Here is a 55,490-nt window from a genome sequence, read left to right on the forward strand (position 1 = left end):
CAGCACAGCGACAAGAGCGGGCTGTGGGGCCTGGTGGGCCTCCTCGGCCTGGGCGGACTCGCCGGACTCAAGCGCCGGAACAATGTCGCGGACACCGGCGTCGGGCCGGCCACCCGCGACCGCACCGTCTAACTCCCCTCCAGATCCCCGTCAGGCGCCCGCCGCCTGACGGGGATCTGGTTATCGTCGGCACCCTTGACCGAAACACCTTGCGCTGCAAGCACTCACCACCCGCGCGCCCAGGCGTCGTTTAGGCGGTTGTGCAGCGGGTATGTGTGGCGAAGGCGCACACAGCCCATCGTGCGCATCCCGAATCCGCGAAAACACTGGAGGTACCGGCGATGGCCGACATGATTGTCGAATCGCCCGAGGAGGTCGTCGCCTTCCTGAAGGCGCAGCACAACCTCATCGAGGATCTGTTCGACGAGGTGCTGCATGCATCCGATCCCCAGGCACGGGAAAAGCCGTTCGCGACGCTGCGTCAATTGCTGGCCGTGCACGAGACGGCCGAGGAAATGGTGGTGCACCCGCGCGTGCGCCGGGAGGCCGACGCGGGCGACGCGATCGTCGACGCGCGACTCAAAGAGGAGCACGAGGCCAAGGAATTGCTGTCGAGCATCGAGGACCTCGACGTCACCTCGCAGCAGTTCATCGATGAGGTCAAGAAGCTCCGCGAGGCCGTGCTGGCGCATGCGCAACAGGAGGAAAGCGAGGAGTTCCCCGTGCTGCAGCGGGAAGTCGACGACGCCGACCTCAAGCGGATGGGCGCGGCGGTGCGTGCGGCTCAGGCCATCGCGCCGACGCACCCGCATCCCGGTGTGGAGTCGGCGAAGATGAATTTTGCTCTCGGACCGTTCGCGTCGATGCTCGACCGCGCCCGCGACCTCATCGGGCAGGCACTCGGTTCGTAATTCGCCGTAGGCTCGGTGAGGTGAACGTCGCCCCGGACATGACCGTTGCCCTGCAGGACCGGTTCTTTCGCGCACTGCCGGAGATGGCCGTCCGCTGGCAGGCGGAGCCGCCGGCAGCGCCGCGGTTGCTCGCCCTCAACGAGCCGCTCGCGGCGGAACTCGGCCTCGACGCCGCGTGGCTGCGAAGCCCAGATGGGTTGCGCTTCTTGGTGGGCGACCTGCTCCCCAGCGACGCCGTTCCGGTTGCCCAGGCCTACGCCGGCCATCAGTTCGGCGGCTTTGTCCCCCGCCTGGGCGACGGCCGCGCCCTGCTGCTCGGCGAGCTCGCCGACGGCGAGGGGCGCCTGCGCGACGTCCACCTGAAGGGCTCCGGGCCGACACCGTTCGCGCGAGGCGGCGACGGCCTGGCGGCCGTGGGTCCGATGCTGCGCGAGTACATCGTCAGCGAGGCGATGCACGCGCTCGGGGTGCCGACAACGCGATCGTTGGCCGTCGTCGGCACCGGCCGCCCGGTCCTGCGCGAGGCCGAGCTCCCCGGGGCAGTCCTGACGCGGGTGGCCAGCAGCCACCTGCGCGTCGGCAGCTTCCAGTTCGCCGCCTCCACCGGGGACATCGACCTGCTGCGGCGCCTCGCCGACCACGCGATCGCCCGCCACCATCCCGGCGCCGCGCACGCCGAACGGCCCTACCTCGCGTTGTTCGAGGGGGTGGTCGCCGTCCAGGCGTCGCTCGTCGCGCGATGGATGCTGATCGGGTTCGTCCACGGCGTGATGAACACCGACAACATGACGATCTCCGGCGAGACGATCGACTACGGGCCGTGCGCCTTCATGGAGGCCTACGATCCCGACACGGTCTTCAGCTCCATCGATTTTTGGGGGCGTTATGCGTACGCCAACCAGCCCGTCGTCGCCGGCTGGAACCTTGCCCGGTTCGCCGAGACGCTGCTTCCGCTGCTATCCGACGATGTCGAGCAGGCGGTAGCCCTCGCGGAGACGTCGTTCGGGGTCTTCCAGCGGGAGTACGACGCGGTGTGGTCGTCCGGGATGCGCGCGAAACTCGGCCTGCCCGACGTCGAGGCCACCGTCTCGGCGGCCCTGGTCGACGAGTTGCTCGCCCTGCTCAAGAACAGCCACGTCGACTACACCTCGTTTTTTCGCCAGCTCGGCCGGGCGGCGCGAGGCGACGCCGAGCCCGCGCGCGGCTTGTTCGTCGACCTCGCCGGCTTCGACGCGTGGCTGTCGCGCTGGCAAGCGCTGCGACCGGATGCCGACGTCATGGACCGGGTCAACCCGATCTACATTCCGCGCAACCACCTGGTGGAGGAAGCGCTGACGGCCGCGACTGCGGGTGATCTGGGCCCCCTCGAGGCGCTCCTCGCCGCGGTGACCTCCCCCTATGACGAACGGCCGGGCCTGCAACGCTACGCCAGTGCGGCCCCGGAGGATTTCGGCAAGTACCAAACCTTCTGCGGCACTTAGCCTTACGCCAACTTGGCGGACTCGTCCCGCAGCTCGTCGAGGCGGCGAAGAGTCTCGTCGCGCGGCTCGGTGGGCAGTTCCACCAGCAGGTGCTGCAAACCGAGAGCGCGGTAACCCTCGAGTTCTTCGGCCGTCGGCGCGCCGCCATGGAAACTGATGACCGGCACGTCCGGACCGGCCAGGTCACGCAGTTGCTCCAAGTGCGGGGCCAAGACGTCCGCCGACGGGGTCATCGACAGCCAGCCCGCTTGCAGCCGGGCGATGCGTTTGAATCCGGCGGGTCCGCCGCCCAAGTACAGCGGCGGATAAGGCTTCTGCACCGGCTTGGGCCAACTGTAGATGGGCCCGAAGTTGACGAATTCGCCGTGGAATTCCGCCTTTTCGTGCGTCCAGATCTCGATCATCGCGTCCAGTCGCTCGTCGACCACCCGTCCGCGAACGGACGGGTCGACCCCGTGGTTGGCGAGTTCCTCGCGCAACCAGCCCACGCCCACACCGAACCGGAACCGGCCCCGCGACACCAGATCCAGCGACGCCACCTCTTTGGCCGTGTGAATCGGATCGCGCTGGGGAACCAGCGCGATGCCGGTGCCCAGCAGCAGCCGCTCGGTGGCGGCAGCCGCCGCGGTCAGCGCCACAAACGGATCCAGGGTGCGGTAGTACTTCGGCGGGATGGGACCGCCCGCCGGATACGGGGTGACGTCGCCCGCCGGGATGTGGGAGTGCTCGGCGAGGAACAGCGACTCGAATCCACGCTGTTCCAGCGCCTGCCCCAGCTCGCCCGGGCCGATGCCCTCATCCGTTACGAATGTCAATACGCCTAAGCCCATGGCGACCAGTCAACCGCATCTAACTCGTTCCGGCGACCGCCTGGCCACGGTTGGTGACGGGCACCAAACGCGCCATGCCGCGCAGGACCCAGGGGGTGCGCTTCGCCATCACGGCGACGGCTCGGTCCGACCGGCGCATCGCCGTCCGGGGTCCGGGCGTGGGCGCCGCGGCCAGCTGCACGGCGCGCGACGGCGCGCCCGCGCCGTGCCGATCGACCGCGAGGATCTGCCAAGTGCCCGGCACCCCCCGCAGTTGTACCCCGCCGCGGTCGTCGAATTGGGTGCCCGAGCCGACGACCAGGTCGCGGACCGTGCTGGAGACGAGGATTTCGCCGGCCCCGGCCATCGCCAGGATGCGCGCCGCGATGTGCACCGCAATGCCCCCGATGTCCGTTCCGAGCAGTTCGCACTCCCCCGTGTGGATGCCCGCCCGGATCTCGATGCCCAGCTTCTCGGCCTCGTCGTGCAAGGCCTCGGCGCAGCGGATCGCCTGGGTCGGGCCGTCGAAGGTGGTGAGGTGCCCGTCGCCGGTGCTCTTGACCACCTTGCCGCCGAAGCGTTCGGTCGTTTGGGCGGTGATTTCGCCGAACCGTTGCAGCACCGCGCGCCATCGCTCGTCGCCATCCGCGGCCGCCCGTTCGGTCGAGGCGACGATGTCGGTGAACAGCACGGTGCGCAGGGCGCGCTGTGATTGCGACGGTGCGCCGTGGCCGCCGGTCAGGAACTCCTCGATCATCGGCGTGATGCGGTCGGGATCGGTGAGCCAGGGCACGTGGTCGTTGCCGTCCACTTCGATGATGCGCGCGTTGGGGATGTGCTCGGCGATGTACCGGCCGAACTGCACCGGGACCAGATCTCCCTTGGCGTGGATGACCAGGGTCGGCGCGCTGATCGTCGGCAGGATCGGCCTGATGTCGATCAGGAACGCGGATTCCATTGTGGCGCGGGCCATTCCGGGGCTCGCACTCATGCGTTCCAGCATCGCGAGCTGTCGTGTCGACCGGATCGAGGGCAACAGCGCCCGGAGCGCTTCACCGCTGCCCCACGACGAGCGAATCGCCCGGCCGAACGCCTGGAACCTGGCGACCTGATCCACCGACGGCGTGTAGGCGTCGCCCAGAAGAGGGGCCATCGTTTCGCGCAGCGCGGCCGGGTCGCCCTCCATGTCGTCCCACGTTCCCCACCCGGAGAACGAGGAAGCGCCGGTGACGATCAGCGCCCGCGTCCGCTCCGGACGGGTGGCCGCGAACAGCATCGCGGCAGGGCCGCCCTCGCTCGCCCCGAACAGCACCGCTTCGTTGAATCCGGCGGCGTCCATGACCGCCTCGATCTCGGCCGCACGATCCTCCAACGTGCGCACTTTCGGAACCGGATCGGAGAGGCCCACCCCGGCCTTGTCGAACAGCAGCACCCGACAGAAGCCGGAGAACCGGTTCATGAACGTTTCGAATTGCGGCACCGTCCAGAACATCTCGACGTGGCTGACGAAAGAACCGGCGAACACCAGCTCAACCGGGCCGTCGCCGAAGACTTGGTACGCGAGGCTCAGGTCGCCGCAGTTGGCATACGCTGTTTCCGGCACCAGTTGAGCGTACGGTCGCACCGCGCGCTAAGCCAGCAAATGCGCGCCGGCCCGCTCGGGCGTCATGGCGCGGGTTCGTCGCTCGCCCGCGGGGTCCGGCGCGCGGCGCCCCAAAGGCCCACGCCGATGCCGGCGACGGCGCCACCCAGGCCGATGATGCGTTGCGACGGCCTCAGCTCCTGGTGGACGCTCAAGCCGCCGAGCAGGTCCGCCGCGTCGGCACCGCCCGACGCCAGGAACCAGCCGCGGGTGTTCTTGCCGCGCAGCGCCGCCGCGGCGAGCAGCGCACCGATCAACGCGTCGCGATACCCCATGGACCGCAACAACAGTCGCGCCGTCGGCGTCGGTTCCTCCGGATCTCCCCAGAATCGGTTCGCGCTCAAGGGGTCGACGAGGAACCATACGCCGGAGGTGAGTCGGATACTGCCCGCCAGAAGTGCCGCTCGGTCGATTGACATGCCCGGCAGCCTAAGAGCAAACCGCGCCTTTGCGCACGGGTTCACCGCAACCGGCGGTCATGGGGCGGGGCATGCGGGGGCGACTGGGCTCCCGCGGGGAACACCGCCTCTACCGGGGCCTGAATCTGTCGAGCCTCGTCGGGGTGAAAAGCGGCCCATGCGAATCCGATACACGGGTATGGCATCGCCCCCGGTATCGCATGGTGCGCCGAAGTAGATCCATGGTCACTCCAGCGCGGGATCGGGCAGGCCGCACAGCCAGCACAGGGTGGCGAGGCCGTCGGGTGTGCCGGGCCAGTGCCTGGCCAGCGCATCGGGTCCCGCGACGCGGCTGATCCAGCGCAGCACCAGGCCGACAATGACCACGTCGTCGGCGAATCCGATCACCGGGATGGCGTCCGGTATTAAATCGATGGGCGACACGACGAAGGCGATCAGCGCGACCAGGACGACCCGGATCCGCCGCGGCAGTTCGCGGTCGGCGGCCAGGCGCTTGAGCAGCCGAAGCACGTCGGGCAACAAGCGCACCAGGTCCTGCAACTTGGCCTTGGGCCGCAGCAGCCAGAAGGTGGCGGCGAGGACCAGCCAGATCACCACGAACGCGCTCAGCAGGCCCAGCGCGATCATCCACCAGTCAGGCCACATCTAGTCAATCTTGGCGGGCCGGGCCGCCTCGTGCCAGCCGAGTTGCGAACGCCGGGCCTTGCCTTATGCCGCACCGGGGGCGGGAACGCCAATCCAGGGGAACATCCCGGCGTCGGTCGGGCGTGGCGGCGACTCGGTGTTCGGAACCCGATGTGCTGGGGACAGTAGCGGTCACCGCGCTGGTCGTGAAGGTGGTGGCTGGCGGTCAGGTAGCGGCCTGGTCCACCCCACTAAGCAAACATTTCCCACAGCCTCCGGTGTGGTACACAAGGCTTATGCCCGCGCCGAGCCGTCAACCTCGTTGAGGGCGTCGACGTGAGCGACGATCGATTGTTGATCCCCGGACGAACGTGCTGGCGTCTGGAGCCCGCCGACCGGTTCGGCTACATCATCGACGCGGCCGATTACTTCAAGCATGTCAAGACGGCGATGTTGCGGGCCCGGCACCGGATCGTGCTGATCGGTTGGGATTTCGACGCCAGGACGACGTTCGAGCGGGGCGTCAAGACCCTCCCCGGTCCGAATCAGCTGGGCGCCTTTCTCTATTGGATGCTCTGGAAGCGACCCGCGCTCGAGATCTACCTGTTGAAGTCCAATTTGCGGCTGCTGCCGGCCTTCGACGGCATCTGGTTCGGACTGACTCCGGTGGCGCTGGTGAACCAGATCAGCAGCAGGAGAATCCACTTCGCGATCGACGGGGCCCACCCAACCGGCTCCGTCCATCACCAGAAGATCGTGGCCGTCGACGATTCCGTGGCCTTCTGCGGCGGGATCGATCTCACGATTGACCGATGGGACACGCGCGCGCACGACCATGACGGTTCCGTCCGCCGGACATTGGGACGCGGCTATGGGCCGCGGCACGACGTCGCCGCGGCGGTCGACGGTGCGGCCGCGCGGGCACTCGGCGAGCAGGCGCTTCAGCGGTGGCAGACGGCGACCAAGCAGTCCTTGCAACCGGTCACCGCCAAGCACACCGCCTGGCCCAGCAAACTCAAGCCGGCGCTGCGCGGCGTCGACGTGGGAATCGCTCTGACTTTGCCGGAACTTGGCCGTCGCCCCGAGACCCGGCAGGTCGAGGCGCTCAACTTGGCGGCCATCGCGGCGGCACGGAACTCGATCTATCTGGAGAACCAGTATCTGGCGTCCCGGCGCATCGTCGACGCGCTGGCCACGCGGCTGAAGGAAGACGGCGGGCCGGAGGTCGTCATCGTCATCGCCCGCCGGGGCAACAACCCCCTCGAGCGGGGGACGATGGATTCCGCACGTCACCGGCTCATCCAGGTGCTGTGGGCCGCCGACAAGCATCGGAGGCTGGGCATCTACTGGCCGGTGACGGACGGCGGGACGCCGATCTACGTTCACTCGAAGGTGGTCGTCGTGGACGACCGGTTCCTGCGCATCGGCTCATCGAATCTCAACAATCGATCGATGGGATTCGACAGCGAGTGCGACCTGGCCATCGAGGCGGAACCGGCGAGTCCCGAAGAGGACCGTGTGCGCGCCCAAATCGCAACTCTGCGAAGCCAATTAATGGCCGAACACCTGGGCGTGTCGGTCGGCGAGTTCGACGACGTGAGGCGCCAACGCCGGTCGGTACTCGAGGCCATCGAAGCCCTGCGCGGAGCGGGCAAGACGTTGCAGCCGTTCACCGAGGACACGGTGGCCGATGAGGCGGGCCCGCTGGCGGAGAACGAGCTGATGGACCCCGACCACGTCCCGCGATCGCTGACCCGAAGCGTGCAGCGGTTCATCACCGGGTTGAGGGGTTGAGTTGAGGCGTACCGGGCTTAATCTGGACCGGGACGAAGGGCGAGTGCCAATGGATACCGACGACTCCGTCACGACGCTGGAAGACCTCAGGGGCGACCTCGCGCAGCGGTACAAGCGGACACCGACCCGCGGAAGTTCGGTCGACAGCGCGGTTGTCGACGCCGACATGGCGGCTATCGACCGCGACGGCTACGTCATCTGGCACGACCTCCTCACCCCCGAGCAATGCCAGGAGATCCGCGAGGTCACGCGGCCCTGGCTCGGGCACACCGGGCGCAATTCCTTCGAAGGCCGGCGCACCCAGCGCATCTACAGCCTGCTCAGCAGAACCCGCGTGTGCGATGGCATCGTCGACAATCCGCGCGTGCTGGCGGTGCTCGATCGGCTGCTGATGCCCAACTACTTGCTTTCGGCCTTGCAGGCCATCAACATTCAGCCGGGAGAGGCCGCGCAGCTGGCTCATCACGACGATGGCTTCTACCCGATTCCGCGTCCCCGCGAACCCCTGGCGGCGGCGACGATCTGGGCGATCGACGATTTCACCGCCGACAACGGCGCCACCGTCCTTCACCCCGGCAGCCACCGCTGGGGCAAGCGCCGGCCCGGCCCGGACGATCAGGCCGTGCCCGTCGTGATGCCCGCCGGCTCGTGCGTCTTCTTCGTGGGCACGCTCTGGCACGGCGGGGGCGCCAACAGCACCGACCGCGACCGTCTCGCCGTCACCGCCCAGTACTGCCAACCCTGGCTGCGGCCGATGGAAGCCTTCACCTTGTCGATATCGCGCGAGACCGCCCGGGCGGTTTCCGACGATATTCGCCGCATGTTGGGCTACAGCGTTCACCCGCCGTTCGTGGGCGCCGTCGACGGGCTGCACCCGCTGCGGTTGTTGGACACCGACTCATAGCTCCCAGTTCCGTTTGCCGCTGGCGCCCGCCAGCGACGGCTGCTCGGCCGGATAGCTCTCGACCTCGATCGCCTGGCTCCGGCTCAGCGCGACGGCGGAGGCCGCCATCGCCGAGACCGCGACCAACAGCGCCACCGCCGTCGAGCCGCCCACCGCGAGGTGTTCACCCAGCACGGCGACGCCGAGCAGCACCGCGACCACGGGCTCGCCCACCAACATGATCGGCACCGACGCCTGCAACGCGCCGGCGTGGAACGCCGAGTTCTGCACCACCGTCACCGCCACGGCCAGGCCGACCAGGATGTACGGGGCTGGGACCGTCAGCAGCCCGTGCCAACCACCGACGGCGAAACGGTGGGTGCAGATCTTCGTCAACACGGCGATCATGCCGAGCAGCACCGCCACGGCCACCGCGAGCAGCATCGCCCGCGCGCGGCCGATGGCGCGGCCCGCCGCCATCACGCAGACGACCAGCAGCGGCACCGTCACCAGCAACGTCAACGTCCACGCCGGTATCGGCGGACGGCCATCGCCCTCCCGGGGCTGACCGACGAGCACGAAGGCCGCCAGCGCGCCGGTCAACAGCGTCGCCCAACCCCATTGGACCGCGCTGATGCGCTGGTCGCACAGGCGCGCGCCCAACGGCAGCGCGAACAGCAGCGAAGAAACCAGCAGCGGCTGGACCAGCAGCAGGGACCCGTGGGCCAGCGCGACGGCCTGGAACACGTAGCCGGCAACGGCGGCGACCAGGCCCGCCCACCACAGCGGTCGCCGGACCATGGTCGTCACCATCGTCCCCGACATGCCCTGATCTGCGGGAACATCCTGTGCGGCGCGCTGGCGGACGACGATGCCCACGGCGGCCCAGAAGGCAGAAAGTAACGCCGACAAGATTGCCACAGCATGCGATTGCCCCCACCCCATGGACGAACGGGTACCCGGGTCGTCGGCGCGGCTAACTGCGCTGAGAGCGAACTACCTCATACGTCGTAGTAGAGGGCGAATTCGTACGGGGTCGGTCGGAGGTTGAGCGGCGCGATCTCGTAGGTGCGCTTGTAGTTGATCCACGTCGCGATGACGTCGGGCGTGAAGACCCCGCCCTCAGTCAGGTATTCGCTGTCTTCCTCGAGACGGTCGATCACCGCGGACAGCTGCGTGGGCGCCTGCGGGATCTCCGCGGCCTCCTCCGGCGGCAGTTCGTAGAGGTCCTTGTCGACCGGCGGAGGCGGCTCGATCTTGTTCTTTATGCCGTCCAACCCCGCCATCAGCTGGGCCGCGAAGGAGAGATACGGGTTGCCCGACGAGTCGGGGCAACGGAATTCCAGCCGCTTGGCCTTCGGATTGTCGCCGGTGATCGGGATGCGCACGCACGCCGACCGATTGCGTTGGCTGTAGACCAGATTGATCGGCGCCTCGAAGCCGGGAACCAGACGCTTGTAGGAGTTCACGGTCGGGTTCGTGAAGGCCAGCAACGACGGGGCGTGGTACAGCAGGCCCCCGATGTAGTGGCGGGCGGTATCGGACAGGCCGGCGTATCCCCCCGCGTCATACATCAGCGGCACGCCGTCCTTCCACAGCGACTGGTGGCAGTGCATACCCGAACCGTTGTCGCCGAACAACGGCTTTGGCATGAAAGTTACGGTCTTGCCGGCCTGCCACGCGGTCTGCTTGACGATGTACTTGTACATCTGGTGATCGTCGGCCGCGTGCAGCAACGTATTGAACTTGTAGTTGATCTCGGCTTGGCCGCCGCTGCCGACTTCATGGTGGCCCTTCTCCAGGGCGTAACCGGCGTTGGTCAGGTGGGTGAGGATCTCGTCGCGCAGATCGACGTAGTGATCGGTGGGGGCCACCGGGAAATACCCGCCCTTGGGCCGGACCTTGTAGCCGAGGTTGGGGCTTCCGTCCGCGCCGGCATCCTGTCCGGTGTTCCACCACCCGGACGCCGCGTCGACCTTGTAGAACGATTCGTTGATGCTCGACTCGAAGCTGACCGAGTCGAAGATGTAGAACTCGGCCTCCGGGCCGAAGTAGGCGGCGTCCGCGATGCCGGAACTGATCAGATAGTTCTCGGCCTTGCGGGCGATGTTGCGCGGGTCGCGCGAGTACACCTCCAGCGTGTACGGGTCGTGCACGAAGAAGTTCACGTTCAGCGTCTTGCGGGCACGGAACGGGTCGATGGTCGCGGTCTCCGGATCGGGCAGCAACACCATGTCGGACTCGTGGATCGATTGAAACCCGCGGATCGAGGAGCCGTCGAAGGCCAGTCCTTCCTCGAATACGCCTTGATCGAAGGCGTAGATCGGAATTGTGAAGTGCTGCATGGTGCCTGGCAAGTCACAGAAGCGGACGTCGACGTACTCAATGTTCTCGTCCTTGACGAGCTTGAAAATATCGTCGGGCGTCGTCTCGGACACGCAACGCTCCTTAGCTTTGTCGTCGGCAGTGGCGTGCGACCGCTTTCTACGCCCCAACTATTTCGCCCGCGTCACCACCGCGAGTCGAATCTGTTGCGTCACAGAAAGACAGGGCTTTGATTGCACCGCGCGGCCGGGTTCCGGTGGCACATCTGTGCGCGTTGTCCGATAGTCATAGGGACCACGCAGCTGCAGGAGAAGTAGGAGTAGTCATGCCACGCAACACAAGCGGCGGTCGTCCGGCGACCCGCCGTGGCGATCGACCCGCTTAAGAAGCGAACGAAGCCCCGCGCGATGGGCGAACTCTTTCAGTTTCACCGCGAAATCATCGTCAGCGGTGACGACGCGCTGTCGAAAACCATCGCCGAGGAGTTGCGGGGCGCGGGCGCGCGAATCGTCAAGATCAACACCGCAGCCGACCTCCTCGGCGCCGGGGTGCATCGCGCGCGTGCAGTCGTGTGTGCGGGCCCCAACGACGCAGTCAATCTCGAAATCGCTTTGCTGGCAAGGGAATTCAGTCCGAACGTCCGGGTGGTGGCCCGGCTGGCCAACGATGTCCTGCGTGAAGCGGTGGTCACCGTCAACGGTCCCGGCGCGATCTTGGACGTCGCCGACCTCGCGGCGCCCTCGATCGTCGAGGCCGTCCTATCGCGCAACGCCCACCAGTTCGACGCGGCCGGTATCGAATTCGTCGTTTGGGGATCCGAGGCGCCCTACAACGCGACGCTTCGGGAGATCTACGCCGACCTCGCACCGGTGGCGGTGGTCCACGGCAAGAATTCACCCACTCCCGGCGAGGTGATGCCATGCCCCGGGCGAGACTTGCGGGTATACGCCGGCGACTGGACCTCGATGATCGGCGTGAAGGACGAATTGGAAGCACGCGGCATCACCTTGCCCCCCTCGACCGCGAAGCGCGCTCGCCACAATCCGGTGCGGCGGGTCGTCGATGCGGCGCGCGCCATCCGCCACGAGGTGAACCCGATGCTCTTCCCCTCGCTGGCGTTCGCGCTGTTCCTCACTCTCGGGTCGACGGCCGTGGTGCACTTCGCCTATCACAACCCGCGGATGTCGTGGATCGACGCGCTCTACTTCGCTTCGGAAACGATCACGACCGTCGGTTACGGCGACTTCAGCTTCGCCCAGCAATCCAACTCGCTGCGGCTGTTCGGCGTCTTGTTGATGTTCGGGGGCGCGAGCGTCACCGCCATCCTCGTCGCGTTCCTTGCCGACCTCCTGCTGTCGCGCCGCTTCGTCCAAAGCGCCGGACTGCGGCGCGCACGCCACATGCACGACCACGTCGTCGTCGTCGGGCTGGGTTCCATCGGCGTCCGGGTCGTCGGTGACCTGGCGGCGGCCGGATACGACGTCCTGGTCATCGAGCCGGACGAGAACAACCGCTACCTGCCGACCGTGGCCGAACTCGATGTGCCGGTGATTTTCGGGGATCCGACCATGCGCCAAACGTTGGAGTCGGCGCGCGTCGAGCGCGCCCGCGGGGTGGCGCTGGTGACGCAGGACGACATGGAAAACATCGAGACCGGGATCGTGCTGCTCGAGATGCTGGGATCCGACACGAAGGTGCCCATCGTCATGCGCGTACAAGGCCGTGCGCTCGGCACCGCGGTGCACCGGCGGTTCGGTTTCGAGAACGTGCGGTCAATAGTCGACCTGGCGGCGCCGTGGTTCATCGGGGCGGCGATGGGGTTGCAGGTGCTCGGCACATTCTGGGTTGGTCAGCGCTCCTTCATGGTCGGCGGAATGCTGGTAGCGGCCGGCAGCGAGCTCGACGGGCTGCGGATGGTCGATCTGTCGACTCAGACCCGCGTCATCGCGATCATCCGGCCGGAAGGGCCGGTCAGGTTGCGCCCGCGTCGCGACGCCCGCCTGAAAGCCGGTGACACCGCCTACCTCATCGGCCCTTACCGAGAATTGATCGCGACGCTGCGCAAGGGCCAGCCCCCGCCGCTGACCGCGGTCAACGGCGAGCGCACCGCGGCGCTGGCGGCCGCACGGTCGACCCGCCGGCCGGATGCGCCCCGACCGCGGTGGGCGCCTGACCCGGAGGGGTAACGAAGGGCGAAAAAGCCGAGCCACTTCATCGCGTCCGGTTGTGATGCATAGCACATTTGTGCTTTCTTAGTATCCGAGGTCACAAACGCGATGGATGGGAGCTTCTTTCTATGGCCGCACCCCACGGCTCGGGCAAGTACGTAGTCGTTGCACCCCGCGCTAGCGGAGCGGTGCATTCACATCGGATATTGCTGGCCCTGGTGGTGGTCACGGCCCTGATCGCCGCGATCACCGGCGTCGTCGTCGCGGCGTCGACGGGGCACGCCACCGCCGCCCTCGTGATCGCGCTGGTCGCCGGCGGATGGTTTTCCGCGGCCCTTTGTTAGCCGCACGATCCGCCGGGGACTACGGGGCGCTGGCGCCAGGGCAGTACTTGATCCTGCCTAGATCGACCCACATGTTGGCGCGCTTGGCGGCCTGATCCGGGTTGAGCCCGGTCACGCCCTGGTTGTTCGCCTGTTGCATCGCGCCGACGATCTGGGCGCGTGACCAACCGTCCGCCATGGCGCGGCACATCGTCTGTTCGGTCTGCATCTCGTAGTAAGGCCAGTCCGGCGGGAATCCGATCGCGTCGGCCCGGGCGGTCGCAAGCGCCCCCGGCATCAGAACCGAAGCAACGACAACTGAGAAGGCAAAAAGCAGCCCTCGTGTGGCCGACAGGGATGAAAGCGACTGATGCACGGATACTTCTCCTCGGTTCGGCGCCTTGATGACCCGCAGGGTCGACAGCGATGACCCTCGCCCATCAATGTTAGGACCTGCGAGGCTGCCGGCGGCGGGAAGAGGCCGGAAAGCTGGGCGTGCAACTTCGGTCCGATGCACCTATAAATGCCTAGGCGGGCGGAGACGGTTCTGGCGGCCGTGGTCCAGCGAGCTCCGCCGGTCATGCAAAGCTACGTGATGTTCGATTGCCGAAGACCTATGCCCCTGAGCCCCTGTGCGGGCCGACGGTCTGGAGCACTACGGCACCGGCCTAATCGAGGAGATCGAAAGTGAGAGCCCTTGTTGCCGGCGCCGCGGGGTTCTTGGGGTCCCACCTTTGCGACCGGCTTCGCCGCGACGGCACCGAGGTTGTCGGGCTGGACAACTTCTGTACCGGCAGGCGCGAGAACCTGGCCCAGCTCGAGGAAGACCCCGGCTTCAGTTTCGTTGAGCGTGATATCAACCGGCCGATAGGCACGGCCCTGGCGGGCCCGCTAGACGTCATCTTCAACCTGGCCTGCCCCGGATCGCCGCGCGCCTACCAGCGGGATCCCCTGTTTACCCTGGAGACCAATTACGTCGGAACCAGGAACCTCCTGGAGCTGGCGCGCGAAACCGGCGCGACCATCCTTCAAGCTTCCACCAGTGAGGTCTACGGCGATCCGACAGTTCATCCGCAGGCCGAAAGCTACTGGGGCAACGTCAATTGCTTCGGCGCGCGAGGCTGCTACGAAGAGGGCAAGCGCGTCGCGGAGACGCTGATGCTCGAATACGCGCGTCGCTACGGTGTCCGAATCAAGGTCGTCCGCATCTTCAATACCTACGGCCCAAGGATGGACCCGGAGGACGGGCGGATCATCTCAACGTTCATCGTCCAGGCACTACGGGGACAGCCGCTCACCGTCTTCGGCGACGGCACTCAGACGCGTTCCTTCTGTTATGTCGACGATCTCATCGACGGGATCGTTGAGATGGCGGCGAGCCAGCCCTCTTTCACCGGACCCGTCAACCTCGGTAGCCCGGTCGAACTCACCGTCCTCGAAACCGCGCGCATCATCACGGAAATGACCGGATCCGCCTCGGCGACCGTCTTCGAGCCATTGCCGCCGGACGACCCACGGAAGCGCAAGCCCGACATCGCCTTCGCCGAGTCAGAGCTCGGCTGGCACCCGAAAGTCCCGTTCGACGAGGGGGTCGCGCGGACCATCGACTACTTCAAAAGCATCATCGGCGAGAGCGCACACAGTGCGGCCCGCCCGACGTCCACCGATCGCCCCGAGTGAAGTTCCAGCGATGAAGTTCGTGTTGGCGACCTTGGGAACTCGGGGTGATATCGAGCCTTGCGCCGCCATCGGCCGGGAGCTCGCGCGCAGAGGCCATCACGTGGTTATGGCGGTTCCGCCCAACTACATTGGTTTCATCGAGTCGGCAGGGCTAACCGCGGTCGCCCACGGCCGCGACCAAGTGCAGCAGAATGCGGAGATCGTCCGCAAATACGGGACCACGCCGCCCCCCGTCCTCATGGCCTGGGAAATTCTCAACGATATAAAACAACTCTGGCCGCAGTTGGGTACGGCACTCGTCTCCCTGGCTGAGGGCGCGGACCTTCTGTTGACGGACGCGGGCGAACAGGGACTCGCCGCGAATGTTGCGGAATATTTCGACATTCCACACGCCGCGGTGCACATCTACCCGATCCCGCCGGACCATTCGGGTTCGTCGATCACCAAAGAGGCTGAGGAGGCCCAACGCAGGGCGCTCGGCCTTCCCGGAACGAGGCCCTCGGCGCGGCGACCGCTCGAGATCCAAGCCTATGACGAATTCTTCTTTCCGGAGTTAGGAGCCGAATGGGCCGACTGCGCCGCCCAACGGCCTTTCGTCGGCGGGCTGACCCTCGAGTTGCCGACGGAGGTCGACGACGACGTCTCGTCGTGGATTGACGCGGGAACCCCACCGATCTACTTCGGCTTCGGCAGCAGCGCACGGGTCGCGTCTCCCACCGACGTCACCGCGATGATCACCGCGGCGTGCGCGCAGCTCGGCGAGCGGGCGTTGATTTGCAGCGGCGTGAGTGATTTGACGGCGCAACCGGATTCCGTCGACGTCAAGGTGGTGAGCGCGGTGAACCACGCGGCTGTGTTTCCGGCTTGTCGCGCGGTCGTTCACCACGGGGGGCCCGGCACAACGTTCGCCGGGATACGGGCCGGAGTTCCCACACTGGCTCTGGCCGTATCGGTCGATCAGCCGATGTGGGCAAGTGCGGTCAACCAACTCGGAGTCGGAATTGGGCGGCGCTTCCTCGACACCACCCTGGAGTCTCTCGTCGCGGATCTGCGGTCCATCCTCAACACGGACTACGTCACTCGGACCCGAGAGGTCGCCGCGCAGATGACCCCGCCCGCCCAAAGCGCCGCCGTCGCCGCCCAGGTGTTGGAAGATGCGGCCGCTCGCGGCGCGGTGGCCGACCAACGTGCGCCGCGAGACGGGGACTGATCTCAGCACCTGTCAGGGCTTGGCGACCGAGGGTTCAATCTGGCTCTCGGAGACGCTGCGATACGACGGCAACTCGAAATCGGGCAGGGCGCAGATGTCCGCACAATCTTGGACCCGCTCCGACCAGAAACTTTGATCAGCGGGCGACGTGCAGGCGTAGATCTTCATGTAGGTCGCCGCGAACGGGAACAAACGGCCGTTGCCCACCGCCTGCCATACCGCCGCAGCGACGCCGGGAGTTTCGACACCTCGATAGTCGTCTATCGCGATCACGCCCCGTTTGGCCGTGTGAGTCACGGCGAGGGCAATGTCGTTCGCGACGCACCGGTAGCTGTGGCAGCCGTCGATGTGGACGAAGCGCAGTGCCCGTTCTCCGAGGTCGAGCCGTGATGACTCGCAGACTTCGAGCGTGGGCCGGCGAGCGTGGAATCGATCCCAATTGGCGAGGAACTGCTGCTGGTCCAGGCCCGAATACTGCTGGCGTGGGATCAGCGACATGTCCGCGTGCTCCATGACGGCGTCGAACAGGTCGCAGATCACCAGCTCTTCATCGTCGCGCAGACCGTAGCCGAGCAGGATGGCGGACTTGCCCTGATATGCGCCGATCTCGAGCATGTCTCCCGTGATGCCCTCGGCCGTCTGGGACGCGAGCAGCTTGCTGAAAAGCTTGACGTCGGCCTCAAAGAACCAGCCGTCGACGTTGTCGACCTCTTCTGCATACAGGCTCCAGGCGGCATCGGTCATGCGTCCATCTTTCCTCAGATGACCTCGAGCGGGCGTGGGCGGATGGACCCCAGCGATTCTGCCGACCCGACGCGGCAGAGTCGCGGCGATCCCCGTCGCCCTCGCGCGTCAGCCGGGCTCGTTACCCACGCGGTTCGTAGGCGAGAAAACACTGCACCTGCCGCACGGCATCGGGCCGGTTGACTCCCATGTCCACTAGTCGCTCGACGATTTGGGCGGGCGGCACGGCGCCATCCACGTCCGTCTCGATCACGTGGACGCTGGGAAACCAGTTCTCTGGGCGCACCCCGGGCGGTGGTGGCTGCGCACCGCCGCCGATGCAACGCGCGTAGCCTTCGATGCCATTGTCAGCGTGAGCAGACCCCGCCACCAATACGACCGGTGTGACGAGCAATACGGCGATGGCCATCGCGACCGCCGCAGCCACATGGATGAAGCGCATGGTCGAATATAACCTCGGCCTAACGCCTCGGCGGGCTTTCAGGGTTGGAAGAAGCAAACGGTGAACACTGCATCCCACTTGACGCGCTTCCAGCGGCGGGGTGCCGCCGTGGCCGGAATCCTCGCGGCGTGTCTGGTACTGGTGCAGTGCACGGCTGGTGCGCCACCGCACGCCGCCACGCCGTCGCCGTCCGCGGCCATGCCGTCAGCGACCGCGCCACCGTCATCGTCGGGGGTCGCGCCGCCGGCCAGCACGCCGCCAGGACCCGCCGGTGCCACCGTGGAACCGGTAACTGCCGCCGACCTCGGCGCGACCTGGCGGCCGGGTTGCCCCGTCGAACCGGAGCAGCTGCGACGGGTCGACGTCAGCTACGTCGGTTTCGACGGCCAGACGCATCGCGGCCCGCTGATCGTGCATCAGGACTTGGTGCCGGAGGTCATCGCAATCTTCGAGCAGCTTTTTAGCCTGCGCTATCCGATCGAGAAGATCCGCACCGTCGACCATTACCCGGACGCCAACGACGAGTTGTCGATGGAGGACAACAACACTTCGGCGTTCAACTGCCGCCTCATCCCGGGAACCGACGAATGGTCCCCACACGCCTACGGCCGGGCGATCGATATCAACACGCTGGTCAACCCGTGCCTGTACGCCAGCGGATATTTCGAACCGCAGAACGCGGCCGCGTACCTGGACCGCAACCGCACCGATCCGGGACTCTTACACCCCGGCGATCCGGCGGTGCACGCCTTCACCGATCGTGGTTGGCGGTGGGGTGGCGAATGGGCCGCTCCCCTTGACTACCAACACTTCGAGCGGCCCTAAAGACCCAGCGCCTGGGCCGCGGCGGTTGCCACCTCACCCCGTAGGTCAGAAATCGGTGGGCTGCCGCGGGTATGAATCGAGTTGGTGAGCAGCACGACGTAGCTGTCCGAGGCTGGGTCCAGCCACACCGATGTTCCGGTGAAGCCCGTGTGCCCGAAACTTCCGACGGGAAAGACCAATCCACGCGGCATGGACAGGGGCGTATCGATATCCCAGCCGAGACCGAGCAGATTCTGCCCGGGGATCGCCGGAAAGCGAGCGGCGAACAGCGGATGCGCGGATTTGGACCTCTTCGCGGCGGATGCTCGCGCGGCGTCGTTCGCCGACTTGACCTGTTGATCGGTGTGTCCCGGCTGCTGCGGGGTCGTCATCAACTCCAAAGTCGATTGTTGCAGCGGGAATTCGCTCGGGCGGCCCGCGAGCCGGTCGAGCAACGCCTGCGCGTAGACGCCGACGTCGTGCGCCGTGGAAAAGACGCCGGCGTGCCCGGCGACTCCGCCCATGCGCCGCGCCGTCGTGTCCTGGACGGTGCCGCGCAGCAGGCGGTCGAGGTCGGGGTTTTTGGCGGGATCGGCCCTGCTGTCTTCGTCCCGCGCCGTCGGTGCGATGCGCGGCAAGATGTCCGTGCCCCACGCGCCTGCGGGACACGGCTCCCCCGCGCTTCCCGCCGGTGCGGCGGCCCATCCCACGGCGGCTCCCCTCACCGTGTGCGGGCCACATGCCTTGGCCACCGGGAGATAGCGGGTGTCCCGCAGGCCAAGCGGCGCGAATACATGTTCTTGGACGTAGACGTCTTCGGCCTCGCCGGTGACGTTCTCGACGAGCGCGCCGAGCACGATGAAGTTGATGTCGGAGTAGCGGAAGGACCCGCCGGGATTGGACTCCAGCGGGGTCGTGAGCGCACGGTGGATGCCTTCGGTTTTGTCGGGGGTGTCCAGTCCCCAGGGATCCTTGAGTTCGACGTCACCCGTCTCGCCCGAGGTGTGCGTCAACAACACTCGAACCGTCACGTTTGCCCGCCGTGGATCGTTGGCCGGGTTGAACTCCGGCAGGTACCGCTGCACGGGATCGTCGAGGTGAACCTTGCCCTGTTCGTAGAGCTGCATGACGGCGGTCGCCGTCGCGAGGCTCTTGGTCAACGACGCGAGGTCGAAGATCGTGTCCTCGGTCATCGGCTCCGCCGGTGCGGGCGATCCGTCCAAACCGGGTTCGCCCGGCAGCTTGCGCGAGCCGAAAGCCTGGTCGAGCGCGACGGTGCCGCCGTGGCCGACCAGGACCACCGCGCCGGGCAGCCGATTGGCCGCGATCGCGTCGTTGATCAGTTTGGCGACCGGTGCGAACTCCGGTCCGGGCGGCTTGGCGGCCGGGGAGCCGGGCGGCTTTGCGGCCGGGGAGCCGGGCGGCTTTGCGGCCGGCGCCTGCGTGAGCTGCCAGGTGTCGCTAGCCGCTGGGGGCGAGACCTGGCCACGCCCGCACGCCGCCACGAACACCAGGGCCACCGCCCCGACGGCGATGGCCTTGCGCCGACCGGAGGGCGAGTCGCCGAGCGAGGCGTTGCCATCCCTGCCGGCCCGTCCCATCGCCACGCCTCCCGACTCGGTTCTCCCCTACCGGCAAAGCGTAGTGCGGTTCTCGCCGAGCCATCCGGGTTTTAGAAATGGTTCCACCTCGACTGGCCCCCGCGAATACGCCTGCAAGTCAACAACTCTCATGGCCGCGCAGCCACGCCGGACGGTTTCAGGCGGCGAAGTCGCCGACGACGGTCATCTTGTTGCCGTCGGAGGCGGTGGCGAAGCCGGCTGCGGTGTAGGCGCAGTTCAAAATGATCGCCCGGTGTGGGGGGCTTTGCATCCACAGGTCGAGCGCTTGATTGGGGTTCGCAGCGGACCCGGTGCCCCAGAAGACGACCTCACCGCTGTAGGGGGTGCGGTAGCCCGCGTCCGTGATACGCGTCTGCGGCGAAGAGCCGTCCGAACCGATGTGGCCGTTCACCCCGTTTCTCAGCATGTCGTTGGCGTGCCGCTGCGCCGCATCCGTCAGACGCGGGTCCTGGCCGATCGGCCCGCAGGCTTGGCGAAGCCGGTTCACGCCGCTGTACAGCGCCGCCCCCGATCCGTCTGCGCGGGCGGCGATGTCAACGGTCCCGGGAGCCGTTGCGAACAAGGCGCCGAGCGAGAACACTGCGGCAACCTTGACTTTCCTCGTCATGTTGCCTCTTGCCACACCATGTCTTTCGGGCTGCGGCAAGCGAGCGTTACCGTCCCGTGACCATGGCACGTCGCCGCGATCACGGCGTTCCGCGGCCCCGCTCCCCGTAACGTGGTCAGGCGTGTGTGAGCCCGCATCGAGCCGGCCGGCCGTTGTCAGCCGCCGCCAGATGCTGGGACTGGCCGGCTGCGTCGGGGCGGCGGCCGTGGTCGGCACCCGCCCGAAGCCTTCACCAACGGCCGCCACGTCGACGGCAGACGCCCGCCTGGCCGCTGCGAGTTCGGCCCTGTTGCTGTGCCGGGACGCCTGGGGCGCCCGGCCGGCCCGCCCCGGGGGCAGGCGTCACACCATCACCCGAATGACCCTGCACCACGAGGCCGTAACCCTCGGTGACAACCGCAACGCCCCCGGCCACCTGCGCCAGGACCAGCGCTACCACCAGGACGAACACGGATGGATCGACATCGCCTATCACGTCGGCGTCGACCGCAACGGCAACATCTACGAATTGCGGAGCACCGAGCTCGCGGGCGACACCGCGACGGACTACGACACAGTGGGCCATTTCCTGGTCCTCTGCGAGGGTGACTTCGACCAAGAGGCCGTGCCCGAGGCGCAGCTTCTCGGAGCGGCTCGCGCGTTCGCATGGGCCGCCCAGACATTTCGTGTCGCGACCACCACGCTGGCGGGCCATCGGGACCTCGCGTCAACCTCCTGCCCGGGCGCGAACCTGTATGCGCACCTGTCGTCGGGCGACCTCAAACGCCGCATCGATGACCTGCTGGCCGCGGGCGGAGTGGACCTGCAGCGGTTCTGCGGACCCGACGCGGCGGCAAGAGTCGCGGCGATCGAGGCCGGTGGCTGAGCTTCGCCGGCTCGTCTCATTGTGCTGCGTCGGTTTGCTGAAGGTGTTACGTTGCTGACCCAATCGGTAGGCCGATTGCTCTTTGCGAGGCAACATGTCCGACTCTCGGATCAAGGGCGCACTGCCCACCGCCCTGGCGGTCGCCTGCATCGGTATGGCCAGCGTGTCGGCCCTATCGGGGTGCGCCGGGGCGTCACCGACGGTAGGCGCGACGGCGACGTCAGCTATCGCCGGCGCCGGCCGGACCGATGCCGACTCCCCGGGGGTCAGGGCGGTTGCCCGCGGCGTGTACGGCGATCCGGATGCGGCCGCCGAGTTCTGGCAGCAGCAGTCGTATGAGGACAACTGCGGGCTGGCTTCCGTGGCCGACGTGGTCGGGGAGGTCACCGGCCACTCCCCGACCGAGCGGCAGATCATCAAGCTGGCACAGCACACGCCGTCGTCGGTCCGCGACGGCCCGATTTACGCCCCCACCGGCGACCCGGCTCACGACGGCCCCGACGGCGGCATCGACATGGCCGACACGGTCGTGCTGCTCGACCACTACGGCATCAAATCGCACATGACCTACGACAAGCACCCCGAAGAGGTCGGTCTGTCGTCGCTCGAGCAGTATCTCGCCGCCAACCGCAAGGTCATCGCGTGGGTCAACTCCGGAACCATCTTGAACTCCGACGACCAGCGCACGTCGGCCGATCATTTGCTGGTCGTCACCGGGATCGACACCAATAAGGACGTCGTCCACCTCAACGACCCCTACGCCGATCACGCCAACACGAAGGTCAGCATCGGCACGTTCATGACGGCGTGGAAGATCGGGCAGGAATCGATCGTCGTGACCGCGCCGTCAGGCTAACGCCTCGTCACTGTGTGTTGCCCGGTCCCACCGTTTTCGTCGGGGTCGCAGAACTCGTCGGGGTCACGGGGCTCGTAGTGCTCGTTGAGCTCGGCGGGGTGGTCGAGCTCGTAGGCTTCGTCGGGCTCGTCGGGCTCGTAGGGCTTGTGGGACTCGTCGGGCTCGTCGGCGTCGTGGGAGTCGTGGGCGTGGTACTCGCAAGGCCCGGGCCGTCGCCGCACCAATCGGCCACATCTTTCGGGTACTGCTCGATCGGCGGAGGACAGCGCTGCCCCGGCGGGAAATTGGCGCCGGCGTTGAGCAGATCGCAGGGCACGTAGACCTGCTTGCCCTTCGGAGTGTTGGTCAGGCACTTCGTCGGCGGCTCACCATGGGCCGCGACGGGAATGGTGGCCGCCGCCACCAACGCGCCGAGCACCCAAGCAAGACGACGATCGATCATAAGAGCTCCTCACTCCGGCTGCGAACGTTCCTCGCCAGAGTTGACTGGTGGTAAGCACAGCAAACGCGCCGAGAACGCTCACTTGATGGACGTGCTCGGGCGTGCACAACGTGACACCCTAACCACTCCGACAAGTCTCTTGACGCAGTCGCGGCGCGCACCCAGTCTGCCACTGCGAGCAGCACAAACTGTTGTGGAGCTGCCTTGGAGCGCCGGGCGGCCGCGCGACGTTGGGTCTGCGATGTCGATTCGGACGCCACAACCTCGTTCTGCTGTGCGGAGGTTCGCGCCGGTTGTGTCGGGCAAGGTAGCCCGTGTGCCCACCGATGTGCCAGAGGTGCGAGGAGCTGGACATGACGACACCGGACGAGGACGAGAAGCGGAACTTTCGGGCCAGGTGCGTGGCTGACGGGTGGGCGATCGAAGCGGCGCCGCGGCCGCAAAGTTCCCGGTGCTCACCGGACCGTACGGGCGCACAATTGAGGTGTCGGTCCAAAACCTGGGAGCTGCGATGACCGAGCAACTGCACGACTTCTTCGGCGAGATTTTCCAGCGGTTCTTCAGACTCGCCATCGACGCATATCCGCGGACGGGTGGAGCACTCGTCGACAGGTTATTCGCTCTGTCTGACGACGTTCCCGACAGATTGACACAGACCCGGTGCGCCGCGACGGCATGGGCCAAAGCCGAGACGGCCAACGCCCTGATCACCTCGGAACTGTTCGTGATCACCCAGCACGGGCTGATGTATGCCGCGGGGTTGAACCAGTCGCACCGGGAGCTGTATTACCTGGCCACCCCGCCCGCATTGTTCGATCCGTTCGTCGATCAGGTCGACACCGCCGAACTGCATGAGAGCGCGGTTGTCGCGGTGGACAGCCGGTTGGGCCGCGACCTCACGTCCGCACATCCGATGGACGCCGCCCTGCGCCGGATACTCGATGAGCACCTGGCGCTGCGGGTGGATCTGACCGTGTGACCGTGCGCTCAGGCTCAACGCATGTCCTGATCGGCCTGGCTGTTCGCTCAACCGACGGCTTTGCCGTTACCCACGGCCGTTACCCACGACGATAGGTGGCTGCATGACCGACGATGACGGCTGGATCGACGAGATCGAGCAGCAGATAGAGCGGTATTTGGAGGACAATTTCCCGGACGGCCTGCACATCCCCGCCGAGGTCAGCGAGGACGAGAAAGTGCAGGCGGTTCAAGAGCAGCTCAGCGAGGCCGGCTTTAACTGTCCCGACGACACGGCCCGCGAAATCGTGCGCAGACTGGACAAGTAGCCACTTGGGTTCACCGGAGCGCATCGGCGGACACGACCGATTCGGCTCTACAGGCGGCCCGCGGCGAATGTCGCTGCCTGATTTGTCATTCCCGACTGAATGTACTGACCATGTGGCGCCATGCTCACACCGCGCGTGCAAATCGGATCCCCGGGCATGCACATGTCGATTGTTTTCGCGACGTAAAGCGGGCCAATGGTGGGAAGCGCGCCGGCTGTCATTGCCCGCACGAATGTGCCCGATGCCGACGGATTTCCGAAGACAGCGACGGCGGCGACATGATCGGCGACCCCGGGTGGCATCTGCGTGGTGATTACGTCGACCACGGCCGCACCCTGGGAGTACCCACCGAGGACCATCCTGGTGTTGGGACAGTTTGCCGCCATGGACTCGGCATGAGCGCTCGCGTCGTTGGCACCGGCAGCGATGGAACTACGGAAATTGTTGGTGGCAGGGTAGTTGACCGGATAGACGCTGACAGTCCTCCGTCCTACCTGCGAACGCAGGGAATCAACAAAAGACTGTCCGACCCCTCCGACGCCAGGAGGCTCAGTCGTGCCCCGGGCGAACACCACGTCGACGTCGGAGCAGGGAGCCGCGGTGGCGGATGGCAGGGACGAGGCAGCGGTCAGTAGCGCCCAAGATGCAACGACAGCCGCACCGAGCAGACCAGAAATCGGATGTGCGGTCACGGCCCGCATAAGCATGTTGTCGCTTCGAAGGGAGTTTGGGAACGACCCTTTGGGCCGCCCTAATGGCCCGGGCGCGCCGGTCCGACGATGAAAGCTCATGGTGGTTGCCCTTGGTGTGGTCGCGGCCCGGTCGGCAGCTCTCACAGTTGGGAGCAACGGGGCGGGTCCCAGGGGACACTTTTTCCGCAGCCGTGTCAGTGTCGTGCACGTAGGCTCCACCCCGCGTGTTGCCGCGCCGAATGGCGCCCCAGGGTGAGCTCAGGCGATCGATGTTGACGAAAAGAAGACTGGCCAGACCCTAGGCGGCTCTGACCAGCCAGTTTCCAGTGGAGCTGCCGGGAATCGAACCCGGGTCCTACGGCATTCCCTCAAGGCTTCTCCGTGCGCAGTTCGCTATGCCTCTACTCGGATCTCCTGGTCACGCGAACCAGCCAGGATGACGATCCCAGTCGCTGTTGGTGTCCCGATGAGTCCCGCGACCGAACTCATCGGTTGATCCCTCTAGCTGACGCCAGGCTCCGGGTCGAGGGCTTTCCCGGTCTGACGGACTAGCTGTCGCTTAGGCAGCGAGAGCGTAGTCGCGCTGATGTGAATCGGCGCTTAATTGGTTGCAACGACGCTTACGGTGGTCTCTTGCCTGCACCGGCACGCTTCCCTTGATTCGATGCGCGAAGTCGAAACCGTTCAGCCCCTCGCATCCCCGCCGATTTTCGGCAGGACAATCTATGGTACGCGGTCGTCAACGCGGGGCAACGAAGTTATCTTCCCGGTCCGTGGCCGGGATCAGATCACGAAATTCAGATGCTCGACGACCTGGGCGGCTACGTCCTGGTCGCCGCCGAGGTCGACGGATTGCGACCGCGCGCGGCACATGGGCCTCCCGCCGGCCAGCCGGGTGAACTGCAGGCCGTCCAGCCGGATCGTCACGGTCGGCTCTTGGCCGCCGAAGTCGTCGACCAACTGGGCCCGGCCGTCGACGCTGACGCGGATGCTGCGGGACAGCGGCCCGGTCAGTTCGAACAACACCCGCGAGCCGTCGGGCGCCTTCGCCCGCTTGCCCACCACGTAGCCCATCGTGGCGGCGATCTCGTCGAGGGACAGTTCCGCGGCGGGCCCATCGAGCTGATCAGCGGACGACGGCCACCGCAGCGCCTCGCGAATGTCCTGCTCGTGCATCCAGCAGTCGAACACCCGGACGCGCATGAACCGCCCGTAGCTCTCCGGGCCCACCGGCGTCACCGTCACGGCGTCCCAGTCCTCGGCGGACATGCCCGTCAGCGCCGCCCGCCGGTCGCCGGTGACGTCCTTGAACCGCTTGAGCACGTCCCCGCCCGCTTCCGTGCTCAGGTAACGCACCCAGCACTCGTTCATCGCGCCGATGTCGTTGCGGACATGCTCGAGCGTCGAGACGTCGATGTCGGGTTGCGGCGCGGGGACGCCCGCGAGGAACGATTCGGTACCGATCATGTGCGCCACCAACGCCTTGACGTCCCAGCCGGGCAGCGGGCTGGCCGCCTCCCACTCCGCTTCCGGCAACCCGTCCAGCAGCGCGGTGATGTCGTCCCACACGGCGAACAGACCGGCGAGAACTTCGGATTTGTCAAGCTTGGTGACAGGGCGATCGGCCATGGTCGGATCGTAGGCCGATCATTTACCGATGAAGAGTCCGATCCGAATAATGATCAGGGCGATGACGGCCAGCAATCCGCCCACGGCGATCATTGCCGGGGGTCCGGGGTAGACGGTGACCCACGCTCCCGCCGCGATCGCGACCAGCGCGTGGATGGCGCGGGCCGCGGAGAAATGCTGCTTACGCAGAACCGACAGCAGCACGCCGCGCGGGATCGCGCGCAGCAACCACCACAGCACGGCGATCAAGGCGGCGGTGACCAAACCCACGACCACTCTCGCCACCGCGGTCGGACGCCCATCGTTGTACGCCCCGGCCGTGATGGCGAGCAAGACACTGACCAGACCGGCGCCGATTGTCACGCCCGTGAGTACCTTTCGCAGCACCACGCCGATGTTTCTGCGAGCGAGGTTCGCCAGGGCCGGGTCGCGTCCCGCGGCGACAAGGAAACCGTGCAGGGCGCGACCGAACTTGTGGCTATCCAACCGGTGAACGGCCAAATCGTTGAGCGCTTCGGCGTTGCCGGGATCCAGCTGCAGGGCCTGCCGATAGGCAGCGTCGGATTCGGCGACCCGGCCGAGCCGGTACAGGATGTAGCCACGCAGAATCAACGCATCGACGCTGTGGGATTCGAGCTGCAACGCCCTGTCGACCACGAACAACGCCGAGGAAAATTGACGCGACGCCGCGAGCAGCGTCGCGTAAACCCGATGCTGCTCAGCCTGATTCGGGTGAGCCGTTACCCCGCGCCACGCCATCCAGAGTGCGTCGTAGGTGCGGCCGAGGCCATACAGGGCGAGGGCATACACCCGCATGGCGAACTCATGCTGCGGCGCCGTTGACAGAGCGCTGTATGCGCTCCACGCGGCGACCCAATGGTTTTCGAGCGCGTGTTCGGCCGCGGCATTGAGGGCCAACAGGTCCGGATCGTTGGGGTTCTGCGACAACGCAGAGCGGGTGACATCTTGTGCCCGCTGGTAATTCTTGGTCGCGTAGTACGCGCGGGCGAGCTGCAGGGCGCTGTCGGCTCGAACGCTGGGCTCCGACGTCATCGAGGGTCACCGAAACTTCTTGCGCCGCAGATACTTCGCCAACTCGTCGTAGGTGCCGTCACCGTTGGCGAATTCGACGACGTTGCGGGCCGTCTCGAACCACGGCCCGGTGCTGGGAACGATCTGGGCGAGGGCGTTGTCGATATCGGCCATCAGCACCGGCCGCACCTGGCCGCTGCGCATCGAATCCGCCATCGCCAGCTGCGTCGCGATCTCGCACACATAGGCCAGGTCCGCGCCGGAGAAGCTTTCGGTGCGGTTGGCGATCGTCTTGAGGTCGATACCGGAAACGGGCCGATCCTGCAGGTGCGAACGCACGATGCCCGCTCGGGCCCCGACGTCAGGGAGGCCCACAAAGATCATCCGGTCGAAGCGGCCGGGGCGCCTCAACGCCGGGTCGACATCCCAGGGCGCATTGGTGGCGCCGAGCACGTACACGCCGTCGTTGACCGAACCCGCCGAGTCCATCTCTTCTAGCAGCGTGTTCACCACCGGGCGCATCCCCGAGCTACCGCTCAAGGCGGAACGCCGATGTCCCAGCGCGTCGACCTCGTCGAAGAACAGCACGCAGGGCGCGTTGCGCCGGGCGGTGTCAAAGACCGCCCGGATGCTGCGTTCACTGTCGCCGAACCAGTGGTGCAGAACGTCGGCGATTCCCACCTGGTAGAAGTTCGCACCCAGCTCGCCCGATACGGCTTTGGCGATGAATGTCTTGCCGCAGCCTGGCGGGCCGTAGAGCAGCAGCCCGCCGCGCGCGGTCACCTTGTACGCCTTCATCAGCTCGGGGTTTCGGATCGGCCCGAGCAGCGAAAGCTCCAACTGGCGTTTGACGTCGTCCATGCCGGCGACGTCGTCCAGTCCGACGCGGACGCGTTGCACGACGTCGAAGTCGTCCTCGTTGACGGCGTCCGGGGGCCGGTCGACGAACGCGGGCTCGATGATGTCGGCGACTTCGCGTTCGGCGCTCGACCAGTCGAACGACCCATTGTCGGCTGAGGGTTCGTCGGCCGACGCCGAACCCTCCGACGGCGGCGCCCCCAACGCGGCGGTGCACCGCTGCAGCAGGCTCAGCGCCTGGGCGTTGCCCGGTTGCTGCGTGAGCGCGGTACTGCAGTGACTCAGCGCCTCGGCGTAGCGCCCTTTGTCCGTGAGCAAACCGGCGAGGTGCAGCCTCAACTCGATCACGTCGGGGCTGCGCTCCACCGCGCCCGACAGCTCCCGGATGACCGGGTCCTCGGTATCGGATGCCCCCACCGTCGTCTCCCCGCGTATGAGTGCTGGCAGCCCAATACTAAGGGGGCCGCGACCGTCAGCTGGCGGCGATCATGGCCACGGAACCCATGGCCATCACCATGCCGAACCCCTGCCAGCGCGTCAGCCGCTCGCGCAGCACGACCATCGCCAGCACGACCGTGGCCGCCGGATAGAGGGAGATCAGGATGCTGGCCAGCGAGAGCAACCAGGTGTGCAGGGCCAGCAGCATGGTCACGTTGGCGCAGATGTCCAGGACGGCCACGGCCAACGCCAGCTTCAACGGTTTCCCGCGCGGTGCCCGCAGGTTGTTGCTGGCCGCGGCCATCACGAAGATCACCACAGTGGCCGCGAGCCGGGCGAACACCAGCGGCCACAGTTTGCACGCGTGCGGCGCCTGGTGCAGAAACACCAGGTTCAGCCCCATCGCCGAACCAGCCAGCAGCGTGAGCCACGCCACTTTCGGGGTGAATCGATACGGCGTGACGCCTTGGGCGGTGGCCTCGCGGCTCACCAGCATGACCGCGATCAGCGCCAACACGACGCCCACCGAGGCCCCTGGCCCCGGCCGCTCCCCCAGCGCCACTCCGACCGCGACCGGCACCGCCGCGTTGAGCACCGCCGCCAGCGGTGAGACGACGGAGATCGGCCCGGCGCCCAGGGCGGCGAAGAACGCCCACATGCCGACCGCCATTCCGACGCCGTAGAGACAACCCCAGAAGACGGCGCCGCGCGAGATCGGCCCGCCCACGGCGAGGGCCAACCCGCCCAGCAAGAACGTCTCGACCGGATAGACCACCAGCATCACGCGCAGCGCGGCGACCCGTCGAGCGGCTACGCCGCCCACGAAATCGCTGACGCCGTAGGTAACGGCCGACAGCTGCGCGTAAGCGGCCCCGATCAGTTCATGCCCTTGGCTCGGCGACCCAGTTCACGGACCACTTCGCGCTGGGCATCGCGGCGGGCCATGTCCTGACGCTTGTCGTGCGCTCGCTTGCCGCGCGCTAACGCGAGCTCGACCTTGACCTTTCCTTCGGAAAAATACAGAGACATCGGCACGAGGGCGAGGTTACCATCTCGTATCTTTCCGACCAGACGGTCGATTTGTTGCCTATGTAACAACAACTTTCGATTGCGACGTGGCTCATGGTTGGTCCAGCTACCGTGCTGATACTCGGGAATGTACAAGTTGCGCAGCCACACTTCGCCGTCGTCGACGGTTGCGAACGCGTCCGCCAGGGAGGCGTGGCCCTCGCGCAGGCTCTTCACCTCGGTGCCCTGTAAAGCCACCCCGGCCTCGAACTCTTCGAGGATCGAATAGTTGTGCCGCGCTTTGCGATTGGTGGCGATGATTTGTTTGCTGCCACGCTTGCCGCCCGCCCCCTTGGCCCGGCCGGGATCTTTCGCCACAGTTACCGCCGGATGTAGAGACGCAGCGTGGCGTAGGAAGTCAGGCCGGCGATCGACACGCCGAGCAGGAACAGCCACGGCGAGATGTAGAGGATGTCGGCGTAGTCAACCTTGGCGATCAGATGCGCTTGGTAGAACTGGCTCAGCGCGTTGTCCAAAAACCACGCCCGCACCAGAACCAGTCCGACGATCGCGATGGCGACACCGATGGCCGCGGCCACCATGGCCTCCACCAGGAACGGCAGTTGGGTATACCAGCGGCTGGCGCCGACCAACCGCATGATCTGGATCTCCGTGCGCCGCGTGTGGGCGGCGACCTGGACCATGTTGGCAATCAGCAGGACCGCCCCGATGGCCTGCACCAGGGCGACGGCGAACGCGGCGTCGCGTAAACCGTCCAGGACGGCGAATAGCCGGTCTATCAAGTCCTTTTCGTTGAGGATGCTGCGCACCCCGGGCTGGCCCTGCATCGCGGCGTCGAACTCCGCGTGCTGCTCGGGGTTGTTGAGCTTGACGATGAACGACGCGGGAAATGACTCCTTGCCCGCTACGTCCTTGAACTCCGGGAACTTCTTGATCGCGTCATTGTAGGCGTCCTGCCGATTGACGAAACGCACCGATTTGACGTCTTGGCGCGCATCGATCTTGTCCCGCAGCGCTTTACACGGGCCGGACCCGCACGTCGCGTCGTTGGCGGAGATGTCGTCGGTGAGGAACACCTGCGTCTCCACGCGGTCGAGATAGATCTCCCGCGAGTTGTCGGCCAACCGCACCACCAGCAGACCGCCACCGAACAGGCCGATCGAGATGGCCGTGGTGAGGATCATCGCGGCCGTCATCGTGACGTTGCGACGGAGCCCGGTCAGGACCTCGTTGAACAGGAAGCCAAAGCGCACTTAGCGGTCCATCCCATAGATGCCCCGCTGCTCGTCGCGAACCAGCCGCCCCAGAGACAACTCCACGACGCGCTGACGCATCGAGTCGACGATGTGGTGGTCGTGCGTCGCCATCAGCACCGTCGTACCCGTGCGGTTGATCCGCTCCAACAAATCCATGATGTCCTTACTGGTGTCTGGGTCGAGATTGCCAGTCGGCTCGTCGGCCAGCAGAACCAGGGGCCGGTTGACGTACGCGCGCGCGATCGCCACGCGTTGCTGCTCGCCGCCGGACAACTCGTGGGGCAGCCGGTTCGCTTTGCCGGACAGGCCGACCGTTTCGAGCACCTCGGGCACCACCCGGTTGATCGCGTCGGCCCGGCGACCGATCACTTCCAGCGCGAAGGCGACGTTCTCGTACACGGTCTTCTGCTGCAACAGGCGGAAGTCCTGGAACACGGTTCCGATCACCTGGCGCAGCTTCGGAATGTGGCGACCGCGCAGCTTGTTGACGTGGAACTTCGACACCCGGATGTCACCGCTGGTGGGGTTCTCCTCGCCGAGCAGCAGCCGCATGAACGTCGACTTACCGGAACCCGACGGGCCGATCAGGAAGACGAACTCACCCTTGTCGATTTTGACGTTGACGTCCTCTAACGCCGGGCGGGCCGACGCTTTGTACTTCTTGCTGACATGGTCAAGGGTGATCATCACGGCACGCCAGTGTAGCCGTGAATTTCGCTGGCAAGCCAAGTCAACTGGCCGGCGGCGGCGAACTGGGCGCCGGTCCGGGTCCCGGCTGCGGTAGCTGAGGCGGCGATGTGGGCGTGCTCGTGCTGGGCGGGCAGAAGGGCGGCGGCAGCAGGCACGGCAGCTGCGGGAACGGCGGTGGCGCCGTGGTCGTGGTCGTGGTCGTCGTCACGGGCGGCGGTGGCGGTGGTGGCGGTGGCGGCGTGCTCGTCGGGGTCGGCGTGTAGGTGACGACCGGCGGCTGCTGCACGCGACTGCGCGGCACCCAGGTGTAGTTGGGGTCGGGGACGAAACCGGGCGGCACCACCTGCTGGGCCGGCGGCTTGGGCGCCGGTTCGGGGCGGTAGGTGTCGTAGACCCACCACACGACGAAGAAGGCGACGATCAGCACGAGGGTCGACGTGCGGACTCGCCCGCCGAGCATGTATTTCGGCCAGCGACGATCCGCATCCGAGTCTTCGCTGCGCTTTTCGAAGAGGCTCAGGGTGAATTTCAACGCTTCTGCACCGCACTTTGAACGTCGTCGTCGATTCGCTTCTCGGCCGCCTGGGCCGCCGGGACCGACGGGTCTTCGACCAGGCCCACCGTCGCGTCCGCGGCGGTCATGATGCCGGCGCGGGCCAGCGCCCGGATGACCAGGACGCGCAGCTGCCGGCCGGCCTCGAACTGCTTGCCGGGCAGCGTCCGGGCCACCAGACGCAAGGTGACGGTGTCGACCTCGATGCTCTCCACGCCCATCACGGTGGGCGCGTCCAACAGCAACTCACCCAGCACCGGGTTGTCCATCGCGCGGTCGCATTCCTGGTGCAGGACCTCGTAGACCCGGTTCAGGTCGGTGCTGGTGGACACCGGGATGTCCACCACGGCGCGGGCCCAGTCCTTGGACAGGTTGACCACCTTGACGATCTGCCCGTTGGGGATGGTCAACACCTCGCCATCCGGTGAGCGCAGCCGCGTCACCCGCAGGGTCACGTTCTCGACGGTGCCGCTGGCTTCGGTGGAGGAGACGACGGTGAGGGTGACCAGGTCCCCGAAGCCGTACTGGCGCTCCGCCAAGATGAAGAAGCCGGACAACAGGTCCCGCACCAGCTGCTGCGCGCCGAAACCCAGGGCGGCCCCGACCACGGTGGCCGGCGCGACCAGTCCCCCGACCGAGAACTGCAGCACGTCGGCGATCTGCATGATGACCCAGATGCTGATGAGGACCACCGACACCCAGGAGATCACCGAGGCCATCGCCTGGCGGTGCTTGGTGGCCTCGGAGCGCACCAGCGCGTCGCTCTCGGCGAATCCCATGTTGAGCTGACGGGTGACCTGCTGCGCCACCCAGTTCACGAACCGGGCCGCCAGCACCGCCACGATCAGCACCATCACGATGCGCAGGCCGCGGGTGATGATCCATTGCCCGATCTGGCCGCGCCAGAAGTCGTGCCAGCCCAGCGCCTTTAGCGAGGCGGTCGAGGCAAGAAGAGTTGTGTTAGTCGTCATCTTTTCGGTTGCGCCACCGGATTCCCGCTTCCAGGAATCCGTCGATGTCTCCGTCCAGGACGGCGGCCGGATTGCCGACCTCGTACTCGGTCCGCAGGTCCTTGACCATCTGATACGGGTGCAGTACGTAGGAGCGCATCTGGTTGCCCCACGAACTGCCGCCTTCGCCCTTCAACGCGTCCAGTTCAGCGCGTTCTTCGGAACGCTTGCGCTCCAACAACTTTGCCTGAAGCACCCGCATCGCTGAGATCTTGTTCTGCAGCTGCGATTTTTCGTTCTGGCAAGTTACGACGATACCCGTTGGGATGTGGGTTAAACGAACGGCCGAGTCGGTGGTGTTCACCGATTGGCCGCCCGGCCCGCTGGAGCGGTAAACATCAACGCGCACATCGCCTTCCGGGATGTCGATGTGGTCTGTGGTGTCCACCACGGGCAGCACCTCGACTTCGGCGAATGAGGTCTGGCGTCGATTCTGGTTGTCGAAGGGACTGATCCGCACCAGCCGATGGGTGCCCTGCTCGACGGACAACGTGCCGTAGGCGAACGGGGCGTGCACGGCGAACGTCGCGCTCTTGATGCCGGCCTCTTCGGCGTAGGAGGTGTCGAACACTTCGACGGGGTACTTGTGCTGCTCGGCCCACCGGATGTACATCCGCATCAGCATCTCGGCCCAGTCGGCCGCGTCCACGCCGCCGGCGCCCGACCGGATGGTGACCAGCGCCTCCCGCTCGTCGTACTCGCCCGAAAGCAGCGTGCGCACCTCGGTGGCCTCTATATCGGCGCGCAGCGCCTTCAGCTCGGCGTCCGCCTCGGCCAGCGCGTCGGCGGCGCCCTCTTCGGCCGCCAGCTCGTAGAGCACCGGCAGGTCGTCGAGGCGCCCGCGCAGTTCCTCGATCCGGCGCAGTTCCCCCTGCGCATGGGACAACTGGCTGGTCACCCGCTGCGCGTTGGCCTGGTCGTCCCACAGTTGAGGATCGGACGCCTCGTGTTCGAGCTTCTCGATGCGGCTGCGCAGACCGTCCACGTCGAGCACCCGCTCCACCGTGGTCAGGGTGGAGTCAAGGGCGGCGATGTCGGCTTGACGGTCGGGTTCCACAGCGGACAACGTTACCGGGACGCTCGAAGCGCTCCATCTCCCGGCGAGTGCTCGGGCCACGACCAGCGGTCATGCGTTTAGCATCGAGTCACGATCATGTGCACCCCGCGCCGCGCGCCGACAGCCCCCCGCGCGCTAACCGGGCACGAATAGAAGGTCGAGTATGCGCCCATACCACGTTGCCATCGTCGGCTCCGGACCGTCCGGGTTCTTCGCCGCGTCCTCCCTACTCAAAGCGGCCGACGCCACCGAAGACATCGAGGTAGCCGTCGACATGCTGGAGATGCTGCCGACCCCCTGGGGACTGGTGCGCTCAGGCGTCGCGCCCGACCACCCGAAGATCAAGTCGATCAGCAGGCAATTCGAAAAGACGGCCGCAGATCCCCGCTTCAGGTTTTTCGGCAATGTGGTCGTCGGCGAGCACGTGCAGCCGGGCGAGTTGTCCGAGCGCTACGACGCGGTGATCTACGCCGTCGGCGCGCAATCCGACCGGTCGCTGAAGATCCCCGGCGAGGACCTGCCCGGCAGCATGGCCGCGGTGGAATTCGTGGGCTGGTACAACGCGCACCCGCACTTCCAAGATCCCGGCCCGGACCTGTCGGGTGCCCGGGCCGTCGTCGTCGGCAACGGCAACGTCGCCCTCGACGTCGCCCGCATCCTGGTGACCGATCCCGACGTGCTCGCACGCACCGACATCGCCGACCACGCCCTGGAGTCCCTGCGGCCGTGTGGTGTGGAGGAAGTGGTGATCATCGGGCGGCGCGGGCCGCTGCAGACCGCGTTCACCACGCTGGAGTTGCGTGAGCTGGCCGATCTGGAAGGGGTCGACGTGATCGTCGATCCCGCCCAGCTGGAGGGCATCACCGCGGAGGACGAGGCCGCCGCGGACAAGACGACCAAGCTGAACATCAAGGTGTTGCGCGATTACGCCACGCGCGCGCCGCGGCCCGGTCATCGTCGGATCGTGTTCCGGTTCATGACGTCGCCGATCGAGATCAAGGGCGACGGCAAAGTGGAGAGCATCGTGCTCGGCCGCAACGAACTGGTCACCGACGACGACGGCCGGGTGTCCGCCAAGGACACCGGCGAGCGCGAGGAACTGCCGGTCCAGCTGGTGGTGCGGTCGGTCGGCTACCGAGGTATGCCCACGCCCGGGCTTCCGTTCGACGAGAAGACCGCGACCATCCCCAACACCGCCGGGCGGGTGGAGGGTAGCCGCAACGAATACGTCGCCGGATGGATCAAGCGTGGGCCGACCGGCGTCATCGGCACCAACAAGAAGGACTCCCAGGACACCGTCGACACGCTGATCGCCGATCTGAATCGCGCGAAGGAAACGGGTCTGCCGGACTTCCCCGACGACCACGCCGCTCAGCTGGCCGACTGGCTGGCGGAACGCCAGCCCAAGCTGGTCACCTCCGCGCACTGGGAGATCATCGACCGCTATGAGCGCGCCGCCGGGGAGCCGCACGGGCGCCCGCGCGTCAAGCTACCCAACCTGGCCGAGCTGCTGCGGATCAGCCACGGCTGATCAGGAACGCGTCCGCTAAACCGGAGGCGGCTCGGACGGCGCGAACTTCCAGTTGTCCGGATTTTTCGGCGAATACACCACCGGAAACAACTGGCCCATCGTCGGCCAATGTTGGACGTCGACGGCCATGCGCTGATACACCGCGTGCTCGCTGACCGTCGGCCCGTTGATCACCCCGGCGATGGTGACGAATTGCTCGCCGGTGGCGTCCGGTCGCGGGCTCACCCCGGTCACCAGCAGCGTGCCGTTCACGAGGTCCCCACGTGGGCCGCGCGGTCCGAACCGCTGAGCCAGAGCGACCGCCAAGACGGCCAGCAGCAGGAACAGGACTCCGAATTCCCACACTCCGCCATCGTAGGGCCGTGATAGGACTGCGTCATGAGCCGGGACGATCTTACGCTGGCACTCACGCTGGCCGACGGCGCGGACGCGCTTACCTCCGCCCGCTTTGGCGCGCTGGATCTGCGCATTGAAACCAAGCCCGACCTGACCCCGGTCACCGACGCCGACCGCTCGGTGGAAACCGAGCTGCGCGAGGTGCTCGGGCGGGAACGGCCGCAGGACAGCATTCTCGGCGAGGAGTTCGGGGGCACCACCACTTTCACCGGGCGGCAGTGGGTCATCGACCCCATCGACGGCACCAAGAACTTCGTGCGCGGCGTGCCGGTGTGGGCCAGTCTGATCGCGTTGCTCGAAGACGGGGTGCCGGTGGTCGGGGTTGTCAGCGCGCCGGCGCTGCAGCGCCGGTGGTGGGCGGCTCGCGGACTGGGCGCGTTCGTCGCGGTCGGCGGGGCACCGCCGCGACCACTATCGGTTTCCTCTGTGGCGCAACTCGATTCGGCCAGCCTGTCCTTTTCCAGCCTGTCCGGCTGGGCCGAGCACGGTCTGCGGGACCGCTTCATCGGGCTGACCGACGCGGTGTGGCGGGTGCGCGCCTTCGGCGACTTCCTGTCCTATTGCCTGGTGGCCGAGGGGGCCGTCGACATCGCCGCCGAACCCGAGGTGTCGGTGTGGGACCTCGCCGCCCTCGACGTCCTGGTGCGCGAAGCGGGCGGAACGATGACCGGGCTCGACGGCGTCGCGGGGCCGCACCGCGGCAGCGCCGTGGCGACCAACGGGCCACTGCAACAACTCGTCCTGGGCGCCCTCGGCGCCGGCGGTCTGTGAATTAGTTAACAAGTGTTCTCTGTGATCTTACTCCGGAGTAAGATAGCCTTGTTCGCACTGCCCCAACTACTTACAGGCTGCCGACATGACCGACAAAGGTTCCGGTTCAAAAACTTCTCAATCCGCCCGCTCGGGTCGTAAACGCAAAGACCATCAGAGCGCGGTCGGGCTGCAACACCACAAGCGCACGGGCGTCGACATCGCCATCGCGCTGCTCACCCCGCTCATGGGCCAGGAATTCCTGGACAAATACCGGCTGCGCGATCCGGTCAACCGGGGGCTGCAATACGGCACGAAGACCGTCTTCTCCACCGCGGCCGCGGCCTCGCGGCAGTTCAAGCGGCTGCAGAATGTGCGCAGCGGGCCGACCCGGCTGAAGTCGAGCGGGAAGGACTACTTCGACCTGACGCCCGACGACGAACAGCAAATGATCGTCGAGACCCTCAACGAATTCGCCGAAGAGGTGTTGCGGCCCGCGGCGCCCGACGCCGACGAGGCGGCGACCTACCCGGCCGACCTGATCGCCAAGGCGGCCGAGTTGGGCATCACCGCGATCAACATCCCCGAGGACTTCGACGGCATCGCCGCCCACCGGTCGAGTGTGACCAACGTGCTGGTGGCCGAGGCACTCGCCTACGGCGACATGGGACTCGCCTTGCCGATCCTGGCCCCGGGCGGCGTGGCCGCCGCGCTGACGCACTGGGGCAGCGCCGACCAGCAGGCCACCTATCTGCACGAGTTCGCCGGTGAGAACGTCCCCCAGGCCTGCGTCGCCATCGCCGAGCCACAACCGCTGTTCGACCCGACCCAGCTCAAGACGACCGCGGTGCGCACACCCAGCGGCTACCGCCTCGACGGCGTGAAGTCGTTGGTCCCGGCCGCGGCCGACGCCGAGCTGTTCATCGTCGGCGCCCAACTGGACGGCAAGCCGGCGCTGTTCATCGTCGAATCGTCGACGAAAGGCCTTACGGTCAAGGCGGATCCGAGCATGGGCATCCGCGCGGCAGCCCTGGGCCACGTGGAGCTCTCCGGCGTCACGGTGCCGCTGAGCGCGCGGCTCGGTGAGGACGAAGCGACCGACGACGACTATTCGGAGGCCCTCGCGCTGTCCCGGCTGGGCTGGGCGGCGCTGGCGGTCGGCACTTCGCACGCGGTGCTCGACTACGTGGTGCCCTACGTGAAGGAGCGCGAGGCCTTCGGCGAGCCGATCGCCCACCGGCAGGCCGTCGCCTTCATGTGCGCCAACATCGCGATCGAGCTGGACGGCCTGCGGCTGATCACCTGGCGGGGCGCCGCCCGCGCCGAGCAGGGCCTGCCCTTCATCCGCGAGGCGGCGCTGGCCAAGCGGCTGGGCGCCGACAAGGGCATGCAGATCGGCCTGGACGGCGTGCAGCTGCTCGGCGGCCACGGCTTCACGAAAGAACACCCCGTCGAACGCTGGTACCGCGACCTGCGGGCCATCGGCGTGGCCGAGGGCGTCGTAGTTATCTAGGTCGTTATCTAAGTCGTCATCAACTCAAGCCGAAAGACCAACCATGGCAATCAATTTGGAACTGCCCCGCAAGTTGCAGGCGGTGGCCGTCAAGACCCACCAGGGCGCCGCGGAGCTGATGCGGCCGATCGCCCGCAAGTACGACCTGAAGGAACACGCGTACCCGGTCGAACTCGACACGCTGTACAACCTGTTCGCGGGCGCCTCGGAGTCCATCGAATTCGCCGGGGCCGACAATCTGGGCGACGAGAACAAGGACAGGGACCAAAACCACAACGGCGCCAACATGGCGGCCCTGCTGCAGACCCTGGAGGCCTGCTGGGGCGACGTGGCGATGATGTTGTCGGTCCCCTACCAGGGCCTGGGCAACGCGGCCATCTCCGCGGTGGCCACCGAGGAACAGCTGGAACGCCTCGGCAAGGTGTGGGCGGCGATGGCCATCACCGAGCCGGGCTTCGGCTCCGACTCGGCGGCGGTGTCTACCACGGCCAAGCTGGACGGCGACGAGTACGTCATCAACGGCGAGAAGATCTTCGTCACCGCGGGCTCGCGTGCCACCCACATCGTGGTGTGGGCCACGCTGGACAAGTCGGCGGGCCGCGCCGCGATCAAGTCGTTCATCGTGCCGCGCGAGCACCCCGGAGTGACGGTCGAGCGGCTGGAAAAGAAACTCGGCATCAAGGGTTCCGACACCGCGGCGATCCGGTTCGACAATGTCCGCATTCCCAAGGACAACCTGCTGGGTAATCCGGAAATCGAGGTCGGCAAGGGCTTTTCGGGGGTGATGGAGACCTTCGACAACACCCGCCCGATCGTGGCCGCGATGGCCATCGGGGTCGGCCGCGCCGCGCTGGAGGAAATTCGCAAGATCCTCACCGAGGCCGGCGTGGACATCTCCTATGACAAGCCGTCGCACGCCCAGAGCGCCGCGGCCGCCGAGTTCCTGCGGATGGAGGCCGACTGGGAGGCCGCCTACCTGCTCGCGCTGCGCGCGGCGTGGCAGGCCGACAACAAGATCCCCAACTCCAAAGAGGCGTCGATGAGCAAGGCCAAGGCCGGCCGCATGGCCAGCGACGTCACCCTCAAGACCGTCGAATTGGCCGGAACCGCAGGCTATTCCGAGCAATCGATGCTGGAGAAGTGGGCGCGCGACTCCAAGATCCTGGACATCTTCGAGGGCACCCAGCAGATCCAGCAGTTGGTGGTCGCCCGCCGCTTGCTGGGCCTGTCGTCGGCCGAGCTCAAATAGGTCTTGTAGCCACCGTTTGCGCCGAACGTGCAACCCCTGCGACCGATCGGCGATTTTCTCGCACTGAGTGCACGTTGGGCGAGAACCACTCGGCGACCGGGTGGATAGGAATCCACCCGGTGAGGTTAGCGTCGGGACATGGACACGTTTCAAGCGCTCGTCGCCCGCGAAGATGGTGACCGGATAACCGCCTCGGTCGAGACCTTGAGCCCCTCCGACCTGCCACCCGGTGAGGTGACGATCCGGGTGCTCTATTCGAGTGTCAACTACAAGGACGCGCTGGCGTTAACCCCGGGCGGCGGCGTGGTGCGCAGCTACCCGGTGGTGCCCGGCATCGACCTGACCGGCGAGGTCGTCGAATCCGGGTCACCGGACTTCACCGTCGGCCAGCAGGTGCTGGCCCATGGATACCAGATCGGCACCGGCCACCACGGCGGCTACGCCGAATACGCGCGGCTGCCGGCCGACCAGGTCGTCGCGCTCGGCGCGCTGAGCCCGCACGAGGGCGCCGCGATCGGGACCGCCGGCTTCACCGCCGCCATGAGCGTGCAGGCGCTCATCGACTGGGGCATCGAACCCGGCGCCGGCTCGGTGGTCGTCACGGGCGCCTCCGGCGGCGTGGGCTCGGTCAGCGTGGACCTGTTGGCGGCCGCGGGCTACCGGGTGGTGGCCTCGACCGGCAAGGACGGGGCGGCCGGGCTGCTCAAAGAGCTTGGCGCCGCGGAGATTATCGGCCGGCTGCCCGAGGATCCCGATGCCAAGCCGCGGCCGTTGGCCAAGGCGCGCTGGGCGGGCGCCGTCGATTGCGTGGGCGGCGCGACGCTGGCCGACGTGCTCAGCGCCGTGGATTACGGCGGCGCGGTGGCCTGCAGTGGCCTGACCGGCGGTCCGGCGTTGCGCACCACGGTGATGCCGTTCATCCTGCGCGGCGTCGCGCTGCTGGGAATGGATTCGGTCCAGATGCCGATCGGCCGGCGCCGCAAACTGTGGGCGCTGGTGGGCGATTCGTTGCGGCCGCGTCACCTCGACTTGCTCACCAGCGACGTCGACATCAAGGACGTCGTCGAGGTGCTGGATCAGGTGCGCGCCGGCAAGTTCACCGGGCGGGCGGTGGTGCGGGTCGCCGGTGGATTTTGAGTCGGCAGTAGGCTGACCGACCATGCGTGCTGCGCGGGTGACTCGGCTGGACGGTCCGGACGCGATCGAGGTGGCGGAGATCGACGAACCGTCGGGTGACGGCGTCGTCGTCGAGGTGCACGCCGCCGGCGCCGCCTTCCCCGACGCGCTGCTCACCCGGGGCCTCTATCAGTACCGCCCCGAGCCGCCGTTCGTGCTGGGCGCCGAGATCGCCGGGGTGGTGCGCTCGGCGCCGGACGGCGCGCACGTGCGGGCCGGCGACCGGGTCGTCGGGCTGACCATGCTGTCCGGCGGCATGGCCGAAGTCGCGATCTTGCAACCCGACCGGGTGTTCAAGCTTCCCGACAACGTGAGCTTCGAGGCGGGCGCGGGGCTGCTGTTCAACGACCTGACGGTGTACTTCGCGCTGACGGTGCGGGGCCGGCTGGCCCACGGCGAGACGGTGCTGGTGCACGGCGCCGCCGGCGGCATCGGAACGTCGACGCTGCGACTGGCGTCGCTGCTCGGGGCGTCGCGCACCATCGCGGTGGTCAGCACGGAAGAGAAGGCGAACGTCGCGACGGCGGCCGGCGCCACCGACGTGGTGCTGGCCGACGGATTCAAGGACGCCGTCAAGGAGCTCACCGGCGGTCGCGGCGTCGACGTCGTGCTCGACCCGGTCGGCGGCGACCGCTTCACCGACTCGTTGCGCTCGCTCGCCCCGGGTGGGCGGCTGCTGGTCGTCGGCTTCACCGGCGGGGACATCCCGACTGTCAAGGTTAATCGGTTGCTGCTCAACAACATTGACGTGGTCGGCGTGGGCTGGGGCGCCTGGACGGCGACGCATCCGAACGCGCTGGCCGAACAGTGGGCCGGGCTCGAGAAGCTGCTCAGCTCGGGCGAGCTGGCCGCCCCCACCCCCGAGGTCTACCCCCTGGACGAAGCCGGCGCCGCGGTCGCGTCGCTGGAGAACCGCACCGCCAAGGGCAAGGTCGTGGTGCGCGTCCGCGACTGACGGGCCCGCGGCGGAAGCGACCGGCTTTGTGTGGGCCGCGGTTGTCCCGTTTCTCGAGAACCGAACCCTTAGGGAAGGGAGTCCATCGCCTCTGCAGCTGCGGGCTGGCGGTGCTCCCCTTTCTCCGTGGCGACACGTAGCCATATTTCGCTGCAGGTCTGTCGCGCTTTGGTCAGGCGGGTGGGTGACACTCGGGAAGCTTGATAAAAGTTACGTTCGATCATCCAACACAAAGCTTCAGCGATGGCCGCCGATTGGTCGGGCCGCTTACCGGCCGGCACGCCCATGTGCTCGAGGATCGCCGCGATCGCACAGATGAAGATGTCGGCTGTCTCTTGCCACAGCGCATCGAGTTCCGGGACGGTGGCCGCGAGGTCGATCGCCGTGCGCATGACGACGCCGTGCTCGCGCCACAGATCCTCGGTCCGTCTCATGGCGGTGTCGATCGCCGCCGCCCCGCTCGCGGCGTCCTGGGTTGCGGCGCGCGACTTTTCGTGCAGCACCGCGACGGTGCGGGCGAACAGCGCCGTGATGACGTCCTGCTTCGATCCGAAATAGAAGTAGAGCGCGCCCCGGGTGATGCCCGCGCGTTCGGCGATGTCGGCGATCGTCATCGCGTCATAACCGATGGTGGCCAAGAGCTCCTCGGCCGCGTCCAGGATCGCGGCCTGGCGGAGGTCGCCCTTGCGGGCTTCGCCCGATCGTCGCCGGGTCAACTGGCCGCAATCTGATGGCCGTCGGGGAAATCGGTGCTGCGCGACAAGGCTTCCCAGGCCGCGATGTCGGCGTCGACGGCGCCGCGTCCGGCGCGGACCAGCCGAAGCGCATCGGATCCGAGTACGAGGTGCCGGGGTGGCTCGGCCGCGTCGACGACGGTCAGGACGGCCGCGGCGGCCTTGGCCGGATCACCGAGCTGGTTGCCGTCGGCGCGCAGCCGTGCCCGCCGGATAGGCTCGAACACCGCGTCGTAGTCGTCGATGGCGCGTTCGGCGCGGACCATCGACCGGCCCGCCCAATCCGTCCGGAAGGACCCGGGTTCGATGGCGGTGACGTGTATCCCGAACCCGGCGACTTCCTTGCCGATGCTCTCCAGCAGGCCTTCGAGCGCGTACTTGCTGGCGCAGTACGCCGACAGGCCCGGTACCGTCATCAACCCGCCCATCGAGGTGACCGCCATGATGTGCCCGGCCCGTCGTTTGCGCATGTAGGGCAACACCGCCTGCACGGTGGCGGCGGCGCCGAACACGTTGGTCTCGAACTGCGCGCGCACCTCCGACAGTGGCGTCTCCTCGAAGACGCCCTCCAATCCGTACCCGGCGTTGGCGATCAGGACGTCGATGGGCCCGATCGATGCCTCGGCGTCGGCGACGGTGTCGATGACCGCCGCGTGGTCGGTGACATCGAGGATCCGGCCGTGCGCCTTGGCGCCCAAGGCTTCGAAAGGGCCCAGATCGCCGGTCTTGCGCACCGTCCCGAGGACGGTGTGGCCGGCTTGCAGCGCGCCGTGGGCGAAGGCCCGGCCGAGTCCGGTGCTGACACCGGTGATGAAGAACGTCTTCGGCATGACACGAGCCTACGGAGAAATCAACGCAGTGTCGACTTTTTTCTTCTATGTGTAGGTTATGCGGCCAGCTGGACCCGACCGTCGATCCCAGCGAACCCAGCCCGGGAACCTGCTACCTGGGGGATCCTCGAGTGGTGAACATGAGCCAGGTCGGATTGGCCCGCTTCTCCACGTCGCGCGGCCGGCGCTCGCATTGGAGTTACGATGACGCCCGCGGCGACGGGGTGGCCTGCGGGCCCGACATCGCGGGCCCGGCGTTGGTCATCGGTAATCTGGCGGACGACGTCTGCACAACCAGCCACACCCGACGGCTCTTCGACGCGATCGGGCACCCGGACAAGGAGATGCACGAAATCCCAAGCGCGACAAACGATTATGCGGGACCCGACCAGCACGGCAAGCCGCGTGCGGCCGTCGACGTCATCACCGACCGGCTGGTCCGTCACGACTTCGCGGAGGCGCGGTGACACCCACCGGACCGCTGGACGGCGTGCGGGTGCTCGAGTTGGGCACGCTGATCGCGGGCCCGTTCGCCGGCCGGCTGCTGGGCGACATGGGCGCCGACGTCATCAAGGTGGAACCCCCCGGCGCCACGGACCCGCTGCGCACCTGGGGTCAGGCCGAGGTCGACGGGGAGCATGTGTTCTGGACGGTGCACGCGCGCAACAAGCGAGCCATCACCCTCGACCTGCGCAAGCCCCGCGGCCGCGGGCTGTTCCTGGACCTGGTCGCCAAGTCCGACATCGTGGTGGAGAACTTCCGCCCCGGGACCCTGGAGAAATGGGACCTGGGTTACGACGTGCTCAGCGCCCGCAACGCGGGGCTCATCCTGGTGCGGGTGTCGGGCTACGGGCAGACGGGACCCGACGCGCACAAGGCCGGCTATGCCTCGGTGGCCGAGGCGGCGAGCGGCCTGCGCCACCTCAACGGCTTCCCCGGTGGGCCGCCGCCCCGGCTGGCGCTCTCGCTCGGCGACACCCTGGCCGGCATGTTCGGCGCCCAAGGCGCGCTGGCCGCGCTGTACCGCCGGGGCATCACCGGGCGGGGCCAGGTGGTGGATGTCGCGCTCACCGAATCATGTTTGGCCGTACAGGAATCCACCATCCCCGACTACGACGTCGCCGGCGTCGTGCGCGGACCGTCGGGCACGAGGCTCGACGGCATCGCGCCGTCCAACATCTACCGCAGCGCCGACGGCTCGTGGGTGGTGATCGCCGCCAACCAGGACACCGTCTTCGCCCGGCTGTGCAAGGCGATGGGCCGTCCGGAGCTGGCCAGCGACGACCGGTTCGCCACCCACGGCGCGCGCGGGCGCAACCAGGACGAGCTCGACGAGCTCATCGGCGCGTGGGCCGCGCAACGCCAGCCCGAAGAGATCATCGAAACCCTCAGCGCCGCGGGGGTGATCGCCGGTCCGATCAACACGGTCGCGGAGGTGGTCAAAGATCCGCAGCTGCGCGCCCGCGGCATGCTGGTCGAGCACTTCGATGAACGGATCGGGCGCAACGTCCTCGGTCCGGGCATCGTGCCGGTGCTCTCCGAATCGCCGGGCCGCCTGCGCAACGCCGGGCCCGCGCGGCCGGGCCAGCACAACGACGACGTCTACATCGGGCTGCTGGGCAGGACCGCCGAGGAGCTCGCGGAACTGCGCGCCGAGGAGGTGCTGTGAACACTCATGTGGCCATCCGCGAGGTGGCGCTGCGCGACGGCCTGCAGATCGAAACGCCGATCCCGTTGTCGGCCAAGCTCGAATTGCTGGCCGCGATCGCCGCGACCGGGGTCCGCGAGGTGGAGGCCACGGCGTTCGTCTCGCCGACGAAGGTGCCGTCGATGGCCGACGCCGCCGAGCTCGCCGCGCACCTGCGCGACTACCCCGACATCGAGTTCTCCGCGCTGGTGGCCAGTCCCAACGGGGCCAAGCGGGCGGTGGCCGCGGGCCTGCGCTCGATCGAGTACGTGGTGGCCGCCGACGACACGTTCAGCAAGGCCAACGTCGGCCGCACCAGGGCGCAGGCCACCGAGGCGATCGACGAGATCGTCGCGATCGCGCACGGCGCGGACGTCAAGGTCGAGGTGGTCATCGCCACCGCGTGGGATTCGCCGTTCGAGGGACCGACCCCGTCCGAGCGCGTGCTCGAGATCGCCGCGGCCGCCCGCGACCGGGGCGCCGACCGCCTATCGATCGCCGACACGATCGGCACCACCACGCCGGGCCGGGTGAGTTCGCTGATCGCCCAACTGCGTCCGGTGATCGGCGACCTGCCACTGGGCGGCCATTTCCACAACACCCGCGGCTGCGGGCTGGCCAGCGCGTACGCCGCGGTCGGCTCCGGGGTGAGGAGGCTGGACGCCTCGGTGGGCGGACTGGGCGGCTGCCCGTTCGCGCCCGGCGCCACCGGCAACATCGCCACCGAGGACCTGGTGTACCTGCTGGCCGACAGCGGCATCGGCGTGGACGTCGACCTGCAGGCCGCCATCGCGGCCGCCAAAGTCGCCCGATCGGTTGTGGGCCATGACCTGCCGAGCGCGCTGCTGCGCGCCGGCGACCGGATCCGGACCTGATGCCCACCCCGGACGCGCTCACCGCCAAGGGTCGCCAAACCAGGCAGGCCATCGAGCAGGCGGCCATCGCCACCCTGTCGACGATCTGGAAGAAAACGCTCTACGGGATGTAAGGAGAAGCTGTGGATTTCACACTGCCCGAACACCTTCCGGGTCTGCTCGCCGAGATGGACGAGTTTATCGAGGCCGAGATCAAGCCGCTGGAGCGCGAACACATCCAGTACTTCGACAAGCGCCGCGAACACGCCCGCACCGACTGGGACAACGACGGCATTCCGACGCGCGAGTGGGAGGACCTGCTCGCCGAGATGCGCAGGCGAGCCGACAAGGCGGGCTGGCTGCGCTACGGGCTACCGTCCGCCTTGGGCGGCCGGGACGGCACCAACGTCGACATGGCCGTGATCCGGGAACACTTGGCGCACAAGGGCCTTGGCCTGCACAACGATCTGCAGAACGAGTCCTCGATCGTCGGGAATTTTCCGCAGGTGATCATGATGGAGCGCTTCGGCACCGACGAGCAGCGTCGCGACTGGTCGGAGGCGTTGATCACCGGCGAACGGTCGATGGCCTTCGGGCTGACAGAGCCGCGGCACGGGTCGGACGCCACCTGGTTGGAGACCCGGGCGCAAGCCGACGGTGACGGCTGGATCATCAACGGCTCCAAGCGGTTCAACACCGGCGTCCACCGCGCGACCCACGACCTGGTCTTCGCCCGCACCTCCGGCGAACCCGGCCAGGCCCGGGGCATCACCGCGTTCCTGGTGCCGACGGACGCGCCCGGGTTCGACGTGCCCTACTACTGGTGGACGTTCAACATGCCGACCGATCACGGCGAGGTCACCCTGACCGATGTCCGGGTGCCCGCCGACGCGGTGCTCGGCGAGGTGGGCCGCGGCCTGGAAGTCGCGCAGACGTTCCTGCACGAGAACAGGATTCGGCAGGCGGCGAGCAGCCTGGGCGCGGCCCAATACTGCATCGACCGCGCCGCCGAATACGCCGGCACGCGGACGGTGTTCGGCAAGCCGCTGTCGGTCAACCAGGCCGTGCAATGGCCACTGGCCGAATTGCAGACCGAGGCCCAGATGGTGCGGCTGCTGGTGCAGTACGCGGCCTGGCATCTCGACCGCGACCACCACATGGAGGTCTCGGACAAGGTGTCGATGGCCAACTACCGCGCCAACCGACTGGTCTGCGACGCCGCCGACCGGGCCATGCAGATCTTCGGCGGGCTGGGCTACAGCCGGCACGAGCCGTTCGAGCACATCTATCGCCACCACCGTCGCTACCGGATCACCGAGGGAGCCGAGGAGATCCAGATTCGCCGGGTGGCCCAGCGGCTGTTTAAGTTTGGCAAGTGACGTCCACCGAGGAACTGGCCACCCAGATCGCCGCGGCGCTGGCGCCGGTCCTCGGCGCCGACGTCACCGTCGAGCACCTGCGCGCCCTCACCGGCGGCGCCAGCCGCGCGACGTGGGCGTTCGACGCCGTCGCCGGCGAGCGACGGCACGCGCTGATCCTGCGCACCGGCGCGCCCGACGATATGCACGCCGGCATGGAGCTGGAGGCACGCGCCCAGGCCGCCGCCGCTGCCGCCGGTGCGCCGGTCCCCCGCGTCCTCATCGCCGACGATTCGCCCGCCGCGCTGGGCAATCCGTATCTGATCTGCGACGAGATTCCGGGCGAGACGATCGTCCGGCGCATCCAGCGTCAGCTCGACGAGGCGGGCGGTCAGCCGGCCCGCGCGGGGCTGCAGCGGCAATGCGCGCAGGCCCTGGCGGCCATCCACCGCGCCGACCCGGGCATCCCCGGCCTGGCTCGCGAGGATCCGCTCGCGCGGTGGCGCGAGCGGCTCGACGCGATGGGTGACACAACGGCCACCTTCGAATGGGCGTTTCGCTGGCTCGAGGCGCGCCGACCGGAGTCAACGGCCGACGTGCTGGTGCACGGGGACTATCGGATGGGCAACCTCATCGTCGCCGGGGCCCACCTCGCCGCGGTCCTTGACTGGGAGCTGGTGCACCGCGGCGACCCCTACGACGACCTGGCCTGGTTCTGCATCCGGGCCTGGCGCTTCGGAGCCCCGGCCGGCCTCGGCGCCGGCGGCCTCGGCAGCATCGAGAGCTTCTTGCGTGAGTACGAGCAGGCTAGCGGGACCAGCGTCGACCGGGTGGCGTTTCACTGGTGGCTGGTGCTGGCCACGCTGCGCTGGGGCGTCATCTGCCGCTACCAGGCGGAGCGGCACCTGAGCGGCCAGTTCCGCTCGGTGGAGCTGGCCACGATCGGTCGCCGCGTGTGCGAAACCGAGTGGGACCTGCTCGACCTGCTCGAAGGAGCGCCGGGCGACGATGCGCGCCGGGGAGCGGCGCGAGGAGAAGCCAGGCAATCGGGGGACCTCCGATGATCGGCGCGTACGGCCGTCCACTCGCCGCCGAGCTGGTGGCCGCGGTGGCCGAATTCCTCGAAACCGACGTGCGGGCGGCCACCAGCGGGCAGGTGAACTTCCACGCACGGGTGGCCGCCAACGCGTTGCGCATCGTCGAGCGCGAACTGCTCGACGAAAGCGAGGCCGAATCCCGCGCCGCGCTGGCCGACCTGGGGTTCGCCGACGAGGAGGAGCTGGCCACCGCGATACGGGCCGGCGAGATGGACGACCGGGCCCGCGAGGTCACCGCCTGCCTGCGCGCCTTGGTGCGCCGCCGGGTGGCGGTGGCCCACCCCGGCTACGACACCGAATAGCCGGTCATCCGCGACGACCGAGCGCCGCTATGAGATCCTGGACCGGCGATTCTTCGAGGGAGGCTTCGTCCAGCAGCACGTCTTGCACGCCACCGGCCGTGCCGGACAAACGATCTCGATGCGGGTCTGCATCGTGATCAGGGTGGCCGAGGACGGCCTGCTGGACCGGATCGACGAATACTTCGACCCCGCAAACATCGCGCGGTTGCTGGACTGACGTTAGATTCGCCACGACAGATGGGGGTGACGATGACGACTCTGGAAACACTTCTCAGCGATCCCGACCTGGCCGGCGTGTGGAACCTCGTCCCGAACCGCTCGACCGTGGGCTTCAAGATCAGGAACATGTGGGGCCTGGTGCGGGTCAAGGGCCGCTTCACCGAGTTCAGCGGCGACGGTCAACTGACGGGCACGGAGGCGGTTTTCGGCCGCCTCGACATTCGCGCCGCCTCCCTGGACACCGGCATCGGCCGTCGCGACAAGCATCTGCGCTCGGCCGACTTCTTCGACGTCGAGCGCTTCGGTGAGATCAGCGTCGTCGTCACCGGGGTGCATCCGACCAAGGGCAAGTCCGCCGATGTCCGGGCCACCTTCACCATCAAGGGCGTGACCGCGCCGGTGCCCCTGTCCGCCACGATCACCGAGCTCGACGACGGCTCGATCCGGATCGCCGGGGAAACCAAGGTGGATCGCACCCAGTTCGACCTGGGCTGGAATCGCCTCGGCATGATCGGCTCGACGGCGACGGCGACGGCGGATGTCGTGTTCGTGCGGGCTGCCCAGTGAACCCGGTGCGGCACCAGTAGCATCTGCACCGTGCCCGACTCCAGCCCCGAATCCAGCGTCGCCCTGCGGATCCTGGTCTACAGCGACAACGCCAAAACCCGCGAGCAAGTGATCCGGGCGCTGGGCAAGCATCTGCATCCGGACCTGCCCGAGCTGACCTACCTCGAGGTGGCGACCGCCCCGATGGTGGTGCGGCAGATGGACGAGGGCGGCATCGACTTGGCCATCCTGGACGGCGAGGCCACGCCCACCGGCGGCATGGGAATCGCCAAACAACTTAAAGACGAACTGGCGACCTGCCCGCCGATCCTGGTGCTCACCGGCCGCAGGGACGACGCCTGGCTGGCGAAGTGGTCGCGGGCCGAGGCCGCCGTGCCGCATCCCATCGACCCCATCGTGCTCGGCCGCACGGTCCTCGGGCTGCTCCGCACCCCAACCCGATAGCCCCCTCAACCCCCTCACCTGCGGCGACAGGGTCTCGTCGAGCCCTGTGCCCGCAGGCGTGCGCGCGCGGCGTGCTACCGCCAGGTTGCGGTGACGCAAAACTTTCCCGGATACCCCCACCCCGACAAAGCACACCTGTCTTCGCGACGCTATGTTGTGGAGGTCACTGTGACCACCCCGGCCCGGGTGCGTCACAGCAGCCCGGCCCCCCGCCCGGCCGCCGCACCGGCGACCCGTACGAGGAGATCTTGGAGCGAGTTGAACGTCTACATACCCATCCTGGTGCTCGGAGCGATAGCAGCGGCCTTCGCCGTCGGATCGGTGGCGATCGCCAGCCTGGCCGGCCCGTCGCGCTACAACAAGTCGAAGATGGCCCCGTACGAATGCGGCATCGAGCCGACCGACAGCCCGGTCAGTGGCCCGCACGCGGCGAGCGGCCAGCGGTTCCCGGTGAAGTATTACCTGACCGCAATGCTTTTTATCGTCTTCGACATCGAGATCGTGTTCTTGTATCCCTGGGCGGTCAGTTACGACGCGCTGGGAACGTTCGCGTTGGTCGAGATGGTGGTGTTCATGCTCACGGTCTTCGTGGCGTACGCCTATGTGTGGCGCCGCGGCGGCCTGACGTGGGATTGAGGTAGACGTGGGTCTCGAGGAACAGCTGCCCGGTGGGATTCTGCTGTCGACGGTCGAGAAGGTGGCGGGCTACGTCCGCAAGAACTCGCTGTGGCCGGCGACTTTTGGGTTGGCCTGCTGCGCCATTGAGATGATGGCAACCGCCGGGCCAAGATTCGACATCGCGCGGTTCGGCATGGAGCGGTTCTCGGCCACACCACGGCAGGCCGACCTGATGATCGTGGCGGGCCGGGTGAGCCAGAAGATGGCGCCGGTGCTCCGCCAGATCTACGACCAGATGGGCGAGCCGAAGTGGGTGCTGGCCATGGGCGTGTGCGCCTCGTCCGGCGGGATGTTCAACAACTACGCGATCGTGCAGGGCGTGGACCACGTGGTCCCGGTGGACATCTACCTGCCGGGCTGCCCGCCGAGGCCCGAGATGCTGCTGCACGCAATCCTCAAGCTGCACGAGAAGATTCAGGAAATGCCGCTGGGCGTCAACCGCGAAGAAGCCATCGCGGAGGCCGAGCAGGCCGCGCTGGCGGCCCGGCCCACGATCGAGATGCGCGGGCTGCTGCGATGAGCTCACCCGACAACGACCCGAAGCAAGCGGCAACCGAAGGCGGGGGCCCGCCCCGCGCCGAGGGCGAGGTTATCGGCGTGCGCCGCGGCATGTTCGGCATCTCCGGCAGCGGTGACACCACCGGGTACGGGCGGCTGGTCCGGGAGGTCGTGCTGCCCGGTAGCTCCCCCCGCCCATACGGGGGCTACTTCGACGACGTGGTGGACCGGCTGGCGGACGCGCTGGAAGCCGCCGGCGTCGAATTCTCCGACGCGATAGAGAAAGTCGTGGTGTACCGCGACGAGCTGACCCTGCACGTGCGCCGCGAGGCGCTTCCCCGGGTGGCCCAGCGCCTTCGCGACGAACCGGAGCTGCGTTTCGAGATGTGCCTGGGCGTCAGCGGGGTGCACTACCCGGACGAGACGGGCCGCGAACTGCATGCGGTGTATCCGCTCCAGTCGATCACGCACAACCGCCGCGTCCGGCTGGAAGTGGCTGCGCCGGACGGGGATCCGCACATCCCGTCGCTGTTCGGCGTGTACCCCACCACTGACTGGCACGAGCGGGAAACCTACGACTTCTTCGGCATCATCTTCGACGGACACCCGTCGCTGACCCGCATCGAGATGCCCGACGACTGGCATGGCCACCCGCAGCGCAAGGACTATCCGCTCGGCGGCGTCCCGGTGGAATACAAGGGCGCACAAATCCCCCCGCCCGACGAGCGGAGAGCGTACAACTGATGAGCACAATCACCGACTCGGCCCAGGGCGGTGCCGAAAGCCCAGAGACCGTATTGGTCGCCGGCGGCCAGGACTGGGACCAGATCGTCGACGCCGCGCGCAACGCCGACCCCGGTGAACGGATCGTCGTCAACATGGGTCCCCAGCACCCGTCCACCCACGGGGTGCTGCGGCTGATCCTGGAGATCGAGGGCGAGACGGTCACCGAGGTCCGCTGCGGAATCGGTTACCTGCACACCGGGATCGAGAAGAACCTGGAATACCGCTACTGGACCCAGGGCGTCACCTTCGTGACCCGGATGGATTACCTGTCACCGTTTTTCAACGAGACCGCGTATTGCCTTGGCGTGGAGAAGCTGCTCGGCATCACCGATCAGATACCGGAGCGCGTCAACGTCATCCGGGTGATGATGATGGAGCTCAACCGGATCTCCTCGCACCTGGTCGCGTTGGCCACCGGCGGCATGGAGCTGGGCGCCATGACGCCGATGTTCGTCGGCTTCCGCGGCCGCGAGATCGTGCTGACCCTGTTCGAGAAGATCTCGGGGTTGCGGATGAACAGCGCCTACATCCGGCCGGGGGGCGTGGCGCAGGACCTGCCGCCGGGCGCCGAAAAGGACGTCGCGGAGGCCCTCAAGCCGCTGCGCCAGGTGCTGCGCGAAATGGGCGACCTGCTCAACGAGAACGCCATCTGGAAGGCGCGCACCCAAGACATCGGCTACCTGGACCTGACGGGGTGCATGGCGCTGGGCATCACCGGGCCGATCCTGCGGGCCACCGGGTTGCCGCACGACCTGCGCAAGAGCGAACCGTACTGCGGATATGAAAACTACGAATTCGACGTGATGACCGCCGACACGTGTGATGCTTACGGGCGCTACATGATTCGCGTCAACGAGATGTGGGAGTCGATCAAAATCGTTGAGCAGTGTCTGGACAAGTTGAAGCCGGGCCCGACGATGATCGAGGACCGCAAGATCGCCTGGCCGGCCGACTTGAAGGTGGGCCCCGACGGCATGGGTAATTCACCCGAACACATCGCCAAGATCATGGGCAGCTCGATGGAGGCGTTGATCCACCACTTCAAGTTGGTCACCGAGGGCATCAGGGTGCCGGCGGGCCAGGTCTACACCGCGGTGGAGTCGCCGCGGGGGGAGCTGGGTGTGCACATGGTCAGCGACGGCGGCACCCGCCCCTACCGGGTGCACTACCGGGATCCCTCGTTCACCAACCTGCAGTCGGTCGCCGCGATGTGCGAGGGCGGCATGGTGGCCGATTTGATCACCGCGGTCGCCAGCATCGACCCGGTGATGGGTGGGGTGGACCGGTGACCGGCCCGCAGGGGCAGCCGGTCTTCATCCGGCTCGGACCGCCGCCCGAGGAACCCAACGCGTTCGTGGTTGAGGGTGCGCCGCAGTCGTATTCGCCGGAGGTGCGGGCACGGCTGGAGGTCGACGCCAAGGAGATCGTCGGCCGCTACCCCAACAAGCGCTCGGCGCTGCTGCCGTTGCTGCACCTGGTCCAGGCCGAGGACTCCTACCTGACCCCGGCGGGTCTGGAGTTCTGCGGTGAGCAGCTGGGACTGACCGGCGCCGAAGTGTCTGCGGTGGCGAGTTTCTACACCATGTACCGCCGCGGGCCCACCGGTGACTACCTGGTCGGTGTATGCACCAACACGCTGTGCGCCGTCATGGGCGGCGACGCGATATTCGACGCGCTGAAGGAACATTTGGGCGTCGGCAATGACGAGACGACCCCTGACGGGGCGGTCACCCTGCAGCACATCGAGTGCAACGCCGCCTGCGACTATGCGCCGGTCGTGATGGTCAATTGGGAGTTCTACGACAACCAGACTTGCGAGTCGGCGCGCGAACTCGTCGACTCGTTGCGTTCCGGTGAGCCCAAGCCGCCGACGCGGGGCGCGCCGCTGTGCGCCTTCCGCGAAACGTCGCGCATCCTGGCCGGGCTGCCCGACGAACGCCCGGACCAGGGCCAGGGCGGCGCGGGCGAGGCCACCCTGGCCGGGTTGAAGGTGGCGAAGGAACACGGCATGCAGGCGCCCACTCCGCCCGGGAGCCAGGCATGACGAGCTCCGAGGCGACACCGCTCACCCCGGTCATCAGCCGATTCTGGGACGACCCGGAGTCCTGGACCCTGGACACCTACCTGCGCCACGACGGCTACGAGGCAATGAAGAAGGCGCTGGCCATGGCGCCCGACGACGTCATCGCCACCGTCAAGGACTCCGGGCTGCGCGGCCGCGGCGGCGCCGGCTTCTCGACCGGCACCAAGTGGTCGTTCATCCCGCAGGGCGACACCGGCCCGGCCGCCAAGCCGCACTACCTGGTGGTCAACGCCGACGAGTCGGAACCCGGTACGTGCAAAGACATTCCGCTGATGCTGGCCACGCCGCACGTGCTCGTCGAGGGCGTCATCATCGCCGCCTACGCGATCCGGGCCAGCCATGCGTTCATCTATGTGCGGGGCGAAGTGCTGCCGGTGTTGCGCCGCCTGCAGAACGCCGTGGCCGAGGCGTACGCCGCCGGATACCTGGGGCGCGACATCAACGGCTCGGGGTTCGACCTGGACCTGGTGGTGCACGCCGGCGCAGGCGCCTACATCTGCGGCGAGGAGACCGCGCTGCTCGATTCCCTGGAGGGCCGGCGCGGCCAGCCCAGGCTGCGCCCGCCGTTCCCCGCGGTGGCGGGCCTCTACGGCTGCCCCACGGTGATCAACAACGTCGAGACGATCGCCAGCGTGCCGTCGATCATTCTCAACGGCGTCGACTGGTTCCGGTCCATGGGCAGCGAGAAATCGCCCGGCTTCACGCTGTATTCGCTGAGCGGGCACGTCGCCCGGCCCGGCCAGTACGAGGCGCCGCTGGGAATCACGCTGCGCGAACTGCTCGCCTACGCCGGCGGGGTGCGCGCCGGGCACCGACTCAAGTTCTGGACCCCCGGCGGATCGTCCACCCCCCTGCTGACCGATGAGCACCTCGACGTGCCGCTGGACTACGAGGGCGTGGGCGGAGTCGGCTCGATGCTGGGCACCAAGGCGCTGGAGATCTTCGACGAGACCACCTGCGTGGTGCGCGCGGTGCGCCGCTGGACGTACTTCTACAAACACGAATCGTGCGGGAAGTGCACCCCATGCCGGGAGGGCACCTTCTGGCTGGACCAGATCTACGAGCGGCTGGAAACCGGCAAGGGCACCAGCGAGGACATCGACAAGCTGTTGGACATCTCCGACACCATCCTGGGGAAGTCGTTCTGCGCGTTGGGCGATGGCGCCGCCAGCCCGGTGATGTCGTCGATCAAATACTTCCGTGACGAATACGTGGCCCACGTCGAAGACGGTGGCTGCCCGTTCGATCCCAGAGACTCCATGCTGACGCCGAACGGAAAGGCTTGACGCTTTGACTAGTGCCGCCAAAACCGAAACCGGCGACGACGTCCGTCCGCCGGAGATGGTCACCCTCACCATCGACGGCAACGAAATCAGCGTGCCCAAAGGCACATTGGTGATCCGCGCGGCCGAATTGATCGGCATCCAGATCCCGCGGTTCTGCGACCACCCGCTGCTCGAGCCGGTCGGAGCCTGCCGGCAGTGCCTGGTCGAGGTGGAAGGGCAACGCAAGCCGATGGCGTCCTGCACCACCGTCGCCACCGACGACATGGTGGTGCGGACGCAGCTCACCTCCGAGGCGGCCGACAAGGCGCAACACGGG

General features: G+C 67.3%; 60 protein-coding genes, 1 other RNA gene and 2 pseudogenes (2 of these 63 only partly in view). 36 read left to right on the forward strand and 27 right to left on the reverse strand.

Features of this window, described 5'->3' with window-relative positions; all coding sequences use genetic code 11:
* From ACEL92_RS20010 to ACEL92_RS20020, 3 genes are all read left to right on the forward strand, one after another.
* Positions 1-132: the end of a WGxxGxxG family protein gene (locus tag ACEL92_RS20010; protein ID WP_374022403.1), read on the forward strand. The gene continues 141 nt to the left of window position 1, outside the view; the window shows 132 of its 273 coding nt (coding positions 142-273); its start codon lies beyond the left edge, outside the window; its stop codon occupies positions 130-132.
* 209 nt (positions 133-341) lie between these two features.
* Positions 342-911 carry a hemerythrin domain-containing protein gene (locus tag ACEL92_RS20015; protein WP_374022404.1) on the forward strand — a complete coding sequence of 190 codons (570 nt, stop codon included), beginning with the start codon at positions 342-344 and terminating at the stop codon, positions 909-911.
* Between the two features lie 38 nt (positions 912-949).
* On the forward strand, positions 950-2,392 hold the full coding sequence (locus ACEL92_RS20020) for a YdiU family protein (RefSeq protein ID WP_374026298.1): 1,443 nt from the start codon (positions 950-952) through the stop codon (positions 2,390-2,392).
* Positions 2,393-2,394: 2 nt separating this feature from the next.
* Here ACEL92_RS20020 and ACEL92_RS20025 read toward each other — a convergent pair whose 3' ends face one another.
* The 4 genes from ACEL92_RS20025 to ACEL92_RS20040 form a co-directional block, all read right to left on the reverse strand.
* A complete protein-coding gene (locus tag ACEL92_RS20025) occupies positions 2,395-3,222 on the reverse strand; it encodes an LLM class F420-dependent oxidoreductase (protein WP_374022405.1) in 828 nt (275 codons plus the stop codon).
* Positions 3,223-3,241: 19 nt separating this feature from the next.
* On the reverse strand, positions 3,242-4,804 hold the full coding sequence (locus ACEL92_RS20030; protein ID WP_374022406.1) for an adenylate/guanylate cyclase domain-containing protein: 1,563 nt from the start codon (positions 4,802-4,804) through the stop codon (positions 3,242-3,244).
* A 62-nt stretch (positions 4,805-4,866) separates the two neighbouring features.
* On the reverse strand, positions 4,867-5,262 hold the full coding sequence (locus ACEL92_RS20035; RefSeq protein WP_374022407.1) for a DUF4267 domain-containing protein: 396 nt from the start codon (positions 5,260-5,262) through the stop codon (positions 4,867-4,869).
* Between the two features lie 225 nt (positions 5,263-5,487).
* Positions 5,488-5,907, reverse strand: a complete 420-nt coding sequence (locus tag ACEL92_RS20040) for a YkvA family protein (protein ID WP_374022408.1) — start codon at positions 5,905-5,907, stop codon at positions 5,488-5,490.
* Positions 5,908-6,222: 315 nt separating this feature from the next.
* Between ACEL92_RS20040 and ACEL92_RS20045 the strand changes: the two genes are divergently transcribed.
* Positions 6,223-7,680, forward strand: a complete 1,458-nt coding sequence (locus ACEL92_RS20045; protein ID WP_374022409.1) for a phospholipase D-like domain-containing protein — start codon at positions 6,223-6,225, stop codon at positions 7,678-7,680.
* 49 nt (positions 7,681-7,729) lie between these two features.
* A complete protein-coding gene (locus ACEL92_RS20050) occupies positions 7,730-8,584 on the forward strand; it encodes a phytanoyl-CoA dioxygenase family protein (protein ID WP_374022410.1) in 855 nt (284 codons plus the stop codon).
* On the opposite strand, the gene ACEL92_RS20055 is transcribed toward ACEL92_RS20050, so the two are convergent.
* Both ACEL92_RS20055 and glnA read right to left on the reverse strand, forming a co-directional pair.
* Positions 8,579-9,484: a DMT family transporter gene (locus tag ACEL92_RS20055; protein ID WP_374022411.1), complete on the reverse strand. Its 906-nt coding sequence runs from the start codon at positions 9,482-9,484 to the stop codon at positions 8,579-8,581. The two genes, ACEL92_RS20050 and ACEL92_RS20055, sit on opposite strands and share 6 nt — an antisense overlap.
* An 80-nt stretch (positions 9,485-9,564) precedes the next feature.
* On the reverse strand, positions 9,565-11,001 hold the full coding sequence (gene glnA / locus ACEL92_RS20060; protein WP_374022412.1) for a type I glutamate--ammonia ligase: 1,437 nt from the start codon (positions 10,999-11,001) through the stop codon (positions 9,565-9,567).
* Positions 11,002-11,295: 294 nt separating this feature from the next.
* On the opposite strand from glnA, the gene ACEL92_RS20065 reads away from it, so the two are divergent.
* The gene (locus ACEL92_RS20065) at positions 11,296-13,074 is read left to right on the forward strand and encodes an NAD-binding protein (RefSeq protein ID WP_374022413.1); all 1,779 of its coding nucleotides are present in this window, start codon (positions 11,296-11,298) and stop codon (positions 13,072-13,074) included.
* Positions 13,075-13,184: 110 nt separating this feature from the next.
* Entirely contained in the window at positions 13,185-13,400 is a 216-nt protein-coding gene (locus ACEL92_RS20070) for a hypothetical protein (RefSeq protein WP_374022414.1), read from the forward strand.
* 19 nt (positions 13,401-13,419) lie between these two features.
* Here the strand turns inward: ACEL92_RS20070 and ACEL92_RS20075 are convergent, their stop codons facing one another.
* Positions 13,420-13,677 (reverse strand): hypothetical protein, encoded by a 258-nt coding sequence (locus tag ACEL92_RS20075; RefSeq protein ID WP_374022415.1) that lies wholly within the window; start codon positions 13,675-13,677, stop codon positions 13,420-13,422.
* A gap of 389 nt (positions 13,678-14,066) precedes the next feature.
* Here ACEL92_RS20075 and ACEL92_RS20080 point away from each other — a divergent pair, with 389 nt between their 5' ends.
* Together ACEL92_RS20080 and ACEL92_RS20085 are read left to right on the forward strand one after the other, a co-directional pair.
* Positions 14,067-15,059, forward strand: coding sequence for a UDP-glucuronic acid decarboxylase family protein (locus tag ACEL92_RS20080; protein WP_374022416.1), 993 nt, complete (start codon positions 14,067-14,069; stop codon positions 15,057-15,059).
* Positions 15,060-15,069: 10 nt separating this feature from the next.
* Positions 15,070-16,269: a glycosyltransferase gene (locus ACEL92_RS20085; protein WP_374022417.1), complete on the forward strand. Its 1,200-nt coding sequence runs from the start codon at positions 15,070-15,072 to the stop codon at positions 16,267-16,269.
* Between the two features lie 12 nt (positions 16,270-16,281).
* Here ACEL92_RS20085 and ACEL92_RS20090 read toward each other — a convergent pair whose 3' ends face one another.
* Both ACEL92_RS20090 and ACEL92_RS20095 read right to left on the reverse strand, forming a co-directional pair.
* Positions 16,282-17,013 (reverse strand): class I SAM-dependent methyltransferase, encoded by a 732-nt coding sequence (locus ACEL92_RS20090; RefSeq protein ID WP_374022418.1) that lies wholly within the window; start codon positions 17,011-17,013, stop codon positions 16,282-16,284.
* Between the two features lie 121 nt (positions 17,014-17,134).
* Complete coding sequence (locus ACEL92_RS20095; protein ID WP_374022419.1) at positions 17,135-17,455, reverse strand: hypothetical protein; 321 nt, start codon at positions 17,453-17,455, stop codon at positions 17,135-17,137.
* Between the two features lie 60 nt (positions 17,456-17,515).
* On the opposite strand from ACEL92_RS20095, the gene ACEL92_RS20100 reads away from it, so the two are divergent.
* A complete protein-coding gene (locus ACEL92_RS20100) occupies positions 17,516-18,280 on the forward strand; it encodes a M15 family metallopeptidase (protein WP_374022420.1) in 765 nt (254 codons plus the stop codon).
* Here the strand turns inward: ACEL92_RS20100 and ACEL92_RS20105 are convergent.
* On the reverse strand, positions 18,277-19,860 hold the full coding sequence (locus ACEL92_RS20105; RefSeq protein WP_374022421.1) for a serine hydrolase domain-containing protein: 1,584 nt from the start codon (positions 19,858-19,860) through the stop codon (positions 18,277-18,279). The two genes, ACEL92_RS20100 and ACEL92_RS20105, sit on opposite strands and share 4 nt — an antisense overlap.
* Before the next feature lie 157 nt (positions 19,861-20,017).
* Positions 20,018-20,488, reverse strand: coding sequence for a CAP domain-containing protein (locus ACEL92_RS20110; RefSeq protein WP_374022422.1), 471 nt, complete (start codon positions 20,486-20,488; stop codon positions 20,018-20,020).
* 121 nt (positions 20,489-20,609) lie between these two features.
* Here ACEL92_RS20110 and ACEL92_RS20115 point away from each other — a divergent pair, with 121 nt between their 5' ends.
* Together ACEL92_RS20115 and ACEL92_RS20120 are read left to right on the forward strand one after the other, a co-directional pair.
* On the forward strand, positions 20,610-21,353 hold the full coding sequence (locus ACEL92_RS20115) for an N-acetylmuramoyl-L-alanine amidase (RefSeq protein WP_374022423.1): 744 nt from the start codon (positions 20,610-20,612) through the stop codon (positions 21,351-21,353).
* Between the two features lie 94 nt (positions 21,354-21,447).
* On the forward strand, positions 21,448-22,209 hold the full coding sequence (locus ACEL92_RS20120) for a C39 family peptidase (RefSeq protein WP_374022424.1): 762 nt from the start codon (positions 21,448-21,450) through the stop codon (positions 22,207-22,209).
* Here the strand turns inward: ACEL92_RS20120 and ACEL92_RS20125 are convergent.
* Entirely contained in the window at positions 22,206-22,430 is a 225-nt protein-coding gene (locus tag ACEL92_RS20125; protein ID WP_374022425.1) for a hypothetical protein, read from the reverse strand. The two genes, ACEL92_RS20120 and ACEL92_RS20125, sit on opposite strands and share 4 nt — an antisense overlap.
* 732 nt (positions 22,431-23,162) lie before the next feature.
* On the opposite strand from ACEL92_RS20125, the gene ACEL92_RS20130 reads away from it, so the two are divergent.
* Both ACEL92_RS20130 and ACEL92_RS20135 read left to right on the forward strand, forming a co-directional pair.
* Positions 23,163-23,630 carry a glucose-6-phosphate dehydrogenase gene (locus ACEL92_RS20130; RefSeq protein ID WP_374026299.1) on the forward strand — a complete coding sequence of 156 codons (468 nt, stop codon included), beginning with the start codon at positions 23,163-23,165 and terminating at the stop codon, positions 23,628-23,630.
* A 103-nt stretch (positions 23,631-23,733) separates the two neighbouring features.
* Positions 23,734-23,937, forward strand: a complete 204-nt coding sequence (locus ACEL92_RS20135; RefSeq protein ID WP_374022426.1) for a hypothetical protein — start codon at positions 23,734-23,736, stop codon at positions 23,935-23,937.
* 47 nt (positions 23,938-23,984) lie between these two features.
* Here ACEL92_RS20135 and ACEL92_RS20140 read toward each other — a convergent pair whose 3' ends face one another.
* The 12 genes from ACEL92_RS20140 to prfB form a co-directional block, all read right to left on the reverse strand.
* Positions 23,985-24,629 carry a cutinase family protein gene (locus tag ACEL92_RS20140; RefSeq protein ID WP_374022427.1) on the reverse strand — a complete coding sequence of 215 codons (645 nt, stop codon included), beginning with the start codon at positions 24,627-24,629 and terminating at the stop codon, positions 23,985-23,987.
* Between the two features lie 324 nt (positions 24,630-24,953).
* Positions 24,954-25,321, reverse strand: a transfer-messenger RNA (tmRNA) gene (ssrA, locus tag ACEL92_RS20145).
* 91 nt (positions 25,322-25,412) lie between these two features.
* On the reverse strand, positions 25,413-26,258 hold the full coding sequence (locus tag ACEL92_RS20150; protein ID WP_374022428.1) for a maleylpyruvate isomerase family mycothiol-dependent enzyme: 846 nt from the start codon (positions 26,256-26,258) through the stop codon (positions 25,413-25,415).
* An 18-nt stretch (positions 26,259-26,276) separates the two neighbouring features.
* Entirely contained in the window at positions 26,277-27,311 is a 1,035-nt protein-coding gene (locus ACEL92_RS20155; RefSeq protein ID WP_374022429.1) for a tetratricopeptide repeat protein, read from the reverse strand.
* Between the two features lie 6 nt (positions 27,312-27,317).
* The gene (locus ACEL92_RS20160; RefSeq protein WP_374022430.1) at positions 27,318-28,565 is read right to left on the reverse strand and encodes an AAA family ATPase; all 1,248 of its coding nucleotides are present in this window, start codon (positions 28,563-28,565) and stop codon (positions 27,318-27,320) included.
* A 55-nt stretch (positions 28,566-28,620) separates the two neighbouring features.
* A complete protein-coding gene (locus tag ACEL92_RS20165; protein ID WP_374026300.1) occupies positions 28,621-29,370 on the reverse strand; it encodes an EamA family transporter in 750 nt (249 codons plus the stop codon).
* 92 nt (positions 29,371-29,462) lie between these two features.
* Positions 29,463-29,972 carry an SsrA-binding protein SmpB gene (smpB, locus tag ACEL92_RS20170; RefSeq protein WP_374022431.1) on the reverse strand — a complete coding sequence of 170 codons (510 nt, stop codon included), beginning with the start codon at positions 29,970-29,972 and terminating at the stop codon, positions 29,463-29,465.
* Positions 29,973-29,974: 2 nt separating this feature from the next.
* Entirely contained in the window at positions 29,975-30,868 is an 894-nt protein-coding gene (gene ftsX, locus ACEL92_RS20175; protein ID WP_374022432.1) for a permease-like cell division protein FtsX, read from the reverse strand.
* Positions 30,869-31,558 carry a cell division ATP-binding protein FtsE gene (gene ftsE / locus ACEL92_RS20180; RefSeq protein WP_067756999.1) on the reverse strand — a complete coding sequence of 230 codons (690 nt, stop codon included), beginning with the start codon at positions 31,556-31,558 and terminating at the stop codon, positions 30,869-30,871.
* Between the two features lie 43 nt (positions 31,559-31,601).
* Positions 31,602-32,093: a hypothetical protein gene (locus ACEL92_RS20185; protein WP_374022433.1), complete on the reverse strand. Its 492-nt coding sequence runs from the start codon at positions 32,091-32,093 to the stop codon at positions 31,602-31,604.
* Positions 32,090-33,085, reverse strand: coding sequence for a mechanosensitive ion channel family protein (locus ACEL92_RS20190; RefSeq protein ID WP_374022434.1), 996 nt, complete (start codon positions 33,083-33,085; stop codon positions 32,090-32,092). Before ACEL92_RS20190 ends, ACEL92_RS20185 begins: the two co-directional genes overlap by 4 nt.
* A complete protein-coding gene (gene prfB / locus ACEL92_RS20195) occupies positions 33,075-34,181 on the reverse strand; it encodes a peptide chain release factor 2 (RefSeq protein WP_374022435.1) in 1,107 nt (368 codons plus the stop codon). The genes ACEL92_RS20190 and prfB overlap by 11 nt, the downstream gene beginning before the upstream one ends.
* Positions 34,182-34,344: 163 nt before the next feature.
* Between prfB and ACEL92_RS20200 the strand changes: the two genes are divergently transcribed.
* Complete coding sequence (locus ACEL92_RS20200; RefSeq protein ID WP_374022436.1) at positions 34,345-35,712, forward strand: FAD-dependent oxidoreductase; 1,368 nt, start codon at positions 34,345-34,347, stop codon at positions 35,710-35,712.
* Between the two features lie 15 nt (positions 35,713-35,727).
* Here ACEL92_RS20200 and ACEL92_RS20205 read toward each other — a convergent pair whose 3' ends face one another.
* A complete protein-coding gene (locus ACEL92_RS20205) occupies positions 35,728-36,057 on the reverse strand; it encodes a hypothetical protein (protein ID WP_374022437.1) in 330 nt (109 codons plus the stop codon).
* Between the two features lie 33 nt (positions 36,058-36,090).
* Between ACEL92_RS20205 and ACEL92_RS20210 the strand changes: the two genes are divergently transcribed.
* From ACEL92_RS20210 to ACEL92_RS20230, 5 genes are all read left to right on the forward strand, one after another.
* Positions 36,091-36,879 carry an inositol monophosphatase family protein gene (locus tag ACEL92_RS20210; protein ID WP_374022438.1) on the forward strand — a complete coding sequence of 263 codons (789 nt, stop codon included), beginning with the start codon at positions 36,091-36,093 and terminating at the stop codon, positions 36,877-36,879.
* A gap of 85 nt (positions 36,880-36,964) precedes the next feature.
* Positions 36,965-38,371, forward strand: coding sequence for an acyl-CoA dehydrogenase family protein (locus ACEL92_RS20215; RefSeq protein WP_374022439.1), 1,407 nt, complete (start codon positions 36,965-36,967; stop codon positions 38,369-38,371).
* A 43-nt stretch (positions 38,372-38,414) separates the two neighbouring features.
* A complete protein-coding gene (locus tag ACEL92_RS20220) occupies positions 38,415-39,620 on the forward strand; it encodes an acyl-CoA dehydrogenase family protein (protein ID WP_374022440.1) in 1,206 nt (401 codons plus the stop codon).
* Positions 39,621-39,758: 138 nt separating this feature from the next.
* Complete coding sequence (locus ACEL92_RS20225; RefSeq protein ID WP_374022441.1) at positions 39,759-40,757, forward strand: acryloyl-CoA reductase; 999 nt, start codon at positions 39,759-39,761, stop codon at positions 40,755-40,757.
* A gap of 22 nt (positions 40,758-40,779) precedes the next feature.
* A complete protein-coding gene (locus ACEL92_RS20230; protein ID WP_374022442.1) occupies positions 40,780-41,751 on the forward strand; it encodes an NADPH:quinone oxidoreductase family protein in 972 nt (323 codons plus the stop codon).
* A 68-nt stretch (positions 41,752-41,819) separates the two neighbouring features.
* On the opposite strand, the gene ACEL92_RS20235 is transcribed toward ACEL92_RS20230, so the two are convergent.
* Together ACEL92_RS20235 and ACEL92_RS20240 are read right to left on the reverse strand one after the other, a co-directional pair.
* A complete protein-coding gene (locus tag ACEL92_RS20235) occupies positions 41,820-42,467 on the reverse strand; it encodes a TetR/AcrR family transcriptional regulator (RefSeq protein ID WP_374022443.1) in 648 nt (215 codons plus the stop codon).
* Positions 42,464-43,315: an oxidoreductase gene (locus ACEL92_RS20240; protein WP_374022444.1), complete on the reverse strand. Its 852-nt coding sequence runs from the start codon at positions 43,313-43,315 to the stop codon at positions 42,464-42,466. Before ACEL92_RS20240 ends, ACEL92_RS20235 begins: the two co-directional genes overlap by 4 nt.
* Positions 43,316-43,383: 68 nt before the next feature.
* Between ACEL92_RS20240 and ACEL92_RS20245 the strand changes: the two are divergent.
* From ACEL92_RS20245 to ACEL92_RS20320, 16 genes and pseudogenes are all read left to right on the forward strand, one after another.
* Positions 43,384-43,782 (forward strand): annotated as a pseudogene (locus ACEL92_RS20245) (alpha/beta hydrolase); the annotation flags it as partial.
* Positions 43,779-44,984 (forward strand): CaiB/BaiF CoA transferase family protein, encoded by a 1,206-nt coding sequence (locus tag ACEL92_RS20250; RefSeq protein ID WP_374022445.1) that lies wholly within the window; start codon positions 43,779-43,781, stop codon positions 44,982-44,984. The pseudogene ACEL92_RS20245 and the gene ACEL92_RS20250, both read left to right, overlap by 4 nt.
* A complete protein-coding gene (locus ACEL92_RS20255) occupies positions 44,981-45,877 on the forward strand; it encodes a hydroxymethylglutaryl-CoA lyase (RefSeq protein WP_374022446.1) in 897 nt (298 codons plus the stop codon). The genes ACEL92_RS20250 and ACEL92_RS20255 overlap by 4 nt, the downstream gene beginning before the upstream one ends.
* 122 nt (positions 45,878-45,999) lie before the next feature.
* A complete protein-coding gene (locus tag ACEL92_RS20260; RefSeq protein WP_374022447.1) occupies positions 46,000-47,235 on the forward strand; it encodes an acyl-CoA dehydrogenase family protein in 1,236 nt (411 codons plus the stop codon).
* Positions 47,232-48,278: a phosphotransferase family protein gene (locus ACEL92_RS20265; protein WP_374022448.1), complete on the forward strand. Its 1,047-nt coding sequence runs from the start codon at positions 47,232-47,234 to the stop codon at positions 48,276-48,278. Before ACEL92_RS20260 ends, ACEL92_RS20265 begins: the two co-directional genes overlap by 4 nt.
* Positions 48,275-48,613: a DUF6285 domain-containing protein gene (locus ACEL92_RS20270; RefSeq protein ID WP_374022449.1), complete on the forward strand. Its 339-nt coding sequence runs from the start codon at positions 48,275-48,277 to the stop codon at positions 48,611-48,613. The genes ACEL92_RS20265 and ACEL92_RS20270 overlap by 4 nt, the downstream gene beginning before the upstream one ends.
* 10 nt (positions 48,614-48,623) lie before the next feature.
* A pseudogene (locus ACEL92_RS20275) lies at positions 48,624-48,830 on the forward strand (DUF4440 domain-containing protein); the annotation flags it as partial.
* 32 nt (positions 48,831-48,862) lie between these two features.
* Positions 48,863-49,399, forward strand: coding sequence for a YceI family protein (locus tag ACEL92_RS20280; protein WP_374022450.1), 537 nt, complete (start codon positions 48,863-48,865; stop codon positions 49,397-49,399).
* A 30-nt stretch (positions 49,400-49,429) separates the two neighbouring features.
* A complete protein-coding gene (locus ACEL92_RS20285; protein ID WP_374022451.1) occupies positions 49,430-49,843 on the forward strand; it encodes a hypothetical protein in 414 nt (137 codons plus the stop codon).
* 258 nt (positions 49,844-50,101) lie between these two features.
* Positions 50,102-50,479, forward strand: coding sequence for an NADH-quinone oxidoreductase subunit A (locus ACEL92_RS20290; protein WP_073872218.1), 378 nt, complete (start codon positions 50,102-50,104; stop codon positions 50,477-50,479).
* Positions 50,480-50,486: 7 nt separating this feature from the next.
* Entirely contained in the window at positions 50,487-51,041 is a 555-nt protein-coding gene (locus tag ACEL92_RS20295) for an NADH-quinone oxidoreductase subunit B family protein (protein ID WP_066946610.1), read from the forward strand.
* Positions 51,038-51,763, forward strand: coding sequence for an NADH-quinone oxidoreductase subunit C (locus ACEL92_RS20300; RefSeq protein WP_374022452.1), 726 nt, complete (start codon positions 51,038-51,040; stop codon positions 51,761-51,763). The genes ACEL92_RS20295 and ACEL92_RS20300 overlap by 4 nt, the downstream gene beginning before the upstream one ends.
* Entirely contained in the window at positions 51,763-53,094 is a 1,332-nt protein-coding gene (nuoD, locus tag ACEL92_RS20305; protein WP_374022453.1) for an NADH dehydrogenase (quinone) subunit D, read from the forward strand. Before ACEL92_RS20300 ends, nuoD begins: the two co-directional genes overlap by 1 nt.
* Positions 53,091-53,849, forward strand: coding sequence for an NADH-quinone oxidoreductase subunit NuoE (gene nuoE, locus ACEL92_RS20310; RefSeq protein WP_374022454.1), 759 nt, complete (start codon positions 53,091-53,093; stop codon positions 53,847-53,849). Before nuoD ends, nuoE begins: the two co-directional genes overlap by 4 nt.
* The gene (gene nuoF, locus ACEL92_RS20315) at positions 53,846-55,174 is read left to right on the forward strand and encodes an NADH-quinone oxidoreductase subunit NuoF (protein WP_374022455.1); all 1,329 of its coding nucleotides are present in this window, start codon (positions 53,846-53,848) and stop codon (positions 55,172-55,174) included. The genes nuoE and nuoF overlap by 4 nt, the downstream gene beginning before the upstream one ends.
* 4 nt (positions 55,175-55,178) lie before the next feature.
* Positions 55,179-55,490: the 5' end (the start) of an NADH-quinone oxidoreductase subunit G gene (locus ACEL92_RS20320; RefSeq protein ID WP_374022456.1), read on the forward strand. Its footprint extends 2,106 nt past the window's final position; the window shows 312 of its 2,418 coding nt (coding positions 1-312); the start codon lies at positions 55,179-55,181; its stop codon lies beyond the right edge, outside the window.

The sequence above is a fragment of the Mycobacterium hainanense genome, from assembly GCF_041890355.1.
GTDB lineage: Bacteria > Actinomycetota > Actinomycetes > Mycobacteriales > Mycobacteriaceae > Mycobacterium > Mycobacterium hainanense.

What these genes read in the sequence shown, in the direction of transcription:
- ACEL92_RS20085 (WP_374022417.1), top strand. Translation starts at nt 15,070, where the DNA reads ATGAAGTTCGTGTTGGCGACCTTGGGAACTCGGGGTGATATCGAGCCT.
- ACEL92_RS20270 (WP_374022449.1), top strand. Translation starts at nt 48,275, where the DNA reads ATGATCGGCGCGTACGGCCGTCCACTCGCCGCCGAGCTGGTGGCCGCG.
- ACEL92_RS20015 (WP_374022404.1), top strand. Translation starts at nt 342, where the DNA reads ATGGCCGACATGATTGTCGAATCGCCCGAGGAGGTCGTCGCCTTCCTG.
- ACEL92_RS20150 (WP_374022428.1), bottom strand. Translation starts at nt 26,258, where the DNA reads ATGGCCGATCGCCCTGTCACCAAGCTTGACAAATCCGAAGTTCTCGCC.
- ACEL92_RS20300 (WP_374022452.1), top strand. Translation starts at nt 51,038, where the DNA reads ATGAGCTCACCCGACAACGACCCGAAGCAAGCGGCAACCGAAGGCGGG.
- ACEL92_RS20025 (WP_374022405.1), bottom strand. Translation starts at nt 3,222, where the DNA reads ATGGGCTTAGGCGTATTGACATTCGTAACGGATGAGGGCATCGGCCCG.
- ACEL92_RS20215 (WP_374022439.1), top strand. Translation starts at nt 36,965, where the DNA reads ATGACCGACAAAGGTTCCGGTTCAAAAACTTCTCAATCCGCCCGCTCG.
- ACEL92_RS20210 (WP_374022438.1), top strand. Translation starts at nt 36,091, where the DNA reads ATGAGCCGGGACGATCTTACGCTGGCACTCACGCTGGCCGACGGCGCG.
- ACEL92_RS20190 (WP_374022434.1), bottom strand. Translation starts at nt 33,085, where the DNA reads ATGACGACTAACACAACTCTTCTTGCCTCGACCGCCTCGCTAAAGGCG.
- ACEL92_RS20050 (WP_374022410.1), top strand. Translation starts at nt 7,730, where the DNA reads ATGGATACCGACGACTCCGTCACGACGCTGGAAGACCTCAGGGGCGAC.
- ACEL92_RS20065 (WP_374022413.1), top strand. Translation starts at nt 11,296, where the DNA reads ATGGGCGAACTCTTTCAGTTTCACCGCGAAATCATCGTCAGCGGTGAC.
- ACEL92_RS20090 (WP_374022418.1), bottom strand. Translation starts at nt 17,013, where the DNA reads ATGACCGATGCCGCCTGGAGCCTGTATGCAGAAGAGGTCGACAACGTC.
- ACEL92_RS20230 (WP_374022442.1), top strand. Translation starts at nt 40,780, where the DNA reads ATGCGTGCTGCGCGGGTGACTCGGCTGGACGGTCCGGACGCGATCGAG.
- ftsE (WP_067756999.1), bottom strand. Translation starts at nt 31,558, where the DNA reads ATGATCACCCTTGACCATGTCAGCAAGAAGTACAAAGCGTCGGCCCGC.
- ACEL92_RS20220 (WP_374022440.1), top strand. Translation starts at nt 38,415, where the DNA reads ATGGCAATCAATTTGGAACTGCCCCGCAAGTTGCAGGCGGTGGCCGTC.
- ACEL92_RS20075 (WP_374022415.1), bottom strand. Translation starts at nt 13,677, where the DNA reads ATGCCGGGGGCGCTTGCGACCGCCCGGGCCGACGCGATCGGATTCCCG.
- ACEL92_RS20200 (WP_374022436.1), top strand. Translation starts at nt 34,345, where the DNA reads ATGCGCCCATACCACGTTGCCATCGTCGGCTCCGGACCGTCCGGGTTC.
- ACEL92_RS20240 (WP_374022444.1), bottom strand. Translation starts at nt 43,315, where the DNA reads ATGCCGAAGACGTTCTTCATCACCGGTGTCAGCACCGGACTCGGCCGG.
- ACEL92_RS20020 (WP_374026298.1), top strand. Translation starts at nt 950, where the DNA reads ATGACCGTTGCCCTGCAGGACCGGTTCTTTCGCGCACTGCCGGAGATG.
- ACEL92_RS20130 (WP_374026299.1), top strand. Translation starts at nt 23,163, where the DNA reads ATGACCGAGCAACTGCACGACTTCTTCGGCGAGATTTTCCAGCGGTTC.
- ACEL92_RS20040 (WP_374022408.1), bottom strand. Translation starts at nt 5,907, where the DNA reads ATGTGGCCTGACTGGTGGATGATCGCGCTGGGCCTGCTGAGCGCGTTC.
- ACEL92_RS20225 (WP_374022441.1), top strand. Translation starts at nt 39,759, where the DNA reads ATGGACACGTTTCAAGCGCTCGTCGCCCGCGAAGATGGTGACCGGATA.
- ACEL92_RS20120 (WP_374022424.1), top strand. Translation starts at nt 21,448, where the DNA reads ATGTCCGACTCTCGGATCAAGGGCGCACTGCCCACCGCCCTGGCGGTC.
- nuoF (WP_374022455.1), top strand. Translation starts at nt 53,846, where the DNA reads ATGACGAGCTCCGAGGCGACACCGCTCACCCCGGTCATCAGCCGATTC.
- ACEL92_RS20105 (WP_374022421.1), bottom strand. Translation starts at nt 19,860, where the DNA reads ATGGGACGGGCCGGCAGGGATGGCAACGCCTCGCTCGGCGACTCGCCC.
- ACEL92_RS20155 (WP_374022429.1), bottom strand. Translation starts at nt 27,311, where the DNA reads ATGACGTCGGAGCCCAGCGTTCGAGCCGACAGCGCCCTGCAGCTCGCC.
- ACEL92_RS20110 (WP_374022422.1), bottom strand. Translation starts at nt 20,488, where the DNA reads ATGACGAGGAAAGTCAAGGTTGCCGCAGTGTTCTCGCTCGGCGCCTTG.
- ACEL92_RS20280 (WP_374022450.1), top strand. Translation starts at nt 48,863, where the DNA reads ATGACGACTCTGGAAACACTTCTCAGCGATCCCGACCTGGCCGGCGTG.
- ACEL92_RS20135 (WP_374022426.1), top strand. Translation starts at nt 23,734, where the DNA reads ATGACCGACGATGACGGCTGGATCGACGAGATCGAGCAGCAGATAGAG.
- nuoD (WP_374022453.1), top strand. Translation starts at nt 51,763, where the DNA reads ATGAGCACAATCACCGACTCGGCCCAGGGCGGTGCCGAAAGCCCAGAG.
- ACEL92_RS20035 (WP_374022407.1), bottom strand. Translation starts at nt 5,262, where the DNA reads ATGTCAATCGACCGAGCGGCACTTCTGGCGGGCAGTATCCGACTCACC.
- ACEL92_RS20070 (WP_374022414.1), top strand. Translation starts at nt 13,185, where the DNA reads ATGGCCGCACCCCACGGCTCGGGCAAGTACGTAGTCGTTGCACCCCGC.
- ACEL92_RS20095 (WP_374022419.1), bottom strand. Translation starts at nt 17,455, where the DNA reads ATGCGCTTCATCCATGTGGCTGCGGCGGTCGCGATGGCCATCGCCGTA.